We start from the raw sequence: 57,671 nt of genomic DNA, 5'->3' as shown, positions 1-57,671 counted from the left end.
GGCCCCGCAACCCCAGATCGACGAGATCGAAGCCGACCTGCGCCGGATGCGGCAGGCGCAGTCGAACGCGGCCTCGCAGGTACAGGACGCCCGCCAGCAGCTGTACCGGGCGCGCGAGCGCCTGCGCGCCATCGCCGACGTCGCCATCAGCCACATCGAGACCGCCATCGAGGGCGACAGCGATTCGGCGTTCGACAACTGGAACCAGTTCTGGGACGGTGCCGCCGGATGGATCGGCGAGTGGGCGGCGAACGTCCTCAAGGGCATCCTCGAAGTCCTCGGGGAGTTGCTCGCGATCCTCGTCGCCATCGTCGTCATCATCGTCGTCATCATCATCGTGATCGCGGTGCTCTCGGCGATCGCCGCCATCATCGGGTGGGTGGCCCTCGGCATCCTCGCCGCCCTCCTCGTCGGCGCCATGCTGCTCACCTTCCTCATCCGCGATGGCCTCGGCACGCCGATTCGCCGCAGCCCCGCGCCCGGCGAGGAGCTAAAGCCGAAGAAGAAGTACCCCTCCGATGCGGACGACGCCACCACGACCGACCAGTACACGTCCCAGGACTACGGCGACCTCTTCGAGGAGGTCGGCCGTCAGGATGTCGCCGGTGGTGAGCAGCGCACGGTCATCCGTGTCGTCGCCATCACGGATGCCGCGGGCAACGTCATCGGCTACCGCGTGCAGCTGCCGAGTACCCAGAACTGGTCGCCGATGAACGGCGACGGGGCTCTCAACGACCTCTCCGCAGACGCCATGCTCGCCCTGTTCCCCGGCCTGGAGACGCAGTACAAGAAGGCCGTGTGGGACGCACTCGAGTCGTCGGGTGCGCTCGACAGCGATGCGCCGATCATGCTCACCGGGTGGAGCCTGGGCGGCATGATGGCGGGCGACCTGGCCACCGATCCGCGCCTGTCCGGCCGCGTGCAGTCGGTCGTGACGGCCGGCTCTGCCATCGACAAGCACGCCGGTGAGATCGACCCGTCGGTGCGGGTGACGCAGGTCAACAACCGTTGGGACCCCGTGCATACGCTGGAGTTCGTCGGCTACGGACCCAACGACGTACCGGGGCCGAACTGGCAGACCTACCACCCCGTCGACATCCGCATCCACGATGCGAACATGTACGGTGAGCTGGCCGACGACCTGGTTCCCGAGGTGCGGCCGGGCGACGAGATCTTCTTCGCCGACGATCTGAAGAACACGCACGAAGAGGTGTATGAGATGGTCTACAGCCGTGGCTGAGCTGCGCCGCGCCGGAGTCGGTGCGACCATCGCCCTGGCCATGATCTTGACACTGACGGGATGTAGCGGGATGAATGAGAACGCGGTTTCCGAGCGGCTGACGCAGGCGTCGGGCATCAACGGCGCGATGGTCGAGGTGCAGCATCCCGGTGCCCCCTGGGTCAACAAGATCGTCATCCGACTGTTCGTTCGCGACGCCTCGGCCGCCGCGGTCGCCGACGACGTGCGCGCCGTCGCCGCGTTCGCCGTCGATGATCGCGACCTGGGCGGTCAGCCCCTCACGCTCCTCGCCGTGCAGGGTTCGCCGGGCGACTTCTCCGATCCCCTGACGGCGACCATCACCGACAGTGCCTACGTCATGGGCAGCGTCTCCGAGATCCTCGGGGCGGGCAAAGGCGTCGAGAATATCCTCGACCTCAGCGCCGCGGACGTCAGCCGCATCGCACAGCGGTGAGCGTCGACACGACGCCGCAGCTGCGCTTCCGGCTGCCCGGCGAGTGGATCGCGGTCGACCCGCGCGACGAACAGGCGGCACGCGAGCACAGTGCGGTGATCGCGCGCGAGCTGGTGGGAGCCGCCGACGACGCGGTGCTCACCCGCCGCCGCGTGCAGCGAGGTTTCGACGAGGCGGCCGCTGCCGCGCGGGAGGCCTCGGCCCATCTGTTGCTGATGTGCCGCGAGATCGCGCCGGGCATCCCCACGCCCGTCACGATCACCGTGCACACGCCGATCACGATCACGCCGTCGGTGGGCACCGCGGCCGAGGCCGTGATGCGCGCGTTCGAGCTGAGCCTTCCGCACACCGGCGAGCCCGATCTGCAGACGGCGACTCGAGTGGATGCCGCAGGCTCGGCCGTGCTGCGTCTGCACGCCGTGAGCACCCAGCTCATCGAGGAAGACGGCGCCTCCGCCGAGCAGAAGCGCCTCGTCGCCCGATACTGGTACACCGTGCCCGGCCACAGACAGGTCGCCCTCGTGCAGATGTCGACGCCGCTGGGTGACATCCCGCACGCCATGCTGGGCCTCTTCGACGCGATCGTCGCCGGCTCGTCGTGGAGTGCGGTCGACGCGGCCTGACGCTCAGCCGCGGGCGTGGCCCAGCACCTTCACGATGATGCCGCGGCGGCGCAGCTCGGCGATGGCGTGCGTCTCTTCGTCGACCGTGCGCCCCAGTGCATGCTTGTCGGCCACGACCACGACGTCGCCCGACACCAGCCGGCCGAACAGGCGGGTCAGTCGCTCCGACCAGCTCTCGCCCGTCTCGGGGGCGGGGTGGCGGAAGCCTTCGATCGGCACCCCGAAGTCGGCCAGCGCATCGCGCTGTGCGATCACCGACGGCAGATCGTCGCGCGCGACGACGAGTCCCACGAGGCGTGAGCCGGCGGGACGGGCCGCCCACCAGTCCGTGCCGGACACCACGACCGGCACGGCCGACGTCACGGCGGGCAGGGCGACCGACTCGGCGTAGTCGGCGGGGGCGCGCTGGTCGTCCGGCTGATCGGTGCTCACGGCATCCATTGTGTCCTACCGCGCCGACACGCGAGCCGATCCGCGACGCGATCCGGTTCAGTCGTCGGGGTCGCGTCGCAGCTGGATGCTGAGCTGGTCGGCGTCCAGCTGCGCGAGAGCGTGTCGGAGCGTCGCCGAGGAGTACGACCCCTCGCTGGATACGTCGACGAGACGCTCGCGCATGGCCTCGATCAGAGAGATCCGCAGGTCGATGACACTCGCGGTGCTGATCTCGGGCGCCTCGATCGGCGGGCTGCTCATGCGCTCGGCGAGCTTGGAGAGCACCTCGGGCGGAAACGGCTGGCCCGAGGAATCGGCGAGCCCGGGCGTGCGCAGGTGGGCCAGCGCCGCCTCACGCAGTTCGTCGGCGAGGCGGTCGGCCTCTTCGCTGCTGCTGCCGTCGCCGGTGGCCGACGGAATACGCAGCACGCGGATCACCCACGGCAGGCTCAGCCCCTGCACCATCAGGCTCACCAGCGCGACGACGAACGCGATGAGGATCAGCAGTTCGCGGGCGGGCGTGGTGTCCGGATCGAGCGTCTGCGCCGCGGCGAGGGTGACGACACCCCGCATCCCGGCCCAAACGATGACGACGCCCTCCTTCCAGCCGAGCGGGGAGGCCTGGTAGTAGTCCATGTCGTTGAGGACGCGCCCGACGCGGGCGCGCACGCCCTCGACCCGACGCTGGGCGGAGGCGGCATCCGGCGTGCGCCGCGCCCACCGCCGCGCGACGCGCCGCGCCGCGCGCCCGGTCGTGCGCCGGACCAGTCCGCCGCGCCGCGGAGCGGGATTCGGGTTCTCGCCGGGCTGCGGACGCAGATCGCGCAGGTCGCCCTTCTCGACGTCGAAGGCGTCCAGCCGATCGCTGAAGGCCTGCAATCGGTCACGCTGCATCCGGCGGGCGCGACGACCGATGAGTGTCACCAGACCCGACACGTAGAGCGCCCGCACCGCGAGCACGATCGCCAGGGCGGCGAGGGCGAGACCGATGCCGACGCCCGCGCCGCTGTGCTTCTCGATGTTGGCGCTGACGATGTCGCGCAGCTCCAACCCCATGATGAGGAAGACCGCGCCCTCCAGCAGCAGCTCGAGCGTGTGCCAGTTCAGCTCGTCCGACACGCGCTGCTCGGGAGTCGACCAGCGGGCCGCACCCTGGCCGGCGGTGATGCCCGCCGCGACCGCGGCGACGAGCCCGGACCCGCCGAGGTGCTCGGTCGGAAGGTAGGCGACGAAGGGCACGATGAAGCCGACGGCGGTGTTCGCTACCGGCTCGCCGATCCACCGCCGCACCCGCAGGGTCAGCAGGCCCACCGCGACGCCGATCACGACGGCGACGAGCACGCCCCAGGCGAAGGCGCCGATCGTGCTGCCCAGCGAGAACCCCGCCGCGGATGCCGCGACGGCGCTGCGCAGCAGCACGAGCGCCGTCGCGTCGTTGAGCAGACTCTCGCCCTCCAGCATCGTGATGACGCGCGGGGAGATGCCCAGCTTCTTCGCGATCGAGGTGGCCACGGCATCCGTCGGGCTGACGATCGCCCCGAGGGCCACGGCGAGGGCGAAGTCGAGTCCCGGAATGGCGACGTAGAAGAGCGTCCCCAGAGCGAGCGCGCTGATGACGACGAGCACGACGGCCAGGCCCGCGATCGGCACGGCGTCGCGGCGGAACTCGATCGCCGGCAGGCGCACCGCCGACGCGTACAGCAAGGGCGGGAGGATGCCGACGAGGATCAGCTCCGGGGGCACCGAGAACTTCGGCATCAGGAGCGAGGCGACGAGCCCGATCGCGACGAGGATGAGCGGGCCGGCGACGCCCAGTCGTCGGGCGAGGACCGTCGAGACGCCGATCACCGCGATGCCGGCGATCAGCCACGTGAGATCGGTCACCGCCGACTCAGATCACGCCGAGGGCCTGCACCGCGTCGCGCTCGGCGACCAGCTCGGCGACGGAGGCGTCCAGGCGCGCGCGTCCACGGGGATCGAGATCGAGCCCGTCCACCACGCGGTAAGCGGTGCCGTCGCTGGTGACCGGCGCCGAGGAATACAGTCCTTCCGGCACGCCGTATTCGCCGTGCGACAGCACCGCCGCCGAGGTCCAGCCGTTCGCCGTGCCGTGGACCAGGTCGTGCACGTGCGAGATCGCGGCGTTGGCGGCGGAGGCCGCCGAGGACGAGCCGCGCACCGAGATGATCTCCGCGCCGCGTTTCGCGACGCGGGGCACGAAGACGTCGTCGAGCCAGGATGCCGCGGCATCCGCCCCGCCGAGCTTGTCGGCCAGCGCATCGAGCACCGGGCGACCGTTCACGCTCGCGTGCGCCACGTCCGGGAACTGTGTCGCGGAATGGTTGCCCCAGATCGCGACGCCCTGCAGCGACGCCACGGGCACCTCCAGCGCGGCGGCGAGCTGGGCGAGGGCCCGATCGTGATCCAGCCGGGTCAGCGCCGCGAAGCGCTCTCCGGGGATGTCGGGCGCGGACGCCGCGGCGATCAGCGCATTCGTGTTGGCCGGGTTTCCGACCACGACGACGCGGATGTCGGCGGCGGCGACCTCGTTGAGCGCCGCGCCCTGCGGTCCGAAGATGCCCGCGTTGGCCGCGAGCAGGTCGGCACGCTCCATGCCGGCGCCGCGCGGGCGCGCCCCGACGAGCATTGCGAGGTTCGCGCCGTCGAAGGCGGCGCGCGGGTCGTCGGTGATCTCGACGTCCGCGAGCAGCGGGAAGGCGCAGTCCTGCAGTTCGAGCGCCGCGCCCTCCGCGCTCTTCAGGCCCTGCGGGATCTCCAGCAGGCGCAGGCGCACCGGGCGATCGGGCCCCAGCATGTCGCCGGCGGCGATGCGGAACAGCAGCGCGTAGCCGATCTGTCCGCCGGCTCCGGTCACGGTGACTGTCGTCGCATCCATGCCTCGAGCCTACGGCGACGCGTCGCGGGACGATACGGTGGGGCATGACCTTCAACAGCAATGCAGAGCTGGGAGGCACGACCGCACGGCGACGAGGCCGCGGGGGAGGCGCCGCAGCCGTCGCCGGCGGAGGGCTCGCCGGGCTCGGCGGCATCGCCGTGCTGCTGCTCATCCTCTTCACCGGCGGCGACGTCACGAGCCTGCTGGGCGGCGCCGGCGGCAGCGCCCAGGACTCGGCGATCCAGGGCTGCGACACCGGAGCGGACGCCAACGCGAACGACGACTGCCGCCTCGTGTTCGGCCAGAAGGCGCTCGACGGGTACTGGTCCACGCACGTGCAGGGCTATCGTGCGCCGCAGCTGATCATCGTCGACGGTGCCGCCTCGACCCGCTGCGGTACCGCCTCCAACGCGACCGGTCCGTTCTACTGCCCGCCGGAGGAGACCATCTACGTCGACCCGACGTTCTTCGGCGTGCTGCGCAGCCAGTTCGGCGCGCAGGCCGGCAGCCTCGCTCAGCTGTACGTGCTCGCCCACGAGTACGGTCACCACATCCAGCAGCTGACCGGCATCATGGACCGCTACCCGAATGACGGGACCGGCCCCGACAGCAACGGGGTGCGCACCGAGCTGCAGGCCGACTGCTACGCCGGCGCGTGGATCGCCGAACTGCCCAACACGAAGGACGCCAACGGCGTCGCCTACCTCCAGCGGCCCACCGACGCCGAGCTGCGCGATGCGCTGGATGCCGCGGCCACCGTCGGCGACGACAACATCCAGGCCCAGTCGGGCCGCGTCAACCCGGAGACCTGGACCCACGGCTCGAGCGCCCAGCGGCAGCGCTGGTTCACGGCGGGCTATCAGAACGGGCTCGGCGCCTGTGACACCTTCTCGGTGTCGGGAGGAGAACTGTGAACGGCCCCGCCCACCTGGACGACATCCTCTACCCCGACATCGAGCCGTACGAGACCGGGTACCTGCTGGCCGGCGACGGGCAGCGCGTCTACTGGGAGCAGTCCGGCAACCCCGATGGCAAACCGGTCGTGTTCCTGCACGGGGGCCCCGGTTCGGGCACCTCCCCGTGGCACCGGCGGTTCTTCGACCCCGCGAAGTACCGGATCGTGCTGTTCGACCAGCGCGGCTGCGGAAAGTCCACGCCCCACATGAGCGCGCCCGACGCCGACCCGCGCTTCAACACCACCTGGCACCTGGTCGCCGATATCGAGCTGCTGCGGCGCAACCTCGGCATCGAGAAGTGGCAGGTCTTCGGCGGATCGTGGGGGTCGGCGCTCGCGCTGGCGTATGCCCAGTGCCACCCGGATGCCGTGAGCGAGATCGTCCTGCGCGGCGTCTTCACCCTGCGACGCCATGAGTTGGAATGGTTCTACGAAGGCGGCGCCGCGGCGATCTTCCCCGACCGGTGGGAGAGCTACCTGGCGCCGATCCCCGTGCTGGAGCGCTCGCGTCTGATCGAGGCGTACCATCGCCGTCTCACCGACCCGGATCCCGCCGTCCACGAGCCGGCCGCGATCGCGTGGACCACGTGGGAGATGTCGACGCTCACGCTGCACCCCGACCCCGACCTCGTCGCGTCGATGACCGATGCGGCCACCGCGGTCGCGTTCGCCCGCATCGAGAACCACTACTTCATGCACGGCGGATGGCTGCGCGAAGGGCAGCTCATCGACGACGTCGGCGCGATCCGCGGCATCCCTGCGGTCATCGTGCAGGGCCGCTACGACATCTGCACGCCGATCATGACGGCGTGGGACCTGCACCGGGCCTGGCCGGAAGCCGAGTTCGTCGTCGTCGACGACGCGGGACACGCGGCATCCGAGCCCGGCATCGCCCGCGCCCTCCGCGCAGCCACCGACCGTTTCGCCACCTGACACCCCCACCCCCCGCACGCCGCGTCCCACTGTCGGCGCAGGGTGTCCCACTTTCTGTCGCCCGAGCGGGGTGCGGGCGACAGAAAGTGGGACACCGGCGGGGTGGATGCCGTGGCCTCCGCCGCCGGAGAACCGGCGGCGCTGGTAGGCTGGAACCACTTGCGGCACCACTCGGGTGCCTCTCGCGTCGTAGAACGCTTCCCTCGCCGCCCGGTTCTGACCGGATGATCGGCTGACATTCTTCGTACGGCGACCCTGTGCGCATCCGCGCAGAGGCCACCGATCCGGGCCCCCGTGCCCAGAAACACCACCATGTCTGACATCACCTTCGGCGCGCTCGGCGTGCCCGCCCCCCTCCTCGACGTCCTCGCGAAGGACGGCAAGACCACCGCGTTCCCCATCCAGGTCGACACCCTGCCCGACACACTCGCCGGTCGTGACGTGCTCGGCCGCGGCAAGACCGGTTCGGGCAAGACGCTCGCCTTCTCCATCCCGCTCGCCGCGCGCCTCGGCGGTCCCCTCGCCGGCGGCACCCGCCGCTCCGGCCGCGTGCTCGGTCTGGTGCTCGCGCCGACCCGTGAGCTCGCGACGCAGATCAACGCGACCCTCGAGCCGCTGGCCGCCGCGTACGGCATGACGACGACGACCATCTTCGGTGGCGTCAACCAGAACCGCCAGGTCGCCGCGCTCAAGGCCGGCGTCGACATCATCGTCGCGTGCCCCGGCCGTCTCGAAGACCTCATCTCGCAGGGCTTCGTCAAGCTGGATGCCGTGGAGATCACCGTCATCGACGAGGCCGACCACATGGCCGACCTCGGGTTCCTGCCGTCGGTGACCCGCATTCTCGACAAGACCCCGCGAGACGGTCAGCGACTGCTGTTCAGCGCGACGCTGGACAACGGCGTCGACAAGCTGGTCACGCGCTTCCTGCAGAACGAGGTGCTCCACTCCGTCGACGAGGCCCACTCGCCGGTCGCCGCGATGACCCACCACGTGTTCCACGTCGGCGGCGTCGACGAGAAGAAGGAGCTCGTGCGCACCCTCGCGTCGGGGATGGGTCGTCGCATCCTCTTCATGCGCACGAAGCATCACGCCAAGAAGCTCGCCCAGCAGCTGACCGCGCAGGGCATTCCGGCGGTCGACCTGCACGGCAACCTGTCGCAGCCGGCGCGCGACCGCAACCTCGCCGCCTTCAGCTCCGGCGCTGCCAAGGTGCTCGTCGCGACCGACGTGGCGGCGCGCGGCGTGCACGTGGACGATGTCGAACTCGTCATCCACGTCGACCCGCCGATGGAGCACAAGGCCTACCTGCACCGTTCGGGCCGTACCGCCCGTGCCGGCGCCGAAGGGTCGGTCGTCACCCTCGTGCTTCCCGGTCAGGAGAAGGACGTCAAGGATCTGCTGCGCAAGGCCGCGATCTCCGCGACGCCCGTGCCCGTGACCGCGGCATCGCCGCAGGTGACCGCGCTGGTCGGCGAGGTCGCCCCCTACGTCGCACCCGCACCGAAGTCTGAGCAGCCCGGTCGTGGACAGGGCGGCGGCGGTCGCAGCCAGGGAGCGAACGCGCAGCGCAAGCGCGCGGCGCGCGAAGGCGCCCAGGGCCAGGGCGGCGCCCGTGGTCAGGGCGGCCGTGGTGGCCGCGGTGCCGGTCAGGGAGCGCAGGCGGGTCAGCCCCGCACCGACCGTTCCGGTCGTCCGGCCGCCGAGCGCTCCGCCGCCGGGCGCGAGCAGCGTCCTGCTCGTGACCACCGCCCTGCCGAGCGGTCGGCGCAGCCCGCGGCATCCGGAAACGCCCGCACCACCGGCCGTCGTGCCTCGCACGGCGGTGGCACCGGCGGCGGAAAGCTCATGGTCGGCTCCGTCGTCCGCCAGAACGGCGGACCGCGACGCGCCGGGCGCTGATCTCGATCGCCCGCTGATCCGATCCGTGCGCTCAGATGCCGCGGATCAGATCGGCGGCGCGCTCGCCGATGACGATGGCGGGGGCGTTGGTGTGCCCGCGGATGACCGTCGGCATGACCGACGCATCCGCGACCCGCAGGCCGTCGACACCGCGCACTCGCAGCTCGGCGTCCACGACGGATGCCGCGTCGAGCCCCATCCGCGCCGTCCCGACCGGATGGTAGAGCGTGTGCGAGTAGCGCCGCAGTGACAGCTCGATCCGCTCCGCCGCGCTCATGCGCTCGCCCCCGATCGGCTGCACCCAGCCTCCGGTCGTCACGGCACGCAGAGCCGGAGCCGCGATCAGGCGCTCGCACTCCGCGAGGCCGGCGCGCAGGGTCTCGGCGTCGATGCCCTCCGGGTCGGTCAGATACGCGGGGTCGATGATCGCGGCATCCGTCGGATCGCCGGAGGCGAGGCGGATGCTACCGCGACTGCGCGGCTGCAGCAGGATCGCGCCCACCGTGATGCCCTCCGCGGGCGGCGGCACCAGGCCTTCACCGACGTACGGTGCCGTCGCGAAGATGATCTCGATGTCGGGTAGGTCGGCGGGCGCGCCCGTGCGATCGGCCACGGCGGTGCGGACGAAGCCGTAGGCTTCGGCGACGTTGGAGCTCAGCATGCCGCGCCGCGCGCTCACATAGCGCGCGAGCTGAGCGGGCCGCCGCGCTCCGTAGAGCGTTCCGCCGCGCGCCGCGGGCGCGAGACCGGCGACGAGATGATCCTGGAGATTCTGGCCGACCTGCGGTGCGTCCACGCGCACGGGGATGCCGTGGGAGGCGAGGTGATCCTCGGGCCCGATGCCGCTCAGCATCAACAGCTGCGGGGTGTTGATCGCGCCCCCGCAGAGGATGACCTCGCGCCGAGCGCGGGCGTGGCGGGTGATGCCGCCGAGATCGACGTAGACGCCCGTGGCCCGCGGCGCCGCACCGGCATCGCGCTCGGCGAAGGTGACCCGCCGCACCAGCGCGTCGGTGAGCACGCGGAGGTTCCGGCGTCGACGCGCCGGACGCAGGTAGGCGTCGGCGGTCGAGGCCCGTGCGCCGCGATGCTGCGTGACCATCGTCTGCGAGAAGCCCTGCCTCGTCGGGAGGTTCGCCGGCGTCACGGGATGCCGCAGCTCGCGCGCCGCCTGGAGGAAGGCGGCCGTGTGCGGACGGGGGTCGCGCTGGTGTTCGACGGACTGCGGGCCTCGGGTGCCCTGCGTGGCATCGGCGGCATCCTGAGTGGCCTCCGCGCGCACGAAGGAGGGTGCGAGCGCATCCCACGACCACGTCTCGCCCGCGGCCTCGGCCCAGGCGTCGTAGTCGGCCGCGAACCCGCGGATCCACATCATGGCGTTCAGCGATGACGACCCGCCCAGGGTCTTGCCGCGCGGCCAGTAGATGGTGCGCCCTTCCAGCTCGCGCTGGGGGACCGTGTCGTAGTTCCAGTCGTAGCGACCGCGGAACAGCGTCGAGAACGCCGCCGGAACGTGCAGTTCGAGGGCCGCATCCGTGGGGCCGGCTTCGAGCAGCAGCACGCTGACGGCGGGATCTTCAGTGAGCCGGGCAGCCAGCGCAGCGCCGGCCGAACCGGCCCCGACGATCACATAGTCGGCTTCGAGGGTGCCGCCCGTCGCCGCCGGCCGCGGGCTCATGCGCCGAAAGCCTTGACGAGGGTGAGCGCCATCTTCGCCGGGTTGCCGTCGATGCGGAAGCGGGTGAAGCCCTCGCACACCGCCGCTCCGGTTCGCGAGGTGACGAACCACGGGGGCTTCGGCAGCACCGAAAGCCCGTAGCCTCGGACGGCCGACGACGCCGAGCGCGGGAAAGGCCGGAACGGCCCCCGCACGACCGTGCGTTCGACGTGGTCGAGCAGCAGGGCGTTGTGCACGACGCCCATGCCGCTCGGGGCGTCGTCGAGGGTGCCGCCGGGGAAGGCGCCCCAGGTGGCGGTCGGGGTGAGGAAGCCGAAGGCCGTCCACGCATTGACCGCGACCGTTCCGTAGCGGAGGTCGGCGAGAGTCCTCTCGAACCCGTCGCCCAGAGCCCGCTGCGTCTCGGGATCGATCAGCACGTTGGCACCGAGAGTGCCCACGAGTCGTTCGTTGGCATGGGCGACGGCGTTGTCGAGGAACTCCTGGCCCGTCCCGCGCAGGGCCACCACCCCGAGAACCGGCGAGAAGTACTCCGTCGTCTCGAGGGCCTGCGCGTCGGACGGGGTCGTCTCGATGAGGGCGCGTGTGCCGCCGCCGCACCACGCGGCATCCGGGTACGACGTGCGGGCAGCGTCGAGCTTGCCCTGACTCTGCGGATACCAGACGGGGCGGGACGGCGCGCGGTCGTACGCCGTGCGCAACGCGTCGAGGAACGCGTCGCGCTGCGGCCAGTCGTCCGAGAGCAGCACGACCTGGCCGGCGATGCAGTTGTGGCCGCTGTTGTGCAGGCGCATGGTGACGACGTGCTCGGCCTGGAAGCGCAGGTCGGCGTCCGACCACCGGCCCGGCACGACGATGATCGGCGAGACTCCGCCCAGTTCCGCCGTGATCGGCTTCTTCAGCAGCGGCCTGCCTTCGCGGCGGCGGCGTGTGGCGGCACCCGCCGCGGCGGGGGAGTGCGAGGGGCCCCACACGATGGAGCGGAACGTCGCCTCCGATCCGGTGATGTGGACGTGGTCGATCTCCGGATGCTGGGTGAGGTAGGCGCCCACATCGCCGCCGCCGCGGACGATCCGCAGGAACCCGGGCTCGATGAGCGGTGCCAGCGCGCGCTCGAAGACGGACACCAGCGCGTCCTGCGTCGGATTGACCTTGAGCAGAGCGACCCGGTTCGACGCCAGCAGCTCGTACAGCACGTCGAGGTAGGGGATGGAGGTGATGTTGCCGGCGCCCAGCACGAGCCCGACGCCGCCCGCGCTCGCCGGATCCAGCTGTGCGAGCCCCGCCGCTCGTCGCGCCGTCGCGGCATCCACTCCCGGCTGCAGCCAGACCTCGGTGGCATAGCCCGACAGCAGCAGGGCGTCGGTGGCCGACAGCGGCGAGGTGTGCACCACGGTGCGGTCGCCGGGCGCCGCGCCGAGGCGGAGACCGTCCACCGGCGAGCGTCCGATGGAGAGGGCGCGGAGGGTGTCGGCGTACGCGTCGAGCGCGACGATCGCCGCGTACGGGCCGGACAGCCATTCCTCACCGCGAAGCGGGTGCCCGGGCGGCAGGCCCTTCGACACGGATGCCGCGTCGGCCCATTCGGCCGCGACCGCGGACGTCGCGACGCGGACGCGCTGCAGCAGCGTGCGACGTTGCGCGAGAGTGAGAGCGCTCCAGGCGCGCTGCCCGGCGCGAAGGGCCGTGATCGCGGCATCCAGCTGGTCGCGCACGTCCTCGGCCAGGGCGGGCGCGGCGGGGGATCGTTTCGCTGTGCTCGGAGCTTCTGCGGTCACGGCGTTCTCCTTCGAAGCGGTGGTCGCGCTCACGCGCGGGCCTCCAGCTTACGACCGGATGAGACGCGGTTCCCGGAAACGTGCGACGCGATACCGCGCCCTGTCGCCGTCGAGCGTCAGATCAGGGAGAGCTCGCGCAGCTTCGACTCGACGTCGGCGTTCGACGGCTCGACGTGGTGAGACGCGTCCGGGTACACGACGACGGGGATGTTCGTGCGGCCGGAGATCTCGCGGGCCACGTCCGCGGCGGCGGGGTCGGCCACCAGGTCGACGTACGTGTATTCGACACCCAGCTCGTCGAGCTGCTTCTTCGTGCGGATGCAGTCGCGGCACCAGTCGGCGCCGAACATCGTGATCGGAGTCTTCTCGGAGGTCATGATTCCAGGGTACGCTCGCCGGCGCGGGCCACGGCCGGGGTGACGATACGCGCGGTCGCCTTGCGCTTGGGCGCGTAGACCCAGAGCGCGTGATAGACGAAGCGCACGACGAACGCCGCCGCAAGGGTGATGGCCGCGGCCAGCACGCTCGGGATGTGGGCGCCCTGCACGAGCAGGGGGATGACCGGGATGCGCACGACCGCTTCGACGTTGTTGAACGCGAACGACTTGAGGAATCGCATCCACATCGCTCCGGACTCGGAGCGCATGTCGGCGAAGACGAGGTACTCCAGCAGCAGGAAGTTGCCGATGATCGTCACCTCGCTGGCGATGATCGCCGCGGAGACGTAGTTCATCCCCAGGTGGACGAGACCCCACATGATGATGAGGTTCGCGATCGCACCGACGCCGCCGACGAGCGCGAACGCCGACATGCGGCCGAAGCGGAGCATGGCCAGCTGCGTGAGGAAGCGCATGCCCTGACTGAAGGTGGCCTTGGATTCGCCGGCGAAGCGCGTCGCGAACGCGAACGGGATCTCACCGATGCGCATCTGGCGGCGCGCGAGGATCTCGAGCAGGATCTTGAAGCCGCGGGGCCGCAGGTCGTCGAGGTCGACGGTGTCGCGGTCGACCAGGAAGAAGCCGGTCATCGGGTCGGTGCAGCCGTGGAGCTTCCGCGGGAACATCGCCTTCGTGAGCAGCGTCGAGGTGCGCGAGACCGCGGTGCGCGTCGCTCCGGCGAGGCCGCCGGCCGTGCCGCCCGCGACGTAGCGCGAGGCGACGACGATGTCGACGTCGCCGAGGGCGGCGCGGTCGAGCATGCGCGGGATGTCCTCAGGCGGATGCTGCAGGTCGCCGTCCATGACCAGGCACCAGCGGGCCTGGGCGTTGCGGAAGCCCTCGAGGACCGCACCGCTCAATCCGCCCTCGGGCTCATCGCGATGGATCAGTCGCACCGGGAACTCCGTCGCTGCGGCGACGGCCTGGATGGTCGCGGGCGTGTCGTCGGTGGAGTCGTCGACGAAGACGACCTCGAAGTCGACGTCGTGGAGAGCCGCACCGATGCGGCGGACCAGCTCTGCGACGTTCCCGCCTTCGTTGAAGGTGGGAACGATGACGGAAAGATCCATGGGGATGCGCTCGCGATCGGTCAGGGACAGAACCGTCTCAGCCTACCGAGGCGGAGTTGGGCAACTCCTGTGCGTGCTCTGTCAGTTCTTTCTGGTCTCTGCGGCTCTCGCGCCGGCGTCAGCCGATCTGCTTCTTGAGAGCGGCGACACCCATGCCGTAGTTGATGCGCACGCAGGGGAGGGTGAGCTTGTCGCTGCCCACCGAGACGTAGCCCTGCTCGATCGTGCGGGCCATCTCGAAGCCCGCCTGGCGCAGGCCCTCGTGCGAGGTCTCGTTGTTGTGCCCGTACGGGTACGCCATCACTTCCTTGACGCCGCCCAGCGCGGCCGCCGAGGCGGTCATGTCCGCGGCGATCTCGGGAGCGGTCAGGTTCACCATCTGGCCCTTGCCGTTGGCTCCCGCATGATGCATGTCGTGGGTGTGGGACCGCTGCAGGATGAAGCGGTTCTGCGTGGGGACGCCCGATCCCGTGATCACGAAGGAGGTCGCCATGAGCTGCAGCTGCTCGTTGATCGGCGAGGCCATCGTGAGCCAGCTCGGGTCGGCGTCGTCGTCGGTGATGATCACCGCGTGGTCGGGCAGGTAGAGCGCGCCGTCGATGAACGCGCTCAGCTCGTCCCAGGTGGGCAGATAGAAGGACTGATCCTTGATGTACTGCATCTGGGCGCGGTAGTCCTCGATGTACGCGTAGTTGCCGCGCAGCCAGCCGGACTCGCCCTCGGGCTTCGCGGTGAACTGGTGGTACATGAGGATCGGCACGCGCGCCTTGGCGGCGGCCACGGCATCCGTCGTCGTCCACGCGCCGTAGAGCGTCTGCTGGTGGGCGGTGCAGGCGACCGGCCTCGAGCCGTTGATCCGCGTCGCGGGACTGCCGGCATGTGCAGCGGGATCGGCGGATGCCGCGGCCGCCGTCGCCGCGTCGGCGTACCAGCCTGCGAACACGCGGCCGGCCGCCCGCGGGATCGGCAGGTGGTCGTAGAGGCGCTCCTGCACTTGCAGCTGCGGCTCGAGCGTCGTGCCGTCGATGCTGAAGCTGACCGCGCACGCTCCCGGGACATCGGCATGCGCCGCCAGGAGCGCTTGAGCCGGGGTGAGCGGCGTGGGGGTCGGGGAAGGCGTGTGCGTGGTCGGTCGCGGTGACGACGTCGCGGCATCCGTGTTCTCCGTGGCGCAGCCGGCGAAGCTCGCCGCCGCCGTCAGGACCACGCCGATGGTGAGCGCGCGGATGAGGCCGCGGTGGCGGTGCACGAAACCCATGAAAACAACCCCCAAGGTCGACGGCGCGCCCCCGCGCCGCGCTCATCCTAGGAGGACAAGGTGTCGTGAACCGGAAATCACCAGGTGCGCGGATGTTTTCTTAGACTTTCGTCGCAGATTCCCCCCCCGCTCGGGGGTGCTTACCCGACGTCCGAGCGGATGCCGCGACGTTCGTCCTTCGCCACGATGGCCGCGTCCAGCGCGCGTCGCAGCTGCGAGCTCGACGTGTGCGCAGTGTAGGGAAAGTAGACGACCTGCACGCCGACGGCCGCGAACTCGCGCTCCAGGCGCAGACCCTTCTCCGTGCCGCGCCAGTCGTCACCTTTGAAGAAGTGCGTGAAGCCGACCTCGCGCCACACCTCGAGCTTGTCCGGCACCGTCTCGATGTGGACATGGTCGACGTAGCGGATGTCGCGCACGATCTGCGCGCGCTCCACGGTCGGGACGAACGGTTCCACGCCCTTGACCTGGCGCAGCATCTCGTCGCTGACGACACCCGCGATCAGCAGGTCGCACTGCTCCTTGGCATGGCGAAGGATGTTCAGATGCCCGATGTGAAAAAGATCGAACGCCCCGGCGGCGTAGCCGATCGACACAGCCATAGCGAGCTCCCCCAGCTCTCGATGTGATCCGAGCTCGACGACGAGCGTCGTCCCGGTTCGAGCCCCCCGGCTCGATGCGGGCCCCCCGGCCCACGTCTGCACACTACCGCAGGTGCGCACGAGACGACAGTGCCGTGCACCTCGACGACGGGGTGAAGCGGGGCGAGGCTGCCGCCCGGGCGCGCCGTCAGGCAAGATGGGCGCGGGGGAAGGGGCTCGCGTGAAGCGGAAGGCGCTGGGAGCGATCGCCGCGCAAGCGGCTCAGGCTGCGGTGAGCCTGGCGCTGCAGATTCTCGTTGCGCGGCTGCTCGGCATCGCCGATTACGGACGCTTCGCGATCCTCTACGGCGTGATCGTGCTGGCGTCCGGCATCGTCACGGGACTCGTCGGAGACGCGCTCGTCGTGCTCGATCGTGCGGACCGACGCATTCGCGCCGGACTCGAGGTCTGGCTCGCGATCGCGGCGGCGACCAGCGCTGTGATCGCCGCCGTCGTGGCCGCGGTCACCGGCTTCGCGAGCCCTGCCGAAGCGGGACTGTTCGCCCTCGCGATGGTCGCCTTCGTCGTCGAGGAGATCGTCCGACGCCTCCTCATGGCCGGGTACGCCTTCTCGCGGGTGATCGCCGCCGATCTGACCGGCTTCGTCATCAGCCTCGCCCTGCTGGCCGCGGCAGCGGCCCTGCCGGCGCTGTCGCTCGGAGCCTTCCTCGGTGTCATCGCCGCAGGCCAGACCGTCGGCGCGATCGTCGGGTGGCGTCTGGTTCCCCGATCGGAGCGCGTCCTCGTCGGCTTGCGACGCGCGGACCTGCGCACCGTCTGGAGCTATGGGGCGTGGCGAGGGCTGCAGCAGACGTTGCGGCCGGCGATGCTGACGGCGGTACGGGTGGTCGTGCTGGCGGCTGCCGGGGCCGCCGCGGTCGGCATGCTCGAAGCGGCGCGCACCTACACCTCACCGCTCCTGCTCGTCGTCGGCGGGCTGTCGTCGTTCCTCTTCGTCCGCTTCGCCGACCACCGGCGCGAGGGCCGCTCCGGTTCGCTGCGAGAGGCCGACCGTGTCGTGCTCGTCCTCGTCGGCGCGACGGTGCTGATGAGCGCGGTGGCGCTCGGCGCCGGGCCCTGGCTGGGGCCGTTGGCGTTCGGTGTCGCCTTCGATCCGACGATGCTCGTGGCGTGGCTCGTGTACGGGCTCTCCGTCGCGGTGGTCACGCCCTACGGTGCGCTCAGCGCCGTCGCCGGGCGTCAGCGGGTGGTGTTCTTGGTTCGCCTCAGCGACACCCTTCTCGGCCTGGTGCTGACGGTCGTGATCGTGCTCGTCGGCGGCAGCCCGGCCCTCATTCCGTTCGCGCTCGCCGCGGCATCCGCGCTCGGCGGCGTCGCGCTGCGCTGGATCGCCGCGCACACGCCGGCGGAGCCCTGATCCTCTCAACCGGCTGAGAAGGGTCGGCAGGCAACGTCGACTGGTGGTAGGTTCAGCCCAGCACGAAGGCGTCGGACGAGGGAAACAGGGGTACGTCCGGCGCTCGGGCTCATCTTGGGGGGTGGGGAGCATGGAGGACGTCCCGTACGCGCGGATACTCCGCGAAGGGTGGTTGCTGGTCCTGATCGTCGCGCTGCTGGGAGCAGGCGGCGCCTATGGCATCGCGAAGCTGTTGCCGGAGACATACGCGTCGACGTCGACGCTGATGCTGCAGGTCGATTCGAAGGAAGCGTCGCTGTTCGAGCGCAACCAGTTCAGCCTCGCGCGCATCCGTTCGTATCCGGAGCTCGTCGACAGTCCGGAGGTCATCGCCGGCATCCGCAGCGATCTGCACCTCTCCGCTGCCGACTACAGCGATCGCGACCTGCGGAAGATGGTGTCGGCGGACAACACGACCGACACCGTGCTGCTCGTCGTGCGCGCCGAGGCTCCCACTGCGCAGCTCAGCGCGGCGATCGCGAATGCGGCCGCAGCGCACCTGTCGAAACTCATCCAGTCGACGGAGAACTCCGACGCCGATGAGCGCTACCAGGTGAACCTCACCGTGGTGCTGCCGGCGGTCGAACCGCTCGCGCCGGTGTCTCCGCAGACGCTCGCGATCGTCGGGCTCGGACTGATCGTCGGGCTGGCGGTCGGCGGGATCGTCGCCGTCTATCGCACGGTGACCAACCGCAACGTCATCACCATCTCCGACGTGCGCCGCCTCGTGGGCATCCGCGTCGTCGGGCGCATCCCCCGCCGTCGCCGCTGGAGGCGTTCGGACGACGAGGACGAGTCCGTCGCCTTCGACGAGACCGTCGCCAATCTCGGGGTGCTGGGCGGCAGCGACCTCTCGTCCGTGCTCGTTCTGACCGCTTCGGACGATGCCATCGGGCAGGCGGAGCGCGGTGGTCTGGCGGCTGCCTTCGCCGCTGCGGGTCGTACCGTCACGATCCTGGAGACGCGCGCCACATCCGACGCCGCGGCCGAGACGCGCTCGCTCGCCGAGGTGCTCGACGGGGAGGACGCCGATGCCACGGTGGGTGAGGCCGCGGGCCGGCAGTTCGCCGATCCGCTGCCGGTCGCGGCGGCAGCGCTGCAGGACGCACTGCCCGCTCTCCGTTCGACCCTGCGGGCGCATGTCGACGTCGTCGTGGTGGTGGTGGATGCCGCATCCGTCGCCGTGGTGCGAGAACTCGTCGACGACGCCACAGGAGTCGTGGTCGCGGTGCGGAGCGGATCGACGGCGGCATCGGCGCTGTCGGCACTGATCACCAAGCTCTCCTTCGTGGACGTGCATCCGTTGGGCGTCGTCCTCACCGGGGCCGCCCGGCATGCGTCCGGCGTCGTGACCGAGACGTGGCGCGATGCGGTGCCCGTGGGGGCCGCCGGAACGGGTGCGGCCGCACGGCCATGACGGCCGCAGGGCTCGCGATGCGCGGGCAAGGGGTGCACGGGGGCGTCCACGCGGATGCCTCGCGGCCGACGCGTCGGCGCTTCGCGGCTCTCGTCGCGCTGTTCCTCCTGGTGATCGTCAGCGTCATCCCGTGGCGGCCGCAGTCGTTCTACGCGGGCGGACTCGACCCGGTGGTCGTGGCCAAGGCGGCGATCGCCCTGGTCGCGCTGGGCGGCGCCGTCGGTCTGACCCTCTTCACGCGCCGACGGATGCCGGTGGGGCTCGGGCCCGCGGCGGTGATCGCCGTCACCCTCATGATCAGCCTGCTCGGCGGTGTCGTCGCGGGCAACGGATCGGCGACCACCGTGCTGGTCATGAGGGTCTTCATCGTCATGGCCACCCTGCTGCTTCTGCTGACGAACGCCCCGTGGGATCGGGCCGTCGCCGCCCTGTTGACGGCGATGGGGATTCTCGCCGTGGTCGCCGCCACGACGGGCGCGCGCACGCTGGTCAAGGGCCGGCTGGGCGGCGGCATCCCGGAGATCCATCCGAACGAGCTCGCCGGACTCGCCGCCCTTCCGCTGATCGCCCTCGTCGTTCTGATCCTGCGCCGCGGTGTGCGCGTGTCGGCCGTGATCGCGAGCGTCGTCCTGTTCGGGATCGTGGTCGCCACAGGATCGCGCATCGCCCTCGTCGGCATCCTCTTCGGCGCGATCGTGGCGCTGGTGACCAACGGCGTGCGTCGGCGCGGCGTCCTCTACGCCCTTCTCGTCTTCGTCCCCGTCATCTACGGTGTCATCGTCTTCACCGGCGTCGTCGACGGCCTCGCCAGCCGCGGCGGCACGTCGGCGGAGAGCACGGCGTTGGATTCCCGTCTCACGGGCTGGCAGGTGGTCCTCGGCTGGGATTGGGCCTCGTGGCAGCGTTGGCTGGGCGTCGGTCTGTCGGTCAAAGAGGTCGCGGTCCAGGAGAAGTGGCGATCGTCGCAGGTGCTCGACAGCAGCTGGGTCTCACTTCTGGCGCAGGCGGGACTGCTCGGAGTGCTGCTGATCGGTCTGCTGGTGGCGTGGTGCGTGATCACCGCCGTCACAGCGGCGTCGCGTCGCGGACTGCTGTTGCCGCTGCTCACGATGTTCGTCATCCGCACGTTCACCGAGAGCGGCATGGTCGACAGCGCGATGCCGTTCGTCCTGTTCGTGACGCTGTCGGCGTTGCTGACCAGAAGGTCGCGACAGGCGTCCGGGCCGCCGGGTCACGAGAACCAAACTCGTGCTCGCTCTGTGACGATGCCGGGCGTACGCTGAGGGAGCGCACGCGGGGAACTGGGGCCCGCCGCGGCGCGGGGCACATGGGGGAGGTGCTTTTCGCATGGCACAAGACATGCCGACAGCCGGACGCGGACGCGCTCCGTGGATCGTTTTCGTGGTCGTGGCGGCGCTGCTGGTCGGCGGCGTGGTGTGGGCGGTGGTCGGCCAGGGCCAGCCGGACGCATCCGCGGCCGCGTCTCCGAGCCCGTCGTGGGCGACGCCGACGCCGCAGCCGACGGCGTTCGAGACACCCGCGGCGGGTTCGACGACCGAGATCACCAAGCCGCCGACGGATGCCGAGTTGCCTCTCGACCAGCCTGCACCACCGGTGGCCGGCGCGACGGTGCAGCTCGTCGCGGTGACGAAGGGCACGTTCACGGGCGATGTGCCCGGCGAGCCGAGCGGCGACGCCATCACCGTGTCGGTGCGCGTCGTCAACAACGGCTCGGCACCCATCGACACCGGTGCGGCGGGCGTCAACCTGACCTACGGGGGAGACGATCGCACGCCGGGCATTGCCGTGACCGACAAGAAGGCGCGCGTGTTCCCGGCATCGGTTGCGCCGGGCGCCGAGGCCACCGCGGATTTCACCTTCGTCGCACCCCTTGCGGCGGAGGGGGATATCCGTGTTACCGTCGACCTGCTGGCGTCTGAGCCAGACATCGTCTTCGTCGGCCCGCGGCCGTAGGAGACCTGGGGGATTATCGCCTTCGCGGCATCAACGGATGGGGATCCGGCTGCGAGGGATGACTGGGGGAGTCATGGTGCGCATTCGTACCGGCGTCAGCGGACAGCAGACGCGGATCATCGCGACGGTTCTTGCGGCAGCCGCCGCCGTCATCGTCAGCAGTCTCGTCGTCGTCGCGCCCGCGCGTGCGGATGTCAGTCCGCCGGAGGGCACGCCGTCGACCGTCACGGCCGATGCGCTGCCGACCGTCCAGATCAACGGCATCGTCTGGGACCAGGCCGTCGTCGGCAATGTGGTCTACGCGGCGGGCAAGTTCACCTCGGCCCGCCCGGCGGGGGCGGCGGCCGGAACGAACGAGACGCCGCGCAGCAACCTCCTGGCGTACGACATCACGACGGGCAACCTCATCACGTCGTTCGCGCCGTCGATCAACGCGCAGGTGCGCCAGGTCGAGGCGTCGCCCGACGGCACCCGCCTCTACATCGTCGGCGACTTCACGACCGTCAACGGTCAGACGCGCAACCGCGTCGCCGCCTTCGATCTGCCCAGCGGGACCCTTTCGACCTTCAACCCGAACTCCAACGGAGTGACCTCCGGCGTCGCGGCGACGAACGACACGGTGTATCTCACCGGCACCTTCGGCCGCATGTCGGGAAACGACCGCGCCGGCGCCGCCGCGGTCACACGCGCCGGGGCGCTCCTGCCATGGGCCCCCGTGCTCGAGGGACGCCAGGGTCGCGTCGTGGTCGTCTCGCCCGACGGCGCCAAGGTGGTCCTCGGCGGCAACTTCCAGACGCTCAACGGCAGCAGCAACCCCGGGTACGGCCTCGCGATGGTGAGTGCCGCGGATGCCTCGTTGCTGCCGTTCCAGACCAACAATGTGATCCGCAACGCCGGGCTCGACGCGTCGATCATGTCGCTCAAATCCGACGGTGCCGGATCGTTCTACGGCACCGGCTACGTGTTCGGCGACGGCGGCAATCTGGAGGGCAGCTTCCGATCCTCCTGGGCCACCGGCGACCTCATCTGGGTCAACGACTGCCACGGCGATGAGTACGACGTGCAGCCCATGGGCGACGCCGTGTACGCCGCCGGTCATCCGCACTACTGCGGCAGCCTGGAGGACGGTTTCCCCCAGAGCGACCCCTGGACCTTCTACCGCGGCATCGCGGTGACGAACGAGCCCGCCCGGATCACGCCGTCTGGGCTCAACAACGGCTACTTCGACTTCGGCGGCAACCCGGCACCTCGGCTGCTGCACTGGTTCCCCAGCTTCAACGCCGGCTCGGTCAGCGGCGCCTCGCAGGGACCCTGGACGGTCAACGGCAACTCCCAGTACCTCGTCTACGGCGGCGAGTTCACCCGCGTCAACAACACGGGGCAACAGGGTCTCGTGCGCTTCGCGGTCCCGTCGAAGTCGACCAATGCGCAGGGGCCCCTGCTGTGGAACACGGCCTGGCCGGCGACGGCGATCGCGCTGACCGGGGGATCCGTCCGCGTCAGCTGGCCGCTCAACTACGACCGTGACAGCGAGTTCCTGACGTACGAGGTGCTGCGCAACAACGTCGTCGTGAAGACCTTTGAGAACGTCCGATCGAAGTCGCCCGACTGGGGTCTGCCGGCGATGGCCTACATCGACAACTCGGTGTCCAACGGGACGACGTACACCTATCGGGTGCGGGCGACCGATGCGCAGGGTCATTCCATCCTGGGTGGGACGGCGACGGTGACCGCTACGGGGACCTCGACCGCGAGTGCGTATCGCGACGCCGTGCTGGCCGACACCCCCCTCGACTACTGGCCGCTCGACGACGACTCCTCCACACTGTCCTACGACTGGGCGGGCGCCGCCGACCTCACGGTCAACAGCGGAGTCACCAGAGGGAGCGCCGGCGCGATGCTCAATGACACGCGCCCGTCGTCCACCTTCGACGGATCGAGCGCCGGATTCGCATCCACGACGCAGCAGATCGCAGGCCCCGACACCTTCGGCATCGAGGCCTGGATCAAGACGACCACGACGGCAGGCGGCAAGATCGTCGGGTTCGGAAACAGCTCGACCGGAACCTCGGGCAGTTACGACCGGCATGTGTACATGGAGCCGGACGGCCGCATCACCTTCGGTGTCTACCCCGGTTCGGTCCAGACGATCACGTCCTCGGCGTCGTACAACGACGGTCAGTGGCATCAGATCTCGGCCGGCCTGAGCTCGGGCGGCATGGTCCTGTACGTGGACGGCGTGCGCGTCGCGATGCGCACCGACGTCACCTCCGCTCAGCCCTACAGCGGATACTGGCGAGTCGGCGGCGACAGCCCGTGGTCCGGTGCCGCGTTCTTCGCCGGGGCGATCGACGACGTCGCGATCTACGGCGCGCCCCTGACCCGCCAGCAGGTGGCCGCCCACTACGTCGCCTCGGGGCGCACGCTCGCCGCCGCCACGGCGCCCGCCGATGCCTACGGCGCCGCCGTCTACGCGCTCGAGCCGTCGCTGTACTGGCGGCTCGGAGAGAGCTCCGGAAACATCGCCGCTGACGCCTCCGGCTTCGGCCAACCCGGCACCTACGTCGGCGCGGTCGCACAAGGTGCGGCGGGTGCGCTGAGTGGAGTGAGCGACACGGCGGCGACGTTCTCCGGTGGGCAGGTGATCAGCAAGAACACGTTCTCCAACCCGCGTTCGTATTCGCTCGAGGCCTGGTTCAAGACATCGACGACGACCGGCGGAAAGATCATCGGGTTCGGCAACAGCCCCGACGGAAACTCCAACAACTACGATCGGCACGTCTATATGACGCCGGACGGCAGCCTGATCTACGGCGTATGGGTCGGCTTCAGCGAGACGCTCCAGACGGCGCCGGGCTACAACGACGGTGCGTGGCACCACGTCGTCGCCACGCAGGGCGCCGAGGGCATGAGGCTCTATGTCGACGGCGCGTTGAAGGGGTCGAACGGTCAGGCCAACGCGCAGGACTACACCGGCTACTGGCACGTCGGCGGCGACGTCACCTGGGGCCCGGGTGACTGGGAGTTCGACGGACAGATCGACGAGGTCGCGGTGTATCCGATGCCGCTCGCGGCGAGCGACATCGTGCAGCACTACGCGCTCGGCGCGACGGGGACGCCGGCGAACGTTCCGCCGACCGCGTCGTTCACCTCGGCGGTCACCAAACTCGCCGTGGCGGTCGACGGTACGGGCTCGAGCGACAGCGACGGGGCGGTCGCCGGGTACAGCTGGTCGTGGGGCGACGGGTCGCCGGACGGCACCGGTGCAACGGCAACGCACACCTACGCGGCGGCCGGCACGTACACCGTGACGCTCACGGTGACCGACGACAAGGGGGCGACGGGTGTGTCCTCGACGCCCGTCACCGCGGTCGCCAACCAGGCGCCCGCCGCGTCCTTCGCCTCGACGGCGGCGGACCTGACCATTTCCGTGGACGGCGGTGGATCGACCGACAGTGACGGTCAGGTCACCTCCTACGCGTGGGCTTGGGGCGACGGGACCCCCGCGGGCGCCGGAGCGACGGCATCCCACACCTACGCCGCTGCCGGCTCGTACACGGTCACGCTCACCGTGACGGACAACGACGGCGCCACGGCGACGCAGGCGATCCCCGTGACCGTCACGGCGCCGGTGGCGGGGTCGACCTACGCCAACGACTCGTTCAACCGCACGGTGGCATCCGGACTCGGCACGGCCGACAACGGCGGTGCATGGACACTGTCGAACACGGCGTCCAACTACCGGGTCGATGGGACGAAGGCCGTCTTCATCCAGCCCTCCGCCACGGCGCAGCGCTACGCGTACCTGACGGGTGTGTCTTCGACCGACACTGCGGTGAACGTCGACATCAGCTTCGCTCAGCGGCCGGTGGGCGCCAGCGCGTATGCGACGGTGCACGCACGGCGCGTCGGCGCCGTCGACTACCGTGCGCGCGTGATCGTCGCCCCGTCGGGCGGGGTGACCGTGCAGCTCTTGCAGACGACGACCACGCTCACCAATGTGGGCACGACGCTGAACGTCGCTGCGGGCGATGCGCTGCACGTCCGTGTCGAGGCGGTCGGCACGGCACCGACGGCGCTGCGCGTCAAGGTCTGGAAGGTGGGCACCGCCGAACCGGCGGCATGGACCGCGACGGCGAGCGACGCCACCGCCGCACTGCAGGCGGCCGGCTCGGTCGGGCTTGGCGTCTACCTCGGCGGGGGAGCGACGAACGTTCCGTTCGAGACCGGGTTCGACAACTTCTGGACGGGATCGTCCGCGGGGACAGCCCCCGCGAACCAGCCGCCCGTCGCCGCGGTGACGGCGACCCCCTCGGGACTGTCGGTCGCCGTCGACGGGTCCGCGTCCTCCGATGCCGACGGGACCGTGTCGGCATATGCCTGGGACTTCGGCGACGGGGGATCGGGCACGGGAGCGACCGCCTCGCACACCTACGCCACCGCGGGCACCTATACGGTGAAACTCACCGTCACGGACGACAAGGGTGCGACGGGGAGCGCGTCGACATCGGTGACGGTCACCGCGCCGGCCGGACCGCCGAACCAGGCACCGACCGCGGCCTTCACGGCGACGCCTTCGGGACTGTCGATCGCCGTCGACGGGTCCGCGTCGACGGATGCCGACGGCACCGTATCCGCTTACGCGTGGGACTTCGGCGACGGGACGAGCGGCACAGGGGTCACGGCCACGCACGCCTACGCGGCATCGGGAACGTACACGGTGAAGCTCACCGTTACCGACGACAAGGGGGCGACAGGCACGACGACGAGCGCCGTCGTCGCCGCCGCCCCCGCGGCTGCGCCGTTCGGGGCCGACGACTTCGGTCGAGCCTCCGGCACTGCGCTGGGCGCGGCGGTCGTGGGCGGAACGTGGACCCAGACCTCGGGCACCGCCAACGTCGCGATCGACGCGGGAAGAGCGAAGCTCACCTCGCAGGCCGCGGGACAGACGCGCTCGGCGACGCTGAACGCGACGACCTCGGCGAGCACCGATCTCACCTTCGGGTTCGCACTGCCGGCGTTGCCGACCGGAGCGCGCATGTACGTTTCCGCCCTCGGCCGCGTCGTGGGGTCGGACGACTACCGCGCGCGGTGGGTCATCGCGCCGGGTGGTGGGGTGCAGGCGCAGCTCGCGCGCGGCGGTACGGTGCTGTCCTCGCTCGATCTTCCCGGATTCACCCTCGCGGCCAACACCGTGTACACCGTGCGCGTGCAGGTGGATGGTACGGGGACGACCGCTCTGCGCAGCAAGATCTGGCCCGCGGGCACCGCGGAGCCCTCGGCATGGCAGCTGAGCACCACCGACACCACGGCGGCGCTGCAGTCGGCGGGCTTCACCGGCTTCACCACCTACGCGGGCACGGGCTTCACAGGCCTGCCGTTCGTCGTGCTCGTGGATGACTTCCAGGCGAAGGTCGTGGTGCCGTGACCGTCGCAGCGGCCTACGCGCAGCTCGGCGCCGCGCAGAAGGGCCGGGGACGCGGAGCTCCGGCGTACTCGCTCTACGTCAACCGTCCGGTCGGCCGGGTCATCGCGGCCGGCGCGTACGCGGTCGGGCTGACACCCAATCAGGTGACCGCCGTCAGTGCCGGGCTGACCTTCACGGGGATCGTCCTTCTCGCGACGGTACCTCCGTCGTTCCTCCTCGGCGTCGTCGTCTGGCTGCTGCTCGCCGCCGGCTACGCCTGGGACAGCGCAGACGGGCAGGTCGCCCGGCTGCGCGGCGGAGGGTCTCTGGCCGGCGAGTGGCTCGATCACGTGGTCGATGCGGCCAAGCTGGTCAGTCTGCACGTGGCGGTCGCCGTCGGGGCGTTCCGCTTCTTCGATGCGCCGGTGGCGTGGATCCTGGTACCGCTGGGCTTCGCGATCGTTGCGACGGTCGCGTTCTTCGGGATGATCCTGAACGATCTGCTGCGCGCCCGCGCCGGCGTGGCCCAGGCGGCGGAGGCGGGAGGATCGTCGCCGCTGCGATCGATCCTCGGGCTCCCTGTCGATTACGGGGTCTGGTGTCTCTCGTTCGTGCTGTGGGGAGCGCCGCCGGTGTTCGTCGTGGTGTACTCCATGCTCGCGTTGACGGCTCTCGCGCACCTCGTTGCGGCGCTGCCGGTGTGGTTTCGCCGCATGAAGCACCTCGGATGAGCGCGCGGTGCGCCGCGCTCGCGGTGAGAAGAGTCTCATAGTCGGCAAGGGCGCTCTCCGCACTTGCTACGCTCGACACACCCCGCGTGCGATCGTTGCCGCGTGGTGGACTCTTGGGGAGAAAGAGACTCCTCATGCGTTCCACGGCGTCTGCCGTCCTTCTCGTCAGCGCACTCCTCGTCGGCAGCGTTCCCACCGCCGCCCTCGCCGTCGAGCGTGACATCGCCTCCTCGCCGACGGTTGTGACCGCTGCGGCACCCGCCGTGGTCTTCGCGGATGACATGCAGCGCAGCGTCGCGACGGGACTCGGCGGGGCCTCGGGCGCGGCCACGTACCGAATGTCCGACCCGCGCGCCTTCTCCGTCTCGGGCGGAGCGGCGCGTGCGGTCATCCGCGTTCCCGGAACGTCGGTGGCCGCATCGCCGTCCGGGCTCACAGCGCTGGACACGACGCAATCGGTCGCATTCACGGTGCCGAGCCTTCCCGCGTTCGGACGCGGGGTGTATCTGAATCTGCAGGCGCGCAAGACCGCCTCCGGGTTCTACCACGTGCAGGTGGTCGTCGATCCGAAGGGCTCCGCGGTGCTCGAGGCGCTCCGAGTCACCGGATCTCGCCAAGTCGTGCTCGCTCGCACCACCCTCTCGACCCGGCTCCGCGCCCACACCTCCATCGTCCTCGAAGCGAGTGTGAGGGGCACCACTTCCGTGGCGGTCGACGCCGTCGTGACGGTCGGTGATGTCACCACCCGGATCGCCGCCACGGACGCGAGCTCGGCCCGCCTCGCCGCCGCCGGCGCGGTCAGCGTGGGCGGCTACCTCTCGAGCAGCTCGTCTGCTCAGCAGTTCGCCTTCGACGACTACCGTGTCGCCGTCGCGCCGACGGGGGCCGGTCCCGGCAGCAACAGCCCTCAGCCGACGCCGTCGCAGCCGCCGACGCCGCGCCCCTCTCCGACGCCGTCCCCGACACTCGCGCCGTCCCCGACACCCGCGCCGACTCCGTCTCCGTCCGTGCAGCCCGACCCGTCGTCGAGCTCCACGCTCACCTGGGACGAGTCCGGCACACGGCGCCACCGTGGTGCCCCGTCGCCGGGCGTGTCCAGCGCGGCGATTCCGGTCGGCGCCGTCATCGTCGACGGCTCCGCACGCGCCGGCGGTACCGGATCCAGCTCCGCGCCGTTCTCCACGATCCAGGGTGCCGTCGACCGTGCCGTCACCGGTGCCGTCATCGTCGTTCGAGGCGGAAGCTACAACGAAAACGTCACCGTTCCGGCCGGCAAGCGCCTGACGATCCAGGCCGCCCCCGGCGCCGAGGTCTGGCTCGACGGTTCCCGCGCCGTCGCCGGGTGGCGCAGCTCCGGGACGGCGTGGTTCGTCGACGGCTGGACGGCGGAGTTCGATTCGAGCCCCACGTTCACCCGCGGCGCTCCCGACGGCACGACCAGCGGATGGCAGTGGATCAACCCGGAGCATCCGATGGCCGCGCATCCGGACCAGCTGTGGATCGACGGTGCGCCGCTCACGCAGGTCGGCAGCCGCGATCAGGTGCGTCCCGGCACCTTCTTCGTGGATACCGCCGCCGATCGCCTGTACATCGGTTCCTCGCCGGAGGGCCATCAGGTGCGCGCGTCATCGGAGACCAAGGCGCTCTCGATCCGAGGCGCCGGCACGGTCATCCGTGACATCGGCATCCGGGGATATGCGACATCGGTCTGGATGATGGGCACCGTGACGATCGAGGCGCCGGATGTCACCCTTCAGGGGGTGACCGTCGCCGACAACGCGACGACGGGAGTGTTCGTGGGGGCCGCGCGCGCGACTCTGCGCGACGTGACCCTCGCTCGCAACGGTCTGCTGGGCATCGGGGCGAACCTGGCGGACGATCTGCGTCTCGAGAACGTCCTGGCCCTCGAGAACAACGCGGAGCACTTCAACCAGGCTCCGGTGTCGGGGGGCGTGAAGATCGCCAAGTCGCGCGGTGTTCGCGTCGTCGATTCCGCCTTCCTCCGCAACGACGGCCCGGGGATCTGGACGGACCAGTCCGTCTTCGATCTCACGATCGCCAGGAGCGACCTGATCGGCAATCTCGGGCACGGCGCCTTCATCGAGCTGACTCAGAAGGTCGACATCGTCGACGATCTCATCGTCGGGAACGGCGGCAATGCGCTGAAGATCAACAACACCGGCGACGTGCAGATCTGGAACAACACGATCGTCGGCGGAAACCGGACGATCAACATTGTCCAAGACTCTCGCAGCCAGGCGGACGCGTCCGTCCCTGGCCACGATCCACGGCGTCCGTTCCCCGACCCCGACATGCCGTGGACGATCCGAGACATCGCCCTCGGCAACAATGTGGTGGGAGGCAGCAGCGGCGCGTGCACCCTGTGTGTCGAGGACTACTCGCACCGCTTCGCCGCGAGTGAGCTGAACATCCGATCGGACGGCAACATCTTCCAGCGCACGGGAGCATCGCAGCCCGCGTGGCTCGTCGTATGGTCCCGGGGCGCCGCGAACGTGAATCCCTTCGTCTTCACGACGCTCGACAGCTACCGTGCGATCACGGGCCAGGACCTGCACTCGATCTCCATCGACGGTCGCCCGGTGACCACCCCCACCGGTTCTCTGCTGGGCGATGTGTCGCACCCAGGTGTCGCGCAACCCCGCCCTCCGCGCGCAGCGGCGTGGTGGACGGGATCGGTCGACGGGGTCGGGGCGCGGATGCCGTGATCGGCGCCCGACCCCGTCGGAACTACTTCGCGGGTCCGGCCCAGAAGCCGTCGTAGGAGTACTGCACGGGAACGGCGGTGGCGCTGGCGGACAGGTAGCTGTTGATGCCGACGACGCCGGGCACTTGGAGGGCCGGAGTGGCGTCGGACGATGTCAGGGTCCACGATGCGGGCTCCGCCGTCGCGGTGCGCCACACCTTGGCCTTGAGGCTCGTCGCGTTGGCCCCGCTCACCTGGAAGCGGATGCTGAGTGCATCGCCGGCGGTCACCGTCGTGTTCGGGATGGTCAGGCTCGTCAGCACGGTCTCGGTGCCCGCCACCGTGCGGGTGAGCCACACGGCCACGGCTCCCGTCGAGGCCACACGCACCTTCGCGCGATAGTCGTTCGCGGCATCGACCTGTCGACCGATCGCGGAGAAGTAGTACCCGCCCCCGGTCGACGGCTGGCTGAACGTCACGGTGAACCGCTCCTCGGCGTCGGTCGACGCGGTCGCCGCGGGCAGCGACGCCGTGTACGAGTTGCCCGCCGACAGCGTGACCTTCCCTGTTCCGCCGGAGACGGAGAACTTGCCGACCGCCGTCGCCGTGTTCGGCGTGATCGCCCAGGCTCCGCCCACATCGGAAGCGCCCCAACCGCTGGCGACGGTGCGCTCGAAGTCGTCGCGCGCCCACACCCGCGGGGCCGTGACCGTCACGGGAGCGGTCTGTGCGGATGTCGCACCGTGATCGTCGGCCACGGTCAGCGAGATCGTGTAGGACCCGGCCGCCGCGTAGTCATGCACGGCGGTGGCGCCTGTCGCGCTCGTCCCGTCTCCGAAATCCCAGGTATACGAGGCGATGCTGCCGTCCGGGTCCGTCGAGCCGGTGGCATCGACGGCAACACGAAGGTCGGTCACCCCTGTGACGAACGCGGCTACCGGCGGCTGATCGGCCACCACCGTGATCGCGTGGGACGCGGTGGTGGTGGCCCCCTTGTCGTCTGTCGTCACCAGCGAGACGGTGTAGGTGCCGGCCGATGTGTAGACGTGCGAGGCCGTCGCTCCCGCGCCCGTGGATCCGTCGCCGAAGTCCCACGCGAACGAAGCGATGGAGCCATCGGGGTCGGTGGAGGCGCTGGCGTCCACGCTCACGGAGAGGAAGTCCGTCGTCTCCGTGAAGGCCGCTGTCGGCGGTTGGTTCGGAACGGCGCTCGCCGTCACCACGCGCGTCACCGTGCCCGTCATCCCGTCGTTGTCGGTCACCGTGAGCCGCACCGTGTAGTCGCCCGGAGCGGCGTAGGTGTGCGCGGCGTTCGTCCCGGAGGCTGAGGTTCCGTCGCCGAAGTCCCACGCAAAGGCGGCGATGGAGCCGTCGCTGTCGTGCGATGCGCTGCCGTCCACGCTGAGGGCGAGATGGTCGATGGTGGGGGAGAAGGCCGCGGTGGGCGCTTGGTTCGGCGCCACGGTCACGGTCTTCGACAGTGCGCCGGTGAGAAGCGTCGCGTCCGTGGCGGTGAGCGTGATCGTGTACGTGCCGGCGGCGGCGTAGGTGTGCGTCGCCGTCGGTCCTGACGCGCTCGTGCCGTCGCCGAAGTTCCATGCGTAGGTGGCGAGGTTGCCGTCGGCATCCGTCGTTGCGGAGCCGTCGACGGTCGTCGTGAGATAGGTCGAAGCGACCGTGAACGACGGCACCGGTGCGCGTTCGCTCGGTACGCGGCCCGCCGCGGCGAAGTGCGCGCGCACACGACTCTCGCTGAGGACGCTCGGATACACGGCGACCTCATCGAGGGTGCCGGCGATGTAGTTGCTCGACGTGTTGCCCCAGGTCTTGTCGCCACCGATGCGCCAGAAGCCGCGGTAGACCTGTGCGGTGGTCACCGGCGAACTCGCCACGAGCTGCGTGTCGATCCACAGTTTCATCCCGTCGGCTCCCTGCGAGGCGACGATGTGGTGCCACTGGCCGTCGTTGTAGGCGTTCGTGCTCGTGATGGTGTTCTGCGTGCCGTTGTACGTGCCGAAGTTCACGCGTCCATTGCTCTGCATCACGACGTGCCGGTCGTAGCTGCTGCTCAGCCCGGAGGACGTGTTGCCGAACCCGATGAGCTTGCCACCCTTCGTGCTCGTGGTCTTGACCCACAGTTCGGCGCTGAACGCCTGCGGAGCGTCCCACGCTTCCTGAGCGACTCCGAGCGCTGTGCTCCCGTTGAAGGTGGTGGCGCTACTGCCGGGGGTGATCCCGCCGACGGCGCGTGTGACGGTACCGGACAGTGCTCCGACCGGACCGCCGCCGGCGGCGTCGGTGAGTGCGGTGCCCGTGGCTTCGTCGAGACGCCAGTACAGATCGGGTCGATCGGCCGACACCGTTGTGCCGTACGCGTCCGACCCGGCGGTGCCCCATGCGCCCGTGCGACCGCTCACGGTGTAATGCGACTGCACATCCGTCTGCGAGAGCGCCTTCGGGTAGACCGCGACGTCGTCGATGCTGCCGGCGAGCCCGGCGTCGGTGGGACGATTCGTGAAGCCCGACGTCTGGTCGGCCCCGATGCGCCAGTAGCCCGTGTAGGACTTCGGCGTGGTCGCCGCCTGGGAGCGCCCGACGCGTATGCCGTCGACGAAGAGCTGCATCCCCGTGCCGTCGACCGTGCCGACGAGGTGGTGCCATTGACCGTCGTTCACACTGCCGCGGCTGTACACCGTGCGATAGGCCCCGTCGTTGATCGCGAAGTTCACGCGCCCCGTGGTGTCGAGATACAGCACACGGTCGGTGCCGCCGGAGGACGAGGTTCCGGTGGCGGAGTCCCCGAAGCCGACGATGCGGCCTCCCCGTGTGCTCGTCGTGTTCACCCATGCCTCGACCGATACCGCCGTGTCGCTCGGCAGGGGATCCACCGTGGTCATCCGTGGCGTGCTCCCGCCGGCGGAGGTGATCGCGGCATCCGTGTCGCCCTGCACGGCGCCGGGCGCTCCGAGCGCGAGTCCGGTCGGGATGCCGGGGGCATCGCCCACGTCGTCGAACAGTCGCGTGGTCCCGCTCGGCTCTCCGAGTCGCCAGTAGTGCGAGGCCCCGCCGGCGCGGACGGCGGCGCGGTACGCGGAGGTGGCCGCGTCGGAGGCGGTGATCCAGGGTGACCACGCGCTCCACTGGATGTTGCCGTCGGCATCCTTTGCTCTCACCTGGTAGCGCACTTGGCTGCCGGGAGTCTGTCCGCTGTCGACGATGCTGAGACTCGGCAGCGACCAGAAGCGACCGTCGGTGCGGCTGAACGTGGCGATCTTGGTCGCGGGGCTGCGGAAGACGTCATAGGTGACGGCCGCCCCGTCGCGGTCCCACGCGCTGCTGAACGGCACACGCACCAGCCCGCGCTCGTTCGAGTACGGTGTGGGTGTCATCGCGGCGGTGTAGATCGGACCGCTCAGATGCGGTGACACGGTGCGCTTGCCGAACCGGGCCAGACCTTGCTGGGCGATGCCGTTCACCTTGGGGAACTCGCCGCCGAGGACGACGTAGTTGCTGTTGCCCGTGACGCTCCACGCGGCCTGGCGGGCGGACGTGTACGAGCCGAAGTCGAGGTCGGGGTACCAGTTCAGCAGGCCCGCGTACGGCAGGCCGGTGAAGTCCCACCCGTAGGCGTCCTTGCGCGTGATCGTGCCCACGGGGGTCGTCGGCTCCGCCGTCGCCTTCATCCACCGCGAGCGCGGGTTCGTGTCGGGGAACCCGCCGACGACGCTGCAGTCGTGGTGGTGGCTCGCCACGTACAGCACGCCGTTCTGCGGGAAGGTCGAGTACGTGTCGCCGAGGCAGTCGTTGACCCAGTTCAGGGCGCCGGTGTACGGATCGGCGGCGAACGTGCCCTCGAACGAGGCGCCCGCGCCGAACGCGTAGCCCGAGCCGTAGACCTGCGTGCCGTCGGTACTCAGGCTGGAGATGGCGCCGTTGAGGCCGGCGCTGCGGATGCGGTCGACGGCGGCCCACGGCATGCTTGCACCGGTCGCGGCATCCAGAGCTCCCATTCCGTACGCGGTCGCGCCGTTGAGCACGGTGAAGGATCCGGCCACGATCAGCCGCGACGCGTCGGGACTGGTGACCATGTCCCACACGAACCCGTCGCCCGACGCGGTGGGCGCCCACGACGTCAGCGCGCCGGTCGTCGCGCTCCACGCCGCCAGTTCGGTGCGCGGCTGGCCGTTGCTGGAGCGGAAGTTCCCGCCCGCGTATACGGTGTCGCCGATGAACGAGAAGGCGCGCACCTGTCCATCGGTGCGCGGTGCCCACGGCGTCAGCGCACCCGTCGCGACGTCGAAGGCGGCCACATGTGCACGCGCCTGGCCGTCGACGGTGGTGAAGTCGCCGCCGAAGTAGACGGTCTTCCCGTCGGGAGCGGCGCGGACGACGAGTCCCTGGGCGTCGAAGGCGTGCGCGAACCCCGCGACGGGGTTGCCGGTGGTGATGTCGAAGGCGAACACGTTGTTCGCGTCGATCTCACCGGCTCCGCCCGCCGCGACCCCCGGCGGCCGCGCTTTCGTGAAGCTGCCGGTCACGTAGACGGTGGTGCCGACGACGGCCTGGCTCCAGACGACGCCGTTGATCTGCCAGGTCGGCAGGAGATCCACGGTCACCGTCTCCGGCGCCACCGGAGCGGGATCTGCCGCCGCGGCGGGTGCGGCGGCGACGAGACCGCCGGCGATGATCGTCACCGCTGCCAGGGCGGGCGCGAGCAGGCGGGTGAGGCGCGACGAGTGCGCGGCGGGTCGGGTCATGATGCTCCTCGGGCGGAGTGGGCAACGGATGCCGGGCGGAACACGGCGGGTCAGGTCAGCGCTCCGCGGAACACCGCGGACGTATGGAGCGCGTCGAAGTCGACGACGATCGTGAGCGGGGCGGAGTGGTCGGTCGGCGCGGCGACCGCGTAGACCGCGGTCGTCATCTGCCGCGGGTCGACGGTGCCGCTGAAGTCACGCGCCCCGGACTCCGGGGTGTAGACCGGGGTGAGTCGGTTGCCCTCGGCATCCAGCACCGTCACGACCGACGTCGAGACGTCGATCGGCGCGGTCGACCCGTTGGTGAGTTCGACGGTGAGTCGGGCGAACTCGCGTCCGGTCGCGGCGCCGGGGCCCTGGGACGTCTCGGTGGCGTACGAGACATCCGTGATCTGCAGCGTGACACCGTCCGCGTACACCACCGGTGCATCGGGAGCTGATGCCGCCGCGCTCACGGTGGCGGTGCCGCCGCCTCGTCCGACTTTCGCGACGGGAGCGTCGGCAGCGGGTGACGCTGTGGGGGCTTCGCTGACAGCCTCTCCCGTGGCCGGTGGTGCGCTGGAGGCCGGAGCCGCCGGTGTCGCTGCCGGGGCGGATGCCCCCTCCGGAAGCGGGGCGGAGCAGGCCGTGGTGGTCAGAACGAGGGTCAGGCTGAGCGCTGCCGCTGCCGCTGCCGCTGCCGCACCGATCGTGGCGGCTCGGGGGCGGGGATGTGCGGACGTCGCGACCGTGCGCCTCATCGCCCTCTCCCCTCGAGCACGAGGGGTTCCGACTCGCTCATCGTCGACGCCGCCGTCCGACCGGGCGTTCGCGCGCCGAGATCTCCGATGCGCTCGGCGAGTGCGTCGGACAGAGCGCGATGGTAGGCGTCCGGCGAGTGGCGCCGTCGCACCGTCTCGGCGTCTCGCCACGCCCGGTCGCGCATTGCGGCCCAGTCGTCTCGCACTCCGGTGAGACCTCTCGCGAGGCCATCGGCGCTGTCGGTCGGAACGAGGACGGCCGCTTCGAGCCCCCCGGAGGCCTCGCGCAGCCCCGAATGATCGGCGGCGACCACCGGGCGTGCGCACATCAGGGCCTCGATCAGGACGTTGCCGAACGATTCGTCCCCGCGGGAGGGAACGACCGCCACGTCGGCAGCGGACACGATGTCCCACACCATCCGTTGGAAGCCGACGATGCGAACACGGTCCTCGAGTGCAAGGCGCGAGATCTGTTCTCGGAGCTGTCGCTCGTACCACTCGTAACCGCGGAAGACGTCGCCCACGATGTCGAGTTCCGCGTCGATCCCCGCGGACCGGAGGCGATCGATCGCATCGATGGCGAGATCCACTCCCTTTCTCGGCGACAGACGTCCGACGTACACGACCCGCAGGGGTCCATCGAGGTGGATACGGGCCGGCGACGGTCGGTCGGGGCCGGCGATACCGTTCAGGACGACCCGGGCGCGATCGCGCCGCTCGAGCCATGCAGACCCCGACACGCGACGACTGGTCTGGGAGTTGAAGACGACGCCGCTCGCCCACCGCAAGGGTCGGGTCAGAAGTGCGCGCGCGGGCGCCGACAGCGTGGATTCGGCTTCGTGCACGTGCACGACGCTGGCGGCTCCCGCCCGCCGTGCGGCGCGCAGCCAGAACGGGATGGTCACCGTGTTCACCATCACCACGTCGGCTTCGAGTTCGGCGACCAAGCGACGCATGCGCGGCGTCTGCGTGGCGATCTCGCGGATGAGTCGCACGAGTCCCCCGGGCCGCAGGGCGCTCTTGCGGATCACCGGCGCGTCCAGGAACACGACGTCGGCGCCGGCGGCTCGCAGCAGCGGAATGAGGGGTCCGTCATCCGAACTGGTCACGACCACATGCCACCCCAGTTCGACGAGGCCGCGAACGCCTTCGAGCATCATCCGGTCCGATCCGTAGAGGTCGGCGGAGGGGTTCGCGATCAGGACGGTGCGACCGTGGGCGGTGGAGGCCATGTCAGTGCTCGGGCCAGTACTCGTCGACGAGACTCACCGTCGAAGCGATGTTGGCTCGGCTCGACGCGCCGAACACGATCGATTCGAGGTTCGGCAGCGCGGTGACCCATTCGATCGCTTCGCGCGGCGAGATCGCGCCGCTGGCGAACACCGACATCGCGACAGCGCGGAACGGTCGCTTCTGCATCGCGTCGAGGTAGCTGTCCACGCCGCCGGACATGCGGAAGCCCAGCTTGTTGATGTTGGAGCACACGATCGGGTTCTCCACGCCGGCGCGGTCGAGATCGTCGAGCAGTCGCGGCAGGTTCATGGTGATGAAGCCCGGCTCGGCGTTGTAGCGCTTTCGGACATGGTCCGCGAAGATGCGGAAGGCATCGGTGAAGCCCAGGCCCGACAGCAGATCGACGATCACGTTCTGCAGCCAGATCACGGGCGTCGACAGGCCCGAGAACATCTTGAGCTCGGCATCGATCAGCAGCGTGGCGACGCCCTCGATGTCCTTGCGCGCGAACGACGACGCGCCCCGCGCGATGGAATCGAGCAGACCCTCTTCCGGGAGAAAGCGGCGCACCGCGCCGAGGAACCCGTCGTCGGTGACCGCATTGGCGTACTTGTGTGCGTACGGCATGCAGGGGAAGAACGTCATCTGGTCGTACCGGTCAGGATCTGCGCGCACCCGGTCGGCGATCTCACCGATGCGGTCGTGCGTCGTGCACATGAACGTGTGGACGCCCTCGTCGTAGGCGGCGTCCAGCACCGACATGATCGCGTCGGTGTCCTGGAAGCGCATCTGCTGGGCACGCGCCTTCTCCTCGGACATGTGGTTGACGCCGAAGAACTGGTTGTCGCCGAACAGCAGGCGGTCCATCGTCCGGGTGGACGGGGTGGTGAGAGTCATCGTGCTCCTCCTCGCAGGGCGCGCAGTGCCGTGCCGAATCGGCTCGCGCGGCGCGGCGCGAGCGGGGTGATGGTCGCGGTGTGGCCGGATGCCGCGAGTCGCGCGTCGACGCGGGTGGCGTCTTCGCTGATCATCGCGATGACGCGGTCGGTCACCGCGGCGGAACCGAAGTCGTTCTGGCCGTGGACGGCACGAGAGCGCACACGCCAGACGAAGGCGTCGAGTTGCGCACTGTACTCCTCGCCGCGCAGGTAGAACCACGGCGCTTCGGTGAGGTCGGTGGTGTAGCGGACGTTCCAGCCCGCGCGATAGCCCTCCGGGATCTCCGCGGTGTCGCGCAGGTACACCTGGATCTCCTGCCGGTCCGCGTGGATGCGCCCGTGCTCACCCCACAGGGTGATCTTGGTCGTCATCTTGCGCTGCGACTCGTCCGACCAGTTCGCGATGATCTGCGCGGTGCCCTGCGGGTAGTACAGCGTCGCCGCGACGGCATCGTCGATCTGCGCCGAGAAGATGCTCGTCAGCTGGCTGCCGCTGACCGACTCCGGCTCGCCCAGGTACCAGGTGAGCAGGTTGAGCGGGTGCGCTGCATAGTCGTAGAGGCAGCCCCCTCCGGTGGCACGCTGGCTGCGCCAGGTGCGTCCGGCCGGCTTCAGCACCACCGGCCCGTACGCTTCGGCGAGCGCGGTCTCGACCGTGCCGATCGCGCCGAGTTCGAGCAGCCGCTGCACTTCGCGGAACGCGCCGACGAAGCGGTTGTGGTAGCCGACCTGCGTGACGATGCCCTTCTCCTCGGCGAGGGCGGCGAGCTCGACGCTCTCGGCGGGATCGATGACCAACGGCTTCTCGCAGAACACGTGGATGCCGCGGCGGAACGCCTCCCGGATCATTCCCGCATGCAGGTGGGTGGGCGTCGCCACGATGATCGCTTCGGGCCGGGCCTCGTCGAGCATCTTGCCGAGGTCTTTGTAGGTCGCTACTCCGGTGTACTTCGACAGGATGTCGAGAAGATAGCCGGTCGCGTCGCACACGCCGACGAGATTGACCTCCGGGTGCGCCTTGATCATGGACAGGTGAGAGAGCCCCATTTTGCCGAGGCCTACGACGGCGACATCGATCACACCAGCACCTCCGTTCGTTGTGAAACATGGCCGTGGCGCGCGAGCGCCGTGAGCAGTGCGTGCTCGTACTGGGAGCCGATGTGCTCCCAGGTGAACTCTTCGCGGTACCGGGTTCGACTGGCTTCGCCCATCCGATGCAGCCGCCCGGCGTTCGGCAGGAGCTCGTCGAGCAGGACTGCGAGATCGTCGGCGTCGCGGAAGTACGCGTTGTCGGGTCCGGCGACCCAGCTGTTGTAGCGGTTGTCGTGGGCGATGACCGCGTTGCCCGCGCCCATCGCCTCCACCAGTGACGGGTTCGTCCCGCCGACGGTGTGTCCGTGCACGTACACGGCCGCGTGCAGGCGCAACGCGGCGAGCCGATCCGCGTCGAAGATCGCACCGGGGAAGCGCACCTCGTCCGAGGCGGCGGAGCGGACGGCGAGGTGGTACGGGTCGGTGTCGGTGTACGGCCCGACCACGACGAGCGGCATCCCGCGGTGGCGTGCCGACCAGGCGGTCACGATCTCGAGCACGGAGTTCTCCGGAATCGGCCGGCAGACGACGATGCCGTACGCGTCGGGGGCGAGAGCGAGGTTGGAGACCGGTGCGACGGGTGCGCTGATGACCTCCGGTGCGCCGTAGGTGATGGTCTGCACGCGCCGTGTGCCGAAGTGACGCCGCAGATACGCGGAGATGACGGGGTGATCGCCGATGAGCACGTCACCGACGAGACCGGCGAGACGCTCGTTGCCCAGGAGGATGGCCTGTTTGGCGAGCCCCCAGCGCCGGCGGGTCCACTCCATCCCGTCCATGTTGATCACGTTCGGGATGCCGCGAAGGCGCGGCATGACGTCGAGGACGCCGGTGTTGTATCCGAAGGTCAACCACACATCACCCTCGCGGTGGTGTGCGGTGGCGTGGCGGATCGAGACGAGGTCGAAGTGGGACGTGCCCTTCCAGCCTTCGCGCGGTTCCGGAACGAGCACCCGTTCGATCCCGTTCCAGCGATCCGAGGTGATGTCGCCGTCGCCGTCGAGCTGGCAGTACACCACGACGTTCCAGCCCCGATCGCGCAGGTACATCGCGACATGCTGTGCGGCAGTCTCGAACCCGCCATAGGCGGCGGGGACGCCGTGCGTGCCAAGAATGCGGACCGTGCGTGTCATCAGTACGCTCCGTCCGGTCGCAGCATGACGCGCACCGTGCGCCACATGAGGACGATGTCCGTCATCACCGTCCAGTTCTCCACGTACCGCAGGTCCAGCCGCACGCTCTCCTCCCAGCTGAGGTCGCTGCGTCCTCCGACCTGCCAGGGGCCGGTGATGCCCGGCTTGATGTACAGGCGACGGAAGACGTCGTCGTCGTAGGTGGCGACTTCGCTCGGAAGGGGAGGGCGCGGGCCAACGACACTCATGTCGCCGACCAGCACGTTCCAGAACTGGGGAACCTCGTCGAGCGAGTACTTCCGCAGGATCCGGCCCACGCGGGTGACCCGAGGGTCGTCGTGCATCTTGAACAGCGGGCCCGCGCCCTCATTGGCCGCGAGCAGCGCGGCGCGCCGCTCCTCGGCATCCACGGCCATCGAGCGGAGTTTGATCATCCGGAACTCGTGGCCGTCACGCCCGACCCGTGCTTGGGGAAAGAACAGCGGACCGGGCGAGTCGAGCTTGATCGCGATGGCGATGACCGCCGCGATCGGCGCGAAGAAGAGGAGTGCGATCGAAGCGACCGCGATGTCGAGTGCGCGCTTGGCGAGGTAGGCGCGGCCGGTGAACGAGGCGATCTCGACGTGGATGAGTGGCAGCCCCTCGACGGGCCGCAGCGACATGCGCGGCCCGGCGACATCGGAGACGCGGCTGGAGATCACCAGTTCTGCGGCCGTGTTCTCCAGCTGCCAGGCGAGGTGCTTGATCTCGTCGGCGCCTTCGTCTCCGCGGCTGGCGATGATGATCGTGTCGGCGTCGAGCGCTGCGGCGGCTTCGGCGACGCTGTGCGTGCGCATCGCCGGGTAGATGGCGTCGCCGACGCGCAGGCTGTCGAGGTCGTCCCCGCGCAGCGAGGCGCCGACCACCTGGTAGCCCAGGCCGGGGTCGGCGATCGAGCGGATCACGTACTCGACGTCTGCGCGCTCGCCGACCACGATCACGCGCGTCGTGTACGCGCCCGCGAGTCGACGGCGGATGAGCCAACGGCGCCAGAGCCAGCGCTCGAACAGCAGGACGCCGATGCCGAGCGGCAGCGCGACGAAGAGCTGCGCGCGGATGCCGTCGACGTCGATGGCCACATCGATCATCGCGAGAAGACCGAACGCGAACCCGGTCGAGTGGATCATGCGGGTGTACTCGGCGGCGCCCGAGCCGATGAGCTTGACGTCTCGCGTTGCGAAGGCGGAGAGCATCAGGAGCCAGATCACGGCCGTCGCGGCGGCGATCTGGAAGACGAGGCCAGGATCGGCGACGGCGAGCGGACCGCTCACCGCGCCGATCGAGACCACCGAGGCCACTGCACACGTGAAGGCGACCGCGGCGGCGTCGCTCGTGCGCAGGATCCAGCGGTAGCGGCGTTCCCACGACTGCCGGCGCTCAAGAGCGCGCGACGGTGGTGCGGCCGCGGACGCCCGAGACGCGATCGTCGGGAACGGGGAAACCAACCCGGTCGTCGCGATGCCCGTGGCGTCGTGAAGCGCGCTCATCGTGTGATCCCCAGCACGGACGAACGCAGCAATGCAGTCGGCATTTTGCCCCCCAGCAAACCGACGGACGAATCGAAATCCGTCCACCCCCAGTAAGACGACGCGAAGACCCCCGTCTCCTGCGGACCAACCCCCCGGCTGTCACGCGTGCGTCGTGAGCGACTCTACCCCGCGAATCGCGTCGAGCGCCACCGCGAGTATTCAGCCTGTGGACAGACGCCGTTCTTCCGGTGTTCTCCGGCCGCCGCGCGGGCATCCCGCAGAGGGAGTCTTAACGATGATTGTCTAAGCGACAATGATCGTCTACTGTGGGCTGCGACCCGTCGTCAGCTTCGAAGGAGAAGCAATGCCCGCACGTCCGCTTCGTGAGCGCCCCTGGTGGGTCGCCGTCGTCTCCGGCATGGCGTCGTACATCGACTCCGCCGCCATCACCGGCTTCAGCACCTCGCTCGTGATTCTCCAGAAAGACCTCACCCTCGCGCAGTGGGAAGTCGGAGTCGCCGCCGGCGCTCTGACGCTGTCGATCGCGATCGGAGCACTGATCGGCGGCCGTCTCGGTGATCGATTCGGGCGCCGCCCCGTGTTCACTGCGACGATGGTGTTGGTGATCGTCGCGGTCGCGTCTCTGATCGCGGCGCCGTCGTTCACGATCGTGACCGTCGGCGCCGTGCTCCTCGGGCTCGGCACGGGTGCCGACCTGCCCGTCTCCCTCGCGACGATCGCCGAGGCGGCGACTGACCGCAATCGGGGGCGGCTGTTGGGGCTGTCCAACCTCCTGTGGATCGTCGGCATCGTCGTCAACACCGTCCTTGCGAGCATCGTCGGCGACCTGGGGCGCCCGGGTGCGCAGGTTATCTTCGCGCACATCGGCATCGTGGCCGCTCTCGTGCTCGTGGGGCGTCTGACCATTCCCGAGTCGGTGGCGTGGAGGGTGGCGCGCGACGAGCGGCGCGCCGGAGTCGCCACGGTGCGCGCCGACCGGGCGCGTGTACGCGACCTGCTGCGCCCGCCGTACGCCGTGCCGTTCCTCGCGTTGATGGCCTTCTACGCCCTGACGAATCTCGTCGCGAACACGAGCGGCCAGTTCGGCACCTACATCGTCGTGACCTACGGCGGTGCGACGGTCGGTCAAGCCGCGCTCATCGCGCTGCCGATGGTGCCGGTCGCGGTGCTCGGCTACCTGTGGTTCATGAAGATCGCAGATGGCCCGCGGCGGTTCCTCTACTTTCAGATCGGGGCCGTGCTCATGATCGTCTCCAAGCTGGTGATCGTGGTGGCCGGTCTCTCTCTCGTCACCTACGCCGTCAGTGCTCTGCTGGCGGCAGTGGGCGGGGCGTTCGCGTTCGAGGGGATCATGAAGGTCTGGACGCAGGAATCGTTCCCCACCCTGCTGCGCTCGACGGCGCAAGGCGCGATCATTTCGGTCGGGCGCTTCGCCGCCGCCGGACTCGCCGTGGTCACCCCCCTCATCCTGGATGCCGGGGTGACAACGCTGTACGTGCTCCTCACGATCTTCAACGTGCTCGGGCTCGCGTGCGCGTGGGCGGTGTTCCGGCGGCGGGCGGTACCGCACGTCTTCGACGAGGAGGCCGCGCCCGATCCCGAGGCCGCTTCGACGGCGGGTGCGGCATGACCGACCGGTCGGCCGTGCGTGTGGTGCGTGTCGACATCGACGCCCCGGCGCCCGGTCTCCCGGTCCCATCGCCCTGTCCGCGGATGGGCTGGCGCGTCGAGGCCCGCGAGCCGGCGTGGCGGCAGGAGCACGCCGAGGTGCGCTGGGTCGTCGCCGGTCGGACGCGGTCCGCGCGAATTGCGGGGGAGGGGCGGTTCCGCATTGCCTGGCCGTTCGCCGCGCTGGAGCCGCGCGAGACGGGCGCGCTGTCGGTGCGGGTCGTGGGTGTCGACGGGAGCGTCAGCGCGTGGAGCGACCCGGTGCGTGTCGTCGCCGGATTCCTCGCCGACGACGAATGGCATGCGGAGTGGATCGGCCACCCCGCGACGCAGGCTCACGCCCAGCCGGCGCTGTTGCGGTGCGAGTTCGACCTTCCGGATCGCGGCAGCGATGCCCCCGCGGTGGTGCGTGCGTTGCTCTACGCGAGCGCGGTGGGCGGATATCGGGCCGCCGTCAACGGGCGCGACGTCGACGATCACGTGCTCGCGCCGGGGTGGACGCCTTACTCGTCGCGCACGGTGCACGACACCGTCGAGGTCACCCCGCTCGTCCGCGCCGGGCGCAACTGCCTGAGCCTGCGCGTGGCCGGGCTGTGGGCGACCGAGCACTTCGGCTTCCGTCAGAACGCCCGCCCCCGTTACGGAGACCAGCCGCGGGTCGCCGCGCAGTTGCTTCTCGAGTTCGCCGATGGATCTCGTCGGTGGGTGCGCACGGGTCCGTCGTGGACGGCATCCACCGGCGCCCTCCTTGCCAGCGGGCTCTACGCCGGCGAGACCTACGACGCCCGCGCGCAGCCCGTCGACGCGGCCGGCAGGGAATGGGACGAACCGGGCTTCGACGACGGCTCGTGGGCACCGGCGCGCGTGTATCCACGAGAGACGATTCCCGGTCCGCGGGTCTCGCCTCCCGTGCGGCGGATCGAGCAGCGGCATCCGGTCGCGCGGATCGCGACCGACGACGGCGCGACGATCCTCGACTTCGGTCAGAATCTGGTGGGCCGGCTGCGCCTGCGCGTCGTGGGCCCCCGGGGTACGCGGATCACGCTCCGTCACGCCGAAGTGCTCGAGCACGGTCGCCTCGGCACGCGTCCGCTTCGCCGCGCCGCGGCGACCGACCGCTACACGCTCGCGGGGACCGGCGCCGAGGTGTGGGAACCGGAGTTCACGTTCCACGGCTTCCGGTACGCGGAGGTCTCCGGCTGGCCGGGCGAGATTCCGGAAGGGGCCGTCACCGCGGTCGTCGTGCACAGCGATCTCGAACGCACCGGTTCGTTCCGCACATCGCATCCGCTGCTGCAGCGCCTGCACGACAACGTCGTGTGGAGTCTTCGCGGCAACGTCGTCTCGATCCCGACGGACTGCCCGCAGCGCGACGAGCGTCTGGGCTGGACCGGCGACATCCAGGTCTTCGCGCCGACGGCGGCCTTTCTGTACGACGTCCGAGGGTTCCTCGACTCGTGGCTGCGTGATCTCGCGCTCGAGCAGGCCGCCGACGGGACGGTGCCGTTCGTGGTGCCCGACGTCATCGGCATCGCCCGGCCGGCGGCAGCGTGGGGCGACGCCGCCGTGATCGTCCCCGACGTTCTCGAGCGTCTCCTCGGCGACGCCGACACCGTGCGCCGGCAGTACCCGAGCGCGAAGGCGTGGGTCGATCGCTGCCTGGAGCTGGCCGGACCGACACGCGTCTGGGAGGGGGGCTTCCAGTTCGGCGACTGGCTCGACCCCACCGCGCCGCCGGATCGGCCGGCGCAGGCGATGACCTCCACGGGGCTCGTGGCCACCGCTCAACTCGCGCGGTCGGCCCGCGTGCTCGCACGCGCGGCCGCGCTGTGCGGCGAGTCCGCGGATGCCGTGGCCTATGCGGCCGTGGCGGAGGAGGTGACCGCGGCGTTCGTCCGCGAGTTCGTGACCCCCGCCGGGCGGCTGATGTCGGATACCCCGACCGCGTACGCGCTCGCTCTCGTCTTCGAGCTGCTGCCGGAGGAGCTTCGAAAGGCCGCCGGTGATCGCCTCGCCGATCTCGTCCGCGAGAACGGCTACCGCATCGCCACCGGCTTCGTCGGCACTCCGCTCGTCCTCGATGCGCTCACCATGACCGGTCACGACGCTCAGGCTGCGCGGCTGCTGCTGCAGACGCGGTGCCCATCGTGGCTGTACCCCGTCACCATGGGCGCGACGACGATCTGGGAGCGCTGGGACTCGATGCTCCCGGACGGGTCGATCAACCCCGGCGACATGACGAGCTTCAACCATTACGCGCTCGGAGCGGTCGCCGACTGGATGCATCGCGTCCTCGCCGGGATGACGGCGCTCGAGCCCGGATACCGCCGCATCCGGATCGCGCCGCACCCGCTGGTCGGCATCGACGATGCGGCGGTGACGTACGCGTCGCCGTTCGGGCAGATCGAGGTCGGTTGGCGCCGTGACGGCGCGCGTGTCGTCGTGGAGGCGGTGCTGCCGACCGGCGTCGAGGCGTTGGTTCGTCTGCCGGGGGCGAGCGCGGACGTCGTGGTCGGTACCGGAACGTATCGCTGGGAGGTCGTCGTGGCGGAGCCTCCGGTTCCGGCTTCGGTGAGCCTGGACAGCGCGCTGGCGGAGATCATCGATGATGCGGACGCCCTGGCGGTGGTTGTCGACGCGCTCGATGCGCATCGACCGGGAGCGGCCGACGCCATGTTCGCGGCGACGCGGTGGACGCGGCAGCAGACGCTCGCCGAGGTGGTGTTCCAGTATGCGTCGCCCGCCGTGCAGGCCCAGATCGGCGGGCGTCTGGCCTCGCTGTCGGCGAGTCGGCAGAGCGCCGCCCCGCCGAGTGGCGATTAGCTCAGAGCGTCGACCACCGCGGCGCGGCGAAGGGGCGCGATGCGCGGGGCATCGTCCCAGATCTGCGTGAGTCGTCTCGCGTCGAAGGCCGGCCAACCGGGGTCGCCCGTGGCGATGAACGACACCCAGGCGGCGTGCATCGCGCGAGCGAGCTCGGCGGGTGCACCGGGACCCGCCATGCGGATCGCCTCCTCCTCGTCGAGCCGGTCGAACGTGAACCCCAGCTCCAGCGCGTGGGCGGCGCGGAGGTCCCGCACCGGGCTCTCCCAGGCGAACTCGTACACATAGGTCGGTGCCGAGCGCGCCGTCGCCGCCCGCACCAGCGGGGCGCGCAGCATGCGATCGGTCAGCAACTGTCCCAGTACCTCGCCGGGGGAAGCGTCCGGCAGGGCGCCCCGCACCGCGCGGGCGGCGCGTTCGGGCGTGCGAGTCGCGCGGCGCGCGAGCCAGGACTTCACCGGGCCGATGCTCGCGAGCGCATCCGGGGTCAGCCAGAGCCGATACTCGTCGGTGTTGGTTCCGATCAGCAGCGGGAGCTCGGCATCCGCAAGCACGTCGAGCGGTGAGGCCGGAAGGGTCTCCGCGTCGATCGTGGGCTGGAAGCCGGGGGCGCCGCGCACCGGTGAAGATCCAGCGGAGATCTCCGAGCGGGCCTGCACCAGCTCGGCGGTGGTGCGGGCGGTGAACCCGTCGCGAGTCGCGGGGATTCCGAGGTGGCGCGCGATCGCGTCGGAGGCACGGCGGGCTTGTACCTCGCGCTGCGCTTCGAGCGGTCCGGACTGAATGATCGCGCCGGCCACGAGGCTGCGGGAAGCCGGCCGGGCGATCAGTGCGGCCACGAGCGCGCCCCCGGCGGACTCGCCCATCAGCGTGATCCGAGCGGGATCACCCCCGAAGGCGGCGATCTCGGTGTGCACCCATTCCAGGGCCAGGGCCACGTCCAGGATGCCGATGTTGCGCGGCGCGCCCTCGAGCACGCTGAACCCTTCGGCGCCCAGTCGGTAGTTCGCCGACACGAAGACGATCCCGTCGCGGGCGAAGGCGGTGCCGTCGTAGACGGGTTGAGCCGAGGCGCCCCGCTCGAGCGCGCCGCCGTGCAGCCACAGGACGACGGGCCGGGGGTCGACAGCGCGGGTCGCGGGTGTCCAGACGTTGACGGTCAGGATGTTCTCGCCCGCGATCACGGGGCAGCTGAGCAGTTTGCCGATCTCGCCGGGGTAGGGCGACTGCGGCGCCGTGGCGCCGAAGCTGTCGGCGGGGCGCTCTGCCGCCCAGGGTCGGGCGGGGACGGGGGCCGCGAAGCGGTGCGCGCCCGCCGGAGGCTCGGCGTACGGGATGCCGAGGTAGCGGTCGATCCCGTTCTCCCGAAGCCCGCGGAGTGCGCCGGTCGACACGTCGATTCGCACGGTCTCCGTCATGGCATCTCCGCTCTCGACGTGGTCAGCACGTCGTCAATGATTGTCGCTTGGACAATGATATCGGATTCACGGCCCATCGCCGGGGCGCCACGGTGTCGCGGCATCCTCCCAGGTGCCGCCGGCGATGCGGTGTACGTCGCCATCGACCTGGCGGTCCAGGTCGCGCACGAGCCGCACCAGCAGCGCTTCGAAGCGCACGCGATCGTCCTCGCTCCAGTCCGCCAGAGCGCCGGCGAGGTCCATATCGCTGGCCGCCACGATGCGGCGAGCCACCTCACGTCCCTCGGACGTCATCCCGATCATGGTCTCGCGGCCATCGGCGGGGTTGGCCATGCGGCCCACGAGACCGGCCGCTTCGAGGCGCCGCACCACCTTGCTGAGGTTCGAGCGCCCCGTGTGGGCGGCGTCCGCGAGCTCGGTCGGCCTCGCCACACCGCGGTAGGCCAGTTGATTCATGACGAGGAACGCGAGCATGTCGCCGGAAAGAGGGAACTCACTGCGGTCAAGGAGGTCTTCGCGCCTCGTCGCCGACGAGGCCCACGTCACTACGGCCTGCATCGCCGCGCGGGCGTTCAGACCCCCATCGCCGACGACCGCGCGCATCGTCGCGGGCGTCGCATCGAGCTGGACGGGCGTGACGGCGGGGCGGGGCACGCTCTCATTGTCGTCATTGTCACGTGATGGTGCCAGCCGGGCGGGGCGAGCGGTTGCCGCGCTGGAGCCGTTCCAGCTCGGCGATCTGCGCGTCGATCTCCGCGGACAGCAGCGGATGGTGGATGTGTGTGGTGGGATCACGGGTGTCGAGTCCGAGGTCGTCGGTCATCACCACGTCGATGACGTCGATCCGGCACTGCGCGCACGCCACGGCGAACGCGGTGTCACCGTTCTCGCTCAACACGAGCGCGTCTTCGAGGCACTCCAGCAGCTTCAGCGCGCCGGTACCGGAGCTGGTGACCGCGTCGATCTGGTCGACATCGATCGTCTGCAGGCGCAGCAGGACGGCGTCGATGGATGCCGCTTCGTCCGTGTCCGCGGCGGCGCGACCGTCGACGAACGTCAGCGCCTCCGCGGCCGCGGTCCGTGCCGCGGCATCCGGCAGATCATCCGCGTGCGCGGCGAACAGCCGTCGCGCGCACCAGGCGCCGAACGCGAGGCGCGCCGAGGGCGGGAGACGCTCGATCGCCCTCTCGAGCGTTGCGAGGTACGCGGGGAACGAGTCGATCGTCATGACCGGTGGATGCGGCGGTCGGCGCTGGTCAGCGGCTCTTGCGCCTGGAGGTCGGCGATGACGGCGGCTTGCGCGGCGAGCTCCTCGGCGAAGAAGGCGTCGTCGAGCGGGTCGGTCTCGGGGCGCAGCGCCCCGCCGTGCTTGATCGTGTTCAGCACATCCACCGGCGCCCAGAGCGCGGTGAGCGCGTCGACGGGATCGGGGTCCGGTGTCACGGCGATGCTGAGTGCTGCCTCGGTCGCTTCCATCAGCTTGAGAACGCCGCTGTCGGAAGATCTCGTGAAGTCGAGGTCGTCGATGTCGATGTCGCGCACGGCGGCGAGGTGCGCGGACAGCTCGTCGCGGAAGCGGGCGGCCAGTGTGTCGCTGCGGAGGGCGTCGGCGTCGACCGCCGTCCACGCGGCGTCGAGCGCGTCGCGCAGCACGCGGCGTGCGTCGCCGTGCTCGATCTCGTCGAGATAGGCGCCGTAGGTGTCGTCGAGGTGGGTGGCGCTCCAGGCCGCGAGGAAGAGGAAGTCGGCGGCGCCGAGCGGTTTCAGCTTCGCGCGCGTGCGTCTGCTGAAGGAGGCGTAGGTCACGGCCATCGGCTCTCGCCTTTCGTCGCGTCAGTGCTGTCCGACGTTCAGGCTACCCCGTCGTCATGCCGTCGCTGTGGGCGCGACGTGAGCGGCGTGAGCGCGGCGGAGATCGGTCACGAGCTGCTCGTGCAGCGGGTGCACGAAGATCGCGGGTCGCCCGCTGCTCATGCTGAACAAGTAGCTGTCGCCGGTCACGGCAGCGGTGAAGCGCACCTCGGCGTCGGGGTGTTCGTGCAGCAGGCGTTTCACCCGCTCAGCTACGCGCTCGGTCATGTCTGCCTTCTGAGTGAGGCTGAAAACGTAACAGGCGCAAGCAGCTTCGCCGGTGGGCTGGCGCGCGGCATCCCTTCGGTGCTAGGCGGCTGCGGCTGGCGTCGAAGGGATGAACTCGCAGTTCTCTCCGCCGATCAGCGGCGAGGGGCGGCGAATCGGGCATCTCGATAGGCCCCACACCTCGGGCGCCCGCCGACCTGGGCCGGCCGGTCTGTCGGTCATTCGGCCGACAGACAGCGGCCGGCGCGGTGTCTAGCCTGGCGAGATGACGTCGCCTCCCGTTCGCGCGCAGAGGCGCTCGCCGAGGGGGGAGGCTCTCGGTGTCGTCGCGTGGTCGGGTCTCGCGCTGTCCCTCGCCGCGATCGCGTTTCTGCTCTTCATGCTGTTCGGGTACTCGGTGGGCGCCGCCCTCGGAGGCTCGTTCCCCGAGAGCCAGCGCGCCGCCTTCGCCGCGGGCTTCGGCATCGTCGCCGCGGTGCTCCTGGGCATCGTGGTCGTCGCGGCCGTGGGGAGTCGATGGGCGGCGTTCACGCTGGCCCTCGTCGCCCTGCTCTTCAGCGCCTACCTCGGCGTGGGGCTGGCCAGTGGCCTCCACTCCGCCCGGCCCCCGGCCGAGAGAGTCGACCCGAGTCCGCTACCGTGCCAGTGCTACAGCGGCAGCGTGTGCGAGTGCCCCGGAGGGTAAGCGTCGAGTCGCGGATGCCGCCGCCTACGCTGAGACGATGAGCGTCGAGACGACCGAGCCGGAGGCATGGGCCTGGCCGGGGCCGAGTCCGCTGACGGTGGGCGGGCTGTCGCGACAGGATCTGGCCGCGCGGTTGCAGGAGCATGGGGTCGGCCTCAACGCCCACGCCGAGACTCTTCTGGCTCACTCGGCATTCGACACCCGCCCCGCCGAGCGCGTCGAAATCGTCGCGCGCGCCGTGCGCGAGTTGGGCCTGGCGGACGGCGGGACCTTGCCGGAAGTGTTTGCTGCGGCGGCATCCCTTGGCTGGGCCCTCTGCCCGCGCGACGCCGCGCCGTATCTCCGGTTGGCGTGGCTCACGCAGTCGAACTCGACGGATTCGGTGCTGTCGGCCGGACGTTCTCCGCAGGGCGCGTTGAAGGTCGCGAGTGAGCCGATCAGCGACGACGTCGAGGTGCCGAAGGGTTTCTACCTTCGCGTGGTGGACGGGGTTCCGTGGCTGCGCGGCTACCGCTGCGACGACGAGTACCGCTTCGCCCCGGAAGACGTGTTCGCGTTCCGGGCCGCCGGCTGAGCGCCGGATCCTCGGTCGGCGGCGGTCAGGAGTCCGTGGATGCCGGGTCGAGCGCGATGACCAGCTTCTGCGCCGAGACGCCGCGGCGAAGCGTGTCGATCGCCCCCTGAATCGCTGCGAGCCCCGACCCGGCGAGGCGCGCCTGCGGGTACGGTACGTGTGCGCCCGAGGCGAGGGCCCGGGGCAGGTAGTCGCCCCAGATCGCCGGCCCGACGGGCGAGGTCGCGATGGCGCTTCCCCAGATGAACGAGGCGCGGATGCCGCGGGTGCGGCTGCGGACTTGCATGAGGGCGGTGCGTGTTCCGAGGCGCAGGAACAGGCGGATCCGGCGGAGCGAGAGTCCGCGGCGGCGTGGTTGGTCGTAGAAGGAGACCGGTGGGCTGGCCATCGCGATCCTGGCGGCGCCGGTGGCCCGCGCGATCTTCCGGCAGGGCTCCGCGGACCCGACCGCGATGGCGAGGATGCCGGCGACGGGGGAGGCGCCGATCGCGTCGATGATCCGCTTGACGGCATTCGGGTCGCGGTAGTCGAAGACCGCCTCTGCGCCGAGCCGCGTCATCTGCTCGTGGTTGCGGGGGGATGCCGTCGTGATGACGCGATAGCCGGCCGCGCGGGCGAGCTGGATCGCGTTGCCGCCGACGGCCGTCGCCCCGCCCCACACCACGACGACGTCCGCGCGCGGCGCCGCCGCCCCCAAGGCGGAGCAGTCCAGCGCGAGCTGGTCGGCCTCGAAGAGACCCGCTGCTGCCGTCGACACCGCCAATGGCAACACCGCGGCATCCTCGAAGAGCAGGTCGTCGGGCAGCCGGGCGGCAAGGTGCGCGTCGACGGCGACGTAGGCCTGAAATCCGCTCTCGCCGACGGCATCGCGGCCCTTCTCCAACCCGATCGCGTAGGCGACGACCCGGTCGCCGACGGCGAAGGTGTCGATGCCGGGGCCGATACCGACGACGACACCCGCGACGTCCTCGCCGAGGATCACCGGGTAGCGCAGCCACCCGTACATGACCGCGCCGTTCGATTGGATGATCGCGTCGAGCGGGTTCACCGCCAGCGCGCGCACCTCGACCAGCAGCTGACTCGGGGCGGGCGTCGGCATCGGTGCCTCGCGAACCGTGAGCTCGGCGTACGGGGCGTCGATCCACGCCGCGGTGTTCTGTCTCATGTCTGCGTCCATCCGTCGGTGATGACACGTGATGTCATCACGGCATATGTTACGGCACGTCGTGTCATCATGGGAGCATGCCCCGATGGTCTCCGGATGCCGCGCTCCGGCTCGAAAACGCCGCGATGCGCTTGTTCGAGCGGCAGGGCTTCGCCGGGACGACGGTGCCGCAGATCGCCGAGGCGGCAGGTCTGACGACGCGTACCTTCTTTCGTCACTTTCCCGACAAGCGCGATGTGCTGTTCCTGCGCGACCGCGAGTTTCCCCAGGCCGTTGCGGATTTCATGGCGGCGGTTTCGCCTGAGAGCTCGGGTTCCGCGGTTGTGCGCGAGGGGCTGCTCGCCGCATGCCGTGGTCTGCAGGGGTGGCGCGCGCCGATCGCGCGTCGACGCCGCATCGTCCGCAGCGAGCCTGCGCTGCACGAGCGCGATCTTCTCCGCAGCCACCATCTCGGGCGCGCGATCGAGGAGGCGCTGACTCACCGCGGCATCGACGCGCGGCACGCGCGCACGCTGGCCGCGATCGCCGTGACGTGCTTCGAGCTCGCGATGGACCGGTGGCTGGAAGGCTCGGCAGAGCTGTCTTTCGAGGAGTCGCTCGCCTCGGTGTGGGAGGACATGCGCGACGGCCTCGGCGGCTGACGCGGAGATCCGCGTTCTCGGCATCCGTCGACTGTGTCGTCAGCCCGGTTGGCCGTTGTCGACGTTGCGCGGGCTCCGGCGTTCACAGAGGATGGCGCCGACCGGGCGGCGGCCGCGCTCGGAGCGCCGGTGGGTTTCGATGACGTCGAAGCCGGCCTGATCGAGCCGTGACTGCAGCTGCGATGCCGGCCAGCGGTAGGCGCGCGTGACCGCGTGGTCGAAGGGCTCGATCTGCTCGCCCTCGAAGTAGCCGATCAGCAGCGTGCCCGCGGGCCGAAGAACGCGGGCGAATTCGCTCAGGGGCACGGCGATGTGTTCGGGCTCGTGGTGGATCGTCGAGAACCACGACAGGATGCCGCCGACAGCGCCGTCGTTCTCGTCGATCGCATCGATGCTGCCGAGGTCGAACCTGACACCCGGATAGGTCGTGCGAGCGCCGTCGATGAACGCGGGCACGAGATCGAAGCCGCGAATGTCCACGCCTCGCTGGTGGAGGTGGTGGGTCCAGTGCCCCGGTCCGCAGCCCGCATCCAGAACGGGCCCGGATGCCGCGGCCGCCCAGGTCTCGACGAGGTGTCTGTCGCTGGGGTGCACGGCGGTCATCGATCCGACGACCTCGACGTACTCGGCCGCTCGTGCAGCGTAGGCGGCAGCGACATCGGTCACACCACGAGGGTAGAACGGATGCCGGGGGTGGGGCCGTTCTCCTAGAGTGAGCCCGTGAGGCGGACCGTGCGTTTCGTGGGGATCGCGGCTCTTCTTGCCGTGGGGGTCACGCTGGCCGGGTGCTCTTACGTGAACCGTGTCGCAGCGAGGATCAACGCGGAGGGCTCGCTCGATTTCGCGACGTGCGATGCCCGCAACGCGGACTTCTTCGAGGTGACGTGGTCGGATGACGAGTCAGCGGAGCAATCCGCGATGTCGGTGACCCGGATCATCGGAGACGTCCAGACGGGTGACGTGTTCGACCTGGATGCCGTGGCGCCCGCCAGCGGGTGGACGAGCGTGACGGTGGCGAGCCTCGGCGGACAGGGCCCCGGCATCTTCGCCTCCTTCCGCGCGGCTGATCTCGAGTCGGGCTCGTGGGCGTGGAATCAGACCGGTGTCTTCATCGGGACGGTCGATGTCGAGCATTGCGAGCTCGACGAGGCGAACATCCGCTGACCGGCGACGTCGCTCTATGCTCGGCTCATGATTCGCGCCGGTCGAGCGTCGCTGGTCGTGACGTCCCTCGAGAGGGATCCCGATCTGGTGACGCAGCATCTCGGGCTTTCGCCGACGACCGTCACTCGTAAAGGGGAGGCGAGCCGTTCGGGTCGCGTTCGTCAGCACCACACCTGGGCGGTGGATGCCGGGACCTTCTCGAACGACGACGACGACCAGACCGGAACCGCGGCATTGACCGCTCTTCTGGAGCAGTGCCGCGTCGCGTTCGGACGTGGGGGGACTCTGCCGGCGGACTGTCGCGCCCGGATCGTGTGGTCCGCAGACTCGGACTCGGCACAGGGTGGGTTCGTCCTGACCGCCGCGCTCGCCGCGCAGATCGCCGCGCTGGGTGTCGACGTCTACGGGGCTGTGCTTTCTGGATGACGGTGCGGCGCGAGACCGGTAATCGGCCTCATCGTCGAGGCCCGTGGTCAGGGCAAAGCAAAACCCCCGCCATCTAGAAGCTAGGCGAGGGTTTCTGGAACCGTTGTAACGACGGCCCGTGTGGCTCCGACGGGCGTCGATCCCGTGACCTCACGATTTTCAGTGAGTTCGGGCGCGTTTTCACACTGTGTCTATGGTGGACGCTCGCTTCTGACCAGGTATTTTCCTGGTCAGTCGCAGTTGCTAGCAGTTGGTTCAGCGGGCGGAAATGGCCCGGATATGGCCCAGGATCGGTCGGAGAGTCGCCCGACCTTGTGTTCGATTTTTCCGTTTTGTCCGGAAGCCATGAGCACCTCGACCGACACGCCACGCGGTGCCCGCAAGGCACAGACCTACCTCCCTGAGGCCGACGCTCGCGAGGAGATCCTCGACTTCGCCGAGTTGATGCGCGAGCTCGAGGTCTTCCTTGCGCAGAGTTCGTCCAAGGCTGCGCTCGTCGACCCCCAGGGCAACGAGCGCCCCATCCCGGATGAGATCTTCCGCATCCTCGATCAAGTGACGAACGCGCTCGCCGCGGGCGAAGGCATCACGATCGTGCCGCAGGGCATGACCATGACAACGCAGCAGGCCGCGGACTTCCTCGGCATCAGCCGCCGAGGTGCTGGTGACCTTCAACACGAAACACTTCCCGGCGGAGGCCGTCGAGCCGTTCGACCTCGAAGTCGTCCATCCCGACGACTTCCTCCTGGATCAGCTCGACCTCTACCACGCGCCGACGCTGCGCGCCCTGGTCGAACTCGTTGAGGGTACGGCTCCCCGGCGACGACTTCCTGCTCGCACTCACCTGTGCCGGGGTGCCAAGGTTCGTGGATGCGGCCCGGTCGAAGCTTTACTGAGTATTCGCTGGAGCGCTCCGTGCGGCGGTCATAGCCCAAGCCCATGACTGGGCGGCGTCGGCCCGCGGTCTGGAGGGCGGCGGGTGAAGTCGTGGAGGTGCGCGGCGCGTGCCTTCCTTTCGGCCAGGGCACGCTCGGCAGCCTCGCGCCGGGCCTGCTCCTGGGCGGCACGGTCGCGGATGAGTTGCGCTGCCTCGCCCACGGGTAGGGCCTCGATGGTGGCGAGGTCGCGGCGGACCGTCTCTACCTGCGCCCGCCATTGGATGGCGAGCTTCCGTGGGCTGCTCGGGGTTCGATCCCCGAACGCCTGGGCGATGAGGGTGCGGTTCTCCTGCGTGTGCCGGGCTGCGAGTTCCTGCTGCTTCTGCTTGGCATCTGCGACGTGCTCGCGCTGCCCGACGACGCGAGGGTGCGCGTCGGCCTCACGACCTGCGACGGTCGCGGCCCACGCTTCAACGCTCGATGCCGTGGCAGGGATGCTGCCCCAACGCTGGCGAACGGCTGTCTCGACGGTCTCGCGCTCGCCTGTCGCGGCACTCAGCGCACGGGCCGCGCTGCGCTTGCGGAACCTTCGCGCCGCACTCCGCGCCCGCGATGCCTCCCACATTCGAGACTGTGCAGTGATGACCGCCGTGCCGTCCCCGGTTGCTTGGGCGACGAGCGGACCGACCTCCTGCTCTCGCACTCGCTGGGCCTCCGCTTCTGCCGCAGCGACGATCATCTGCTGCTCACCCGCCTCGCCCTCGTGCCGATTCGACAGCTTGGCGAACGCGGAGGCGTCCCGTTCCCACTTCCCCGCCGCGCGCTCGGCTTGTTCGATCAGCTTCGCGAGACGGGCCACGCTCGGTGTTTACGACCGCCACGGGACCGTCGGCGACGATCCCGGCGACCGAGGCCTGTGCCCGCTGCGTCGTCTCAACCAGTCCGCGGTCGGCGCGATCGCGCTCGAGTGTGGCGGCGAACTGCTCGCGGGCGTCTCCGAGTGCGGCGGCGACGATGTGCAGGCGGTTCGCCTCTCGCAGCCAACCGGCTTCGGAGCCGAGTCGTGAGGGCCTCTTGTTCGGCCGCTTGTGTTCCCACGCCTTCGCCTGCAACCGGGCGCGCACCACAGGCCCCGGCTCCGCGCCGGGATGTGCTGTCTCCCACTCGGCGGTGAACTTCTCCAGGTTGCGCGCCACCCGCACTCCACGCTTCGACATGAGCGCGTTCCACGGCTCCAGCTCCGCGACCTCCCCGGTCACCGGGTCGAGGGTGAGCCCGTGCGCGTCGAGCACCGCGGCGAGCTGGGGGTGCGCCGCGATGACCGCGGTGCCGAGCGTGCGGATCGCGCCCTGCTGCCGGAACAACGCCGTCGTGTCCAGACCCCGCCAGGCACCATCAGCCCAAACCCGCGTGCCGATCTGGAAGTGGACGTGCCGGTGCGGATCACCCGCCCGGCTCGTCTTGTGGGAGACGGCGACCGACTCCAACTGCTCGACTGGCACTACCTCCTGTGCGCCTCGCGGCCCGACCCGCGTGACGGAATGCTGGCCGAGCCAGGCACGAATCTCGGCCACGGCGTCGCGCTGCGCCGCTTCCAGAGCCTCCGACACCTGGGGGTGCAGGGCGGCCGCGACCGAGAGGGACTTGGGGACGTTCACGACCATCTCTGCGAACCGGGGAGACCCCCGCCGCCCATCGCCCGGCAGTCGGGGCTTGCCCATCGACTCCCCGGTGAGCGGGTTCACCCAATCAACCCACTGGCGGTACTCGTCCGCCGTCAGCGCGACCTCGCCGATCACCCGGCCCTCGGCATCGACGGCCGTGAACTCGGCCAGAGCGGTGCCCGCCTCCAGGTAATACTCATCGACCCTGGAGCGGTCGGCCTCCAGATAGCGCAACGCATCCGTCCCGGTGCCCCGGAACAGGATCACGCCGCCCTTCATGCCGCCTCCTGATTAATCAGATACTGGCAACTATCGAAGGTAGCATACGTCCATTCATCCAGGGAGGGGAAGGAGAGAGTTGGGTAGCGGGGGTTGGGTGGGGGGAGGGGGAGATTACGGGAGGAGGGGAGAGAGCAGAAGGGTGGTGGAGGAGCTGGGACGCGGAGTGGATGGAACGCCGATCCCGGCTCGCCGCCCCTGGCCTGCAGTACGTTCCGGCCGCCCGGTTCCTAACCTCCGCCGGACTGGTCCGGGCGGGTTCACACCGTCTCGCTGTTCCGTGATCCGCTGCCTCGCTTGCGCTGGACGACGCGGTCAGGCCCGCTCGCGCGGCGGGCGGTGCCCGCTTAGCCGGCATTCGCGTTCAAGGTTGTGCGACACGCTGACGCCGCTCGGATCTGGTTCCCTGTTGGCGGTACGCTGGTGCGTAAAGGCCCAGTCGGGCGCCTGCGTAGCCGAAGGAGTGCCCGATGGTCTTGCCTCGTATCGTGAGCCTCTTCTCGGGTGCCGGCGGACTTGATCTTGGTTTCCATCAAGAGGGCTACGAGATCGCCTTCGCGGCCGATCGGATGGCGGCTGCGATCCAGACACACAAGCGCAACTTCCCGACGACGACGTCGGTCGCGGCGGACATCACGGCCCGGAGTGAGCCGTCCGGGAGGCTCGTCATCCTGGATGAGATCGCGAAAGTCTTGAAGGTTGGCGAGGCAATCGGCATCATCGGCGGTCCGCCCTGCCAAGGATTCTCCCGCGCGAACCCGAACTCTCGCGCCGACGACCCTCGCAACCAGATGCCGACCTATTACCTCGAAATCGTCGAGGCGTTGCAAGCGCGCTA

Annotated in this window: 48 protein-coding genes (2 of these 48 cut by a window edge); 21 read left to right on the top strand and 27 right to left on the bottom strand. The window is 70.0% G+C overall.

Annotated features, from left to right (window positions below; genetic code table 11):
• The 3 genes in view from ACT53O_RS03725 to ACT53O_RS03715 are tightly spaced (each overlapping or abutting the next) and all read left to right on the top strand, a layout consistent with a single transcriptional unit that may run on beyond the window.
• Nucleotides 1-1,240 carry the 3' portion of a hypothetical protein gene (locus ACT53O_RS03725; RefSeq protein WP_135949619.1) on the top strand. Its footprint begins 386 nt before the window's first position, so the window shows 1,240 of its 1,626 coding nt (coding positions 387-1,626); its start codon lies off the left edge, out of view; it ends in the stop codon at nt 1,238-1,240.
• Nucleotides 1,233-1,694: a hypothetical protein gene (locus ACT53O_RS03720; RefSeq protein ID WP_239498516.1), complete on the top strand. Its 462-nt coding sequence runs from the start codon at nt 1,233-1,235 to the stop codon at nt 1,692-1,694. The genes ACT53O_RS03725 and ACT53O_RS03720 overlap by 8 nt, the downstream gene beginning before the upstream one ends.
• A complete protein-coding gene (locus tag ACT53O_RS03715) occupies nt 1,691-2,317 on the top strand; it encodes a hypothetical protein (RefSeq protein ID WP_476151375.1) in 627 nt (208 codons plus the stop codon). Before ACT53O_RS03720 ends, ACT53O_RS03715 begins: the two co-directional genes overlap by 4 nt.
• A gap of 3 nt (nt 2,318-2,320) precedes the next feature.
• On the opposite strand, the gene ACT53O_RS03710 is transcribed toward ACT53O_RS03715, so the two are convergent.
• The 3 genes from ACT53O_RS03710 to ACT53O_RS03700 are packed head-to-tail and all read right to left on the bottom strand — an operon-like array spanning nt 2,321 to nt 5,645.
• Nucleotides 2,321-2,758 (bottom strand): recombinase family protein, encoded by a 438-nt coding sequence (locus ACT53O_RS03710; RefSeq protein WP_039412981.1) that lies wholly within the window; start codon nt 2,756-2,758, stop codon nt 2,321-2,323.
• A gap of 48 nt (nt 2,759-2,806) precedes the next feature.
• Complete coding sequence (locus ACT53O_RS03705) at nt 2,807-4,633, bottom strand: cation:proton antiporter (RefSeq protein ID WP_476151374.1); 1,827 nt, start codon at nt 4,631-4,633, stop codon at nt 2,807-2,809.
• A gap of 7 nt (nt 4,634-4,640) precedes the next feature.
• Nucleotides 4,641-5,645: a malate dehydrogenase gene (locus ACT53O_RS03700; protein ID WP_476151373.1), complete on the bottom strand. Its 1,005-nt coding sequence runs from the start codon at nt 5,643-5,645 to the stop codon at nt 4,641-4,643.
• A 44-nt stretch (nt 5,646-5,689) separates the two neighbouring features.
• On the opposite strand from ACT53O_RS03700, the gene ypfJ reads away from it, so the two are divergent.
• From ypfJ to ACT53O_RS03685, 3 genes are all read left to right on the top strand, one after another.
• The gene (gene ypfJ / locus ACT53O_RS03695) at nt 5,690-6,559 is read left to right on the top strand and encodes a KPN_02809 family neutral zinc metallopeptidase (protein ID WP_476151372.1); all 870 of its coding nucleotides are present in this window, start codon (nt 5,690-5,692) and stop codon (nt 6,557-6,559) included.
• The gene (pip, locus tag ACT53O_RS03690; RefSeq protein ID WP_112932292.1) at nt 6,556-7,533 is read left to right on the top strand and encodes a prolyl aminopeptidase; all 978 of its coding nucleotides are present in this window, start codon (nt 6,556-6,558) and stop codon (nt 7,531-7,533) included. Before ypfJ ends, pip begins: the two co-directional genes overlap by 4 nt.
• A 312-nt stretch (nt 7,534-7,845) precedes the next feature.
• Nucleotides 7,846-9,435 carry a DEAD/DEAH box helicase gene (locus ACT53O_RS03685; protein WP_039412972.1) on the top strand — a complete coding sequence of 530 codons (1,590 nt, stop codon included), beginning with the start codon at nt 7,846-7,848 and terminating at the stop codon, nt 9,433-9,435.
• 31 nt (nt 9,436-9,466) lie between these two features.
• On the opposite strand, the gene ACT53O_RS03680 is transcribed toward ACT53O_RS03685, so the two are convergent.
• From ACT53O_RS03680 to ACT53O_RS03655, 6 genes are all read right to left on the bottom strand, one after another.
• On the bottom strand, nt 9,467-11,113 hold the full coding sequence (locus ACT53O_RS03680) for a GMC family oxidoreductase (protein ID WP_476151371.1): 1,647 nt from the start codon (nt 11,111-11,113) through the stop codon (nt 9,467-9,469).
• A complete protein-coding gene (locus ACT53O_RS03675; protein WP_476151370.1) occupies nt 11,110-12,891 on the bottom strand; it encodes an aldehyde dehydrogenase family protein in 1,782 nt (593 codons plus the stop codon). The genes ACT53O_RS03680 and ACT53O_RS03675 overlap by 4 nt, the downstream gene beginning before the upstream one ends.
• 116 nt (nt 12,892-13,007) lie before the next feature.
• Nucleotides 13,008-13,268 (bottom strand): glutaredoxin family protein, encoded by a 261-nt coding sequence (locus ACT53O_RS03670; RefSeq protein ID WP_036319047.1) that lies wholly within the window; start codon nt 13,266-13,268, stop codon nt 13,008-13,010.
• On the bottom strand, nt 13,265-14,398 hold the full coding sequence (locus ACT53O_RS03665) for a glycosyltransferase (RefSeq protein WP_294943187.1): 1,134 nt from the start codon (nt 14,396-14,398) through the stop codon (nt 13,265-13,267). Before ACT53O_RS03665 ends, ACT53O_RS03670 begins: the two co-directional genes overlap by 4 nt.
• A gap of 118 nt (nt 14,399-14,516) precedes the next feature.
• Complete coding sequence (locus tag ACT53O_RS03660; RefSeq protein WP_476151369.1) at nt 14,517-15,656, bottom strand: polysaccharide deacetylase family protein; 1,140 nt, start codon at nt 15,654-15,656, stop codon at nt 14,517-14,519.
• Between the two features lie 140 nt (nt 15,657-15,796).
• Entirely contained in the window at nt 15,797-16,258 is a 462-nt protein-coding gene (locus tag ACT53O_RS03655) for an FAD synthase family protein (RefSeq protein ID WP_036319026.1), read from the bottom strand.
• Nucleotides 16,259-16,478: 220 nt separating this feature from the next.
• Here ACT53O_RS03655 and ACT53O_RS03650 point away from each other — a divergent pair, with 220 nt between their 5' ends.
• From ACT53O_RS03650 to ACT53O_RS03620, 7 genes are all read left to right on the top strand, one after another.
• Nucleotides 16,479-17,675, top strand: coding sequence for a hypothetical protein (locus tag ACT53O_RS03650; protein ID WP_476151368.1), 1,197 nt, complete (start codon nt 16,479-16,481; stop codon nt 17,673-17,675).
• Between the two features lie 130 nt (nt 17,676-17,805).
• Nucleotides 17,806-19,131, top strand: a complete 1,326-nt coding sequence (locus tag ACT53O_RS03645) for a YveK family protein (protein ID WP_476151367.1) — start codon at nt 17,806-17,808, stop codon at nt 19,129-19,131.
• Complete coding sequence (locus tag ACT53O_RS03640; RefSeq protein ID WP_036319024.1) at nt 19,128-20,414, top strand: O-antigen ligase family protein; 1,287 nt, start codon at nt 19,128-19,130, stop codon at nt 20,412-20,414. The genes ACT53O_RS03645 and ACT53O_RS03640 overlap by 4 nt, the downstream gene beginning before the upstream one ends.
• Before the next feature lie 64 nt (nt 20,415-20,478).
• Nucleotides 20,479-21,105, top strand: a complete 627-nt coding sequence (locus tag ACT53O_RS03635) for a hypothetical protein (protein WP_476151366.1) — start codon at nt 20,479-20,481, stop codon at nt 21,103-21,105.
• 58 nt (nt 21,106-21,163) lie between these two features.
• A complete protein-coding gene (locus ACT53O_RS03630; RefSeq protein WP_476151365.1) occupies nt 21,164-26,533 on the top strand; it encodes a PKD domain-containing protein in 5,370 nt (1,789 codons plus the stop codon).
• Nucleotides 26,530-27,243 carry a CDP-alcohol phosphatidyltransferase family protein gene (locus tag ACT53O_RS03625; protein WP_135949633.1) on the top strand — a complete coding sequence of 238 codons (714 nt, stop codon included), beginning with the start codon at nt 26,530-26,532 and terminating at the stop codon, nt 27,241-27,243. Before ACT53O_RS03630 ends, ACT53O_RS03625 begins: the two co-directional genes overlap by 4 nt.
• A 134-nt stretch (nt 27,244-27,377) precedes the next feature.
• Complete coding sequence (locus tag ACT53O_RS03620; protein ID WP_476151364.1) at nt 27,378-29,969, top strand: right-handed parallel beta-helix repeat-containing protein; 2,592 nt, start codon at nt 27,378-27,380, stop codon at nt 29,967-29,969.
• A gap of 22 nt (nt 29,970-29,991) precedes the next feature.
• Here ACT53O_RS03620 and ACT53O_RS03615 read toward each other — a convergent pair whose 3' ends face one another.
• From ACT53O_RS03615 to ACT53O_RS03585, 7 genes are read right to left on the bottom strand one after another with little or no spacing between them, the layout of a single operon-like run.
• Entirely contained in the window at nt 29,992-34,704 is a 4,713-nt protein-coding gene (locus ACT53O_RS03615) for a PKD domain-containing protein (RefSeq protein ID WP_476151363.1), read from the bottom strand.
• A gap of 50 nt (nt 34,705-34,754) precedes the next feature.
• The gene (locus tag ACT53O_RS03610) at nt 34,755-35,444 is read right to left on the bottom strand and encodes a DUF4352 domain-containing protein (RefSeq protein ID WP_476151362.1); all 690 of its coding nucleotides are present in this window, start codon (nt 35,442-35,444) and stop codon (nt 34,755-34,757) included.
• Nucleotides 35,441-36,676 (bottom strand): glycosyltransferase, encoded by a 1,236-nt coding sequence (locus tag ACT53O_RS03605; RefSeq protein WP_295777604.1) that lies wholly within the window; start codon nt 36,674-36,676, stop codon nt 35,441-35,443. Before ACT53O_RS03605 ends, ACT53O_RS03610 begins: the two co-directional genes overlap by 4 nt.
• A 1-nt stretch (nt 36,677) precedes the next feature.
• The gene (locus ACT53O_RS03600; protein ID WP_208657014.1) at nt 36,678-37,574 is read right to left on the bottom strand and encodes a hypothetical protein; all 897 of its coding nucleotides are present in this window, start codon (nt 37,572-37,574) and stop codon (nt 36,678-36,680) included.
• Nucleotides 37,571-38,695, bottom strand: coding sequence for a Gfo/Idh/MocA family protein (locus ACT53O_RS03595; RefSeq protein WP_476151361.1), 1,125 nt, complete (start codon nt 38,693-38,695; stop codon nt 37,571-37,573). Before ACT53O_RS03595 ends, ACT53O_RS03600 begins: the two co-directional genes overlap by 4 nt.
• Complete coding sequence (locus ACT53O_RS03590; protein WP_476151360.1) at nt 38,692-39,840, bottom strand: DUF1972 domain-containing protein; 1,149 nt, start codon at nt 39,838-39,840, stop codon at nt 38,692-38,694. The genes ACT53O_RS03595 and ACT53O_RS03590 overlap by 4 nt, the downstream gene beginning before the upstream one ends.
• On the bottom strand, nt 39,840-41,366 hold the full coding sequence (locus ACT53O_RS03585; RefSeq protein ID WP_476151359.1) for a sugar transferase: 1,527 nt from the start codon (nt 41,364-41,366) through the stop codon (nt 39,840-39,842). Before ACT53O_RS03585 ends, ACT53O_RS03590 begins: the two co-directional genes overlap by 1 nt.
• A 346-nt stretch (nt 41,367-41,712) precedes the next feature.
• Between ACT53O_RS03585 and ACT53O_RS03580 the strand changes: the two genes are divergently transcribed.
• Complete coding sequence (locus tag ACT53O_RS03580; RefSeq protein WP_294943217.1) at nt 41,713-42,999, top strand: MFS transporter; 1,287 nt, start codon at nt 41,713-41,715, stop codon at nt 42,997-42,999.
• Complete coding sequence (locus tag ACT53O_RS03575) at nt 42,996-45,860, top strand: family 78 glycoside hydrolase catalytic domain (protein ID WP_476151358.1); 2,865 nt, start codon at nt 42,996-42,998, stop codon at nt 45,858-45,860. The genes ACT53O_RS03580 and ACT53O_RS03575 overlap by 4 nt, the downstream gene beginning before the upstream one ends.
• On the opposite strand, the gene ACT53O_RS03570 is transcribed toward ACT53O_RS03575, so the two are convergent.
• The 5 genes from ACT53O_RS03570 to ACT53O_RS03550 form a co-directional block, all read right to left on the bottom strand.
• Nucleotides 45,857-47,278 (bottom strand): carboxylesterase/lipase family protein, encoded by a 1,422-nt coding sequence (locus ACT53O_RS03570; RefSeq protein ID WP_476151357.1) that lies wholly within the window; start codon nt 47,276-47,278, stop codon nt 45,857-45,859. The genes ACT53O_RS03575 and ACT53O_RS03570 overlap by 4 nt on opposite strands.
• 66 nt (nt 47,279-47,344) lie before the next feature.
• On the bottom strand, nt 47,345-47,932 hold the full coding sequence (locus ACT53O_RS03565; protein WP_347418257.1) for a MarR family winged helix-turn-helix transcriptional regulator: 588 nt from the start codon (nt 47,930-47,932) through the stop codon (nt 47,345-47,347).
• 19 nt (nt 47,933-47,951) lie between these two features.
• On the bottom strand, nt 47,952-48,506 hold the full coding sequence (locus tag ACT53O_RS03560) for a hypothetical protein (protein WP_476151356.1): 555 nt from the start codon (nt 48,504-48,506) through the stop codon (nt 47,952-47,954).
• On the bottom strand, nt 48,503-49,090 hold the full coding sequence (locus ACT53O_RS03555; protein ID WP_476151355.1) for a hypothetical protein: 588 nt from the start codon (nt 49,088-49,090) through the stop codon (nt 48,503-48,505). The genes ACT53O_RS03560 and ACT53O_RS03555 overlap by 4 nt, the downstream gene beginning before the upstream one ends.
• A 54-nt stretch (nt 49,091-49,144) precedes the next feature.
• Entirely contained in the window at nt 49,145-49,357 is a 213-nt protein-coding gene (locus ACT53O_RS03550; protein ID WP_051039565.1) for a hypothetical protein, read from the bottom strand.
• Nucleotides 49,358-49,622: 265 nt separating this feature from the next.
• Here ACT53O_RS03550 and ACT53O_RS03545 point away from each other — a divergent pair, with 265 nt between their 5' ends.
• Both ACT53O_RS03545 and ACT53O_RS03540 read left to right on the top strand, forming a co-directional pair.
• The gene (locus ACT53O_RS03545; RefSeq protein WP_378793730.1) at nt 49,623-50,042 is read left to right on the top strand and encodes a hypothetical protein; all 420 of its coding nucleotides are present in this window, start codon (nt 49,623-49,625) and stop codon (nt 50,040-50,042) included.
• A 37-nt stretch (nt 50,043-50,079) separates the two neighbouring features.
• Nucleotides 50,080-50,616, top strand: a complete 537-nt coding sequence (locus ACT53O_RS03540; RefSeq protein ID WP_476151354.1) for a hypothetical protein — start codon at nt 50,080-50,082, stop codon at nt 50,614-50,616.
• A 25-nt stretch (nt 50,617-50,641) separates the two neighbouring features.
• On the opposite strand, the gene ACT53O_RS03535 is transcribed toward ACT53O_RS03540, so the two are convergent.
• Nucleotides 50,642-51,781 carry a zinc-binding alcohol dehydrogenase family protein gene (locus ACT53O_RS03535; RefSeq protein ID WP_476151353.1) on the bottom strand — a complete coding sequence of 380 codons (1,140 nt, stop codon included), beginning with the start codon at nt 51,779-51,781 and terminating at the stop codon, nt 50,642-50,644.
• Between the two features lie 77 nt (nt 51,782-51,858).
• On the opposite strand from ACT53O_RS03535, the gene ACT53O_RS03530 reads away from it, so the two are divergent.
• A complete protein-coding gene (locus ACT53O_RS03530) occupies nt 51,859-52,422 on the top strand; it encodes a TetR/AcrR family transcriptional regulator (protein ID WP_476151352.1) in 564 nt (187 codons plus the stop codon).
• Between the two features lie 39 nt (nt 52,423-52,461).
• Here ACT53O_RS03530 and ACT53O_RS03525 read toward each other — a convergent pair whose 3' ends face one another.
• Nucleotides 52,462-53,088 (bottom strand): class I SAM-dependent methyltransferase, encoded by a 627-nt coding sequence (locus ACT53O_RS03525; RefSeq protein WP_476151351.1) that lies wholly within the window; start codon nt 53,086-53,088, stop codon nt 52,462-52,464.
• 54 nt (nt 53,089-53,142) lie between these two features.
• Here ACT53O_RS03525 and ACT53O_RS03520 point away from each other — a divergent pair, with 54 nt between their 5' ends.
• Both ACT53O_RS03520 and ACT53O_RS03515 read left to right on the top strand, forming a co-directional pair.
• Nucleotides 53,143-53,586, top strand: a complete 444-nt coding sequence (locus ACT53O_RS03520; RefSeq protein WP_476151350.1) for a hypothetical protein — start codon at nt 53,143-53,145, stop codon at nt 53,584-53,586.
• Between the two features lie 27 nt (nt 53,587-53,613).
• Nucleotides 53,614-54,012 (top strand): DUF4279 domain-containing protein, encoded by a 399-nt coding sequence (locus ACT53O_RS03515; protein WP_476151349.1) that lies wholly within the window; start codon nt 53,614-53,616, stop codon nt 54,010-54,012.
• A gap of 255 nt (nt 54,013-54,267) precedes the next feature.
• Here ACT53O_RS03515 and ACT53O_RS03510 read toward each other — a convergent pair whose 3' ends face one another.
• The 4 genes from ACT53O_RS03510 to mobF all read right to left on the bottom strand — a co-directional run bounded on the left by ACT53O_RS03510 (nt 54,268) and on the right by mobF (nt 56,833).
• Nucleotides 54,268-54,690, bottom strand: coding sequence for a hypothetical protein (locus tag ACT53O_RS03510; RefSeq protein WP_476151348.1), 423 nt, complete (start codon nt 54,688-54,690; stop codon nt 54,268-54,270).
• Complete coding sequence (locus tag ACT53O_RS03505) at nt 54,659-54,781, bottom strand: hypothetical protein (protein ID WP_476151347.1); 123 nt, start codon at nt 54,779-54,781, stop codon at nt 54,659-54,661. The genes ACT53O_RS03510 and ACT53O_RS03505 overlap by 32 nt, the downstream gene beginning before the upstream one ends.
• Before the next feature lie 155 nt (nt 54,782-54,936).
• Nucleotides 54,937-55,749 carry a hypothetical protein gene (locus ACT53O_RS03500; RefSeq protein WP_476151346.1) on the bottom strand — a complete coding sequence of 271 codons (813 nt, stop codon included), beginning with the start codon at nt 55,747-55,749 and terminating at the stop codon, nt 54,937-54,939.
• Nucleotides 55,637-56,833, bottom strand: coding sequence for a MobF family relaxase (gene mobF / locus ACT53O_RS03495; protein ID WP_476151345.1), 1,197 nt, complete (start codon nt 56,831-56,833; stop codon nt 55,637-55,639). Before mobF ends, ACT53O_RS03500 begins: the two co-directional genes overlap by 113 nt.
• A 488-nt stretch (nt 56,834-57,321) precedes the next feature.
• Between mobF and ACT53O_RS03490 the strand changes: the two genes are divergently transcribed.
• A protein-coding gene (locus ACT53O_RS03490) for a DNA cytosine methyltransferase (protein WP_476151344.1) crosses the window boundary here: on the top strand, nt 57,322-57,671 show its 5' portion. 673 nt of this gene lie beyond the right edge of the window; the window shows 350 of its 1,023 coding nt (coding positions 1-350); the start codon lies at nt 57,322-57,324; the stop codon falls past the right edge of the window.

It is taken from the genome of Microbacterium sp. DMC48 (genome assembly GCF_056313825.1).
The sequence above is the reverse complement of the archived record's forward strand: the minus strand, read 5'-3'. Positions and strand labels throughout refer to the sequence as shown.

Excerpts from the sequence above, each read along its gene's own strand:
- ACT53O_RS03710 (WP_039412981.1), bottom strand. The coding sequence starts at position 2,758 with ATGGATGCCGTGAGCACCGATCAGCCGGACGACCAGCGCGCCCCCGCC.
- ACT53O_RS03700 (WP_476151373.1), bottom strand. The coding sequence starts at position 5,645 with ATGGATGCGACGACAGTCACCGTGACCGGAGCCGGCGGACAGATCGGC.
- ypfJ (WP_476151372.1), top strand. The coding sequence starts at position 5,690 with ATGACCTTCAACAGCAATGCAGAGCTGGGAGGCACGACCGCACGGCGA.
- ACT53O_RS03685 (WP_039412972.1), top strand. The coding sequence starts at position 7,846 with ATGTCTGACATCACCTTCGGCGCGCTCGGCGTGCCCGCCCCCCTCCTC.
- ACT53O_RS03680 (WP_476151371.1), bottom strand. The coding sequence starts at position 11,113 with ATGAGCCCGCGGCCGGCGGCGACGGGCGGCACCCTCGAAGCCGACTAT.
- ACT53O_RS03670 (WP_036319047.1), bottom strand. The coding sequence starts at position 13,268 with ATGACCTCCGAGAAGACTCCGATCACGATGTTCGGCGCCGACTGGTGC.
- ACT53O_RS03665 (WP_294943187.1), bottom strand. The coding sequence starts at position 14,398 with ATGGATCTTTCCGTCATCGTTCCCACCTTCAACGAAGGCGGGAACGTC.
- ACT53O_RS03660 (WP_476151369.1), bottom strand. The coding sequence starts at position 15,656 with ATGGGTTTCGTGCACCGCCACCGCGGCCTCATCCGCGCGCTCACCATC.
- ACT53O_RS03655 (WP_036319026.1), bottom strand. The coding sequence starts at position 16,258 with ATGGCTGTGTCGATCGGCTACGCCGCCGGGGCGTTCGATCTTTTTCAC.
- ACT53O_RS03645 (WP_476151367.1), top strand. The coding sequence starts at position 17,806 with ATGGAGGACGTCCCGTACGCGCGGATACTCCGCGAAGGGTGGTTGCTG.
- ACT53O_RS03640 (WP_036319024.1), top strand. The coding sequence starts at position 19,128 with ATGACGGCCGCAGGGCTCGCGATGCGCGGGCAAGGGGTGCACGGGGGC.
- ACT53O_RS03635 (WP_476151366.1), top strand. The coding sequence starts at position 20,479 with ATGGCACAAGACATGCCGACAGCCGGACGCGGACGCGCTCCGTGGATC.
- ACT53O_RS03630 (WP_476151365.1), top strand. The coding sequence starts at position 21,164 with ATGACTGGGGGAGTCATGGTGCGCATTCGTACCGGCGTCAGCGGACAG.
- ACT53O_RS03620 (WP_476151364.1), top strand. The coding sequence starts at position 27,378 with ATGCGTTCCACGGCGTCTGCCGTCCTTCTCGTCAGCGCACTCCTCGTC.
- ACT53O_RS03615 (WP_476151363.1), bottom strand. The coding sequence starts at position 34,704 with ATGACCCGACCCGCCGCGCACTCGTCGCGCCTCACCCGCCTGCTCGCG.
- ACT53O_RS03610 (WP_476151362.1), bottom strand. The coding sequence starts at position 35,444 with ATGAGGCGCACGGTCGCGACGTCCGCACATCCCCGCCCCCGAGCCGCC.
- ACT53O_RS03605 (WP_295777604.1), bottom strand. The coding sequence starts at position 36,676 with ATGGCCTCCACCGCCCACGGTCGCACCGTCCTGATCGCGAACCCCTCC.
- ACT53O_RS03600 (WP_208657014.1), bottom strand. The coding sequence starts at position 37,574 with ATGACTCTCACCACCCCGTCCACCCGGACGATGGACCGCCTGCTGTTC.
- ACT53O_RS03590 (WP_476151360.1), bottom strand. The coding sequence starts at position 39,840 with ATGACACGCACGGTCCGCATTCTTGGCACGCACGGCGTCCCCGCCGCC.
- ACT53O_RS03585 (WP_476151359.1), bottom strand. The coding sequence starts at position 41,366 with ATGAGCGCGCTTCACGACGCCACGGGCATCGCGACGACCGGGTTGGTT.
- ACT53O_RS03580 (WP_294943217.1), top strand. The coding sequence starts at position 41,713 with ATGCCCGCACGTCCGCTTCGTGAGCGCCCCTGGTGGGTCGCCGTCGTC.
- ACT53O_RS03575 (WP_476151358.1), top strand. The coding sequence starts at position 42,996 with ATGACCGACCGGTCGGCCGTGCGTGTGGTGCGTGTCGACATCGACGCC.
- ACT53O_RS03570 (WP_476151357.1), bottom strand. The coding sequence starts at position 47,278 with ATGACGGAGACCGTGCGAATCGACGTGTCGACCGGCGCACTCCGCGGG.
- ACT53O_RS03560 (WP_476151356.1), bottom strand. The coding sequence starts at position 48,506 with ATGACGATCGACTCGTTCCCCGCGTACCTCGCAACGCTCGAGAGGGCG.
- ACT53O_RS03555 (WP_476151355.1), bottom strand. The coding sequence starts at position 49,090 with ATGGCCGTGACCTACGCCTCCTTCAGCAGACGCACGCGCGCGAAGCTG.
- ACT53O_RS03550 (WP_051039565.1), bottom strand. The coding sequence starts at position 49,357 with ATGACCGAGCGCGTAGCTGAGCGGGTGAAACGCCTGCTGCACGAACAC.
- ACT53O_RS03545 (WP_378793730.1), top strand. The coding sequence starts at position 49,623 with ATGACGTCGCCTCCCGTTCGCGCGCAGAGGCGCTCGCCGAGGGGGGAG.
- ACT53O_RS03540 (WP_476151354.1), top strand. The coding sequence starts at position 50,080 with ATGAGCGTCGAGACGACCGAGCCGGAGGCATGGGCCTGGCCGGGGCCG.
- ACT53O_RS03535 (WP_476151353.1), bottom strand. The coding sequence starts at position 51,781 with ATGAGACAGAACACCGCGGCGTGGATCGACGCCCCGTACGCCGAGCTC.
- ACT53O_RS03530 (WP_476151352.1), top strand. The coding sequence starts at position 51,859 with ATGCCCCGATGGTCTCCGGATGCCGCGCTCCGGCTCGAAAACGCCGCG.
- ACT53O_RS03515 (WP_476151349.1), top strand. The coding sequence starts at position 53,614 with ATGATTCGCGCCGGTCGAGCGTCGCTGGTCGTGACGTCCCTCGAGAGG.
- mobF (WP_476151345.1), bottom strand. The coding sequence starts at position 56,833 with ATGAAGGGCGGCGTGATCCTGTTCCGGGGCACCGGGACGGATGCGTTG.